The following is a 57,671-nucleotide window of genomic DNA, read 5'->3' as shown; positions in this document are numbered from 1 at the left end:
CTGCGGCCCTGCTTCACCGCGGTGGACGCGAGCTCCGTCCGGCGCGTGACGGCGTCCCCGGCGCGCAGGGGATCGTGGATCCGGAACCGCCCGCCGGCGAACATGCGGCGCCGCTCGGGGATCGGCGGAAGGAACCGGCCCTCGCGAGGATGCCCGTCCGGTCCCAGGTCCCGCTGCGCGGGCCGTTCCAGGAAGTGCAGCCAGTGCCAGAGGGGCGGCAGCTCCTCCCCCGGCGGCGCGACGTCGAGCAGCCCGGCCAGCGCCTCCGACGGCCCTGCGCCGACGACCTCGGTCGTCTCCTCCGGTTCCGGGGCCCACCCCGCGATGTCGATCACGGGCCCATCGTCGCAGGCGCTACGCGAACGCGTTCACCCCGGTCAGCTCCGCCGACAGCTCCCACAGCCGCTCGGCCTGCGCCGGGTCGGTCGCGTAGGAGCGCACCCCGCTGGAGGGCGCGCCGACGCGGCCGCGGCGCGCGGGGTCGCCCTCGGGGGCCCGCTCGGCGACGTCGCAGTCCTCGCAGTACACGCCGCCCATGCCGGCCAGCCGCGGGGACGTGGCCGCCCACACCGCCGTCGCCGCGCCCTGCTCCGGCGTCTTGAACCCCTGGGCGATCTCGTTCCCGTCCTCGTCGACCCAGCCGTTCGCCACCTTCTCCTCCAGGGGGATGTGGCGCTGGAGGGGCGTCAGGATGCTCCCCGGATGGAGCGAGAAGGCCCGTACGGCGTCCTTGGCGAGCGCGTCCAGGTGGACGGCGAACAGCACGTTGGCCGTCTTCGCCTGCCCGTACGCCTCCCATTTGTCGTAGCCGCGCTCGAACTGCACGTCGTCCCACCGGATCGGGGAGAAGTGGTGCCCGCGCGACGAGACCGCGACCACCCGGGCCCCCGGCCCGACGGCCGGCCACAGGCGGTTCACCAGCGCGAAGTGCCCGAGGTGGTTGGTGGCGAACTGCGCCTCCCAGCCGGGCCCGACGCGCGTCTCCGGGCAGGCCATGACCGCCGCGTTGTTGATCAGGATGTCGATGCCGCGGCCGGACGCGAGGAACCGCTCCGCGAACCCGCGCACGCTCTCCAGGTCGGCCAGGTCCAGTTCGTCCACCTCGACGCCGTCGATGCCGCCGACGGCCTCCTTCGCCGCCTCCGGGCGCCGCGCGGGGACCACCACCTGCGCCCCCGCGCCCGCCAGCGCCCGCGTCGTCTCCAGGCCGAGGCCCGAGTACCCGCCGGTGACGACGGCGAGCCTCCCCGTGAGGTCGATGCCCGCGAGGACGTCCCTCGCCGTGCTCTCGAAGCCGAACCCCGATCCGATCGTGTGCTGTGGAGTGGTCATGCCCCGAACGCTACGAGCTGGAGCGCGCTCCAGGTCAATCCGGCGCCGGGACGAGCGGGCAGTGCGTGCCCCGGTAGACCGTCGGGACGCAGCGGTTGCAGTGGACGCACAGGGAGGGCGTGGACGGGTCGGCGGCGATCCGGTTCACGAGGTCGGGTTCGCGGAGGAGGGCGCGGGCCATGGCGACGAACTCGAAGCCCTCCGCCATCGCGGTGTCCATGCTCGCGCGGTCGGTGATGCCGCCGAGCAGGATCAGGGGCAGGTCGAGCTCGGCGCGGAACCTGCGCGCGTGCTCCAGCAGGTAGGCGTCCTGGTAGGGGTAGGAGCGCAGGAACCGATTGCCGAACATCCGCAGGCCGATCCGCATGGGCAGCTTGTAGCTGGCCGCGAACTCGGGGATGGGCATCTCCCCGCGGAACAGGTACATCGGGTTGAGCAGCGAGCTGCCGGCGGTCAGCTCCAGCGCGTCGACGGTGCCCTCCTCCTGGAGCCGGCGGGCGACGTGGAGGCTGTCGTCGATCTCCAGGCCGCCGCGCACGCCGTCGCGCATGTTGAGCTTGGCGGTGATCGCGATGCGGTCGCCGACCTCGTCCCGGACGGCGCGGGCGATGCCGAGCGCGACCTTGGCCCGGTTCTCGATCGGCCCGCCGTAGCCGTCCTTGCGGCGGTTGAGGCGGGGGCTGAGGAACGCGCTGGCCAGGTAGTTGTGCCCGAGGTGGATCTCGACCGCGTCGAAGCCGGACTCGATCGCCAGCCGCGCGGCCTCGGCGTGGGCGCGGGTGATGCGCTCGATGTCCTCCGCCTTGGCGACCTTGGTGAAGGCCATGCCGAGCGGGTTGAAGAACCGCCCGGCCGAGACGGCGGGCCGCCCGTTGGAGCTGGCGTCGGCGACCGGGCCGGCGTGCCCGAGCTGCGCGGACGCGGCGGCGCCCTCCGCGTGGACGGCGTCGGTGAGGCGCCGCAGCCCGGGGACGGCCTCCGGCCGCATCCAGATCTGCCGCCGCTCGGTCCGCCCCTCGGGCGCGACCGCGCAGTAGGCGACGGTGGTCATGCCCACTCCCCCGGCGGCCGGCCGCCGGTGGTACTCGATCAGGTCGTCGGTGACCAGCGCCTCGGGCGTCATCCCCTCGGACGTGGCCGCCTTGATCACACGGTTCCGCAGCGTCAGCGGCCCGAGCCGCGCCGGTTCGAAGACCTCCACGATCCGCCTCCTCGCCCCTGGGCTAGCCGAGCCGCTCGATGATGGTGACGTTGGCCTGGCCGCCGCCTTCGCACATGGTCTGGAGGCCGTAGCGGCCGCCGGTGCGGTCGAGCTCGTGCAGAAGGGTGGTCATCAGGCGGGCGCCGGTGGCGCCGAGGGGGTGGCCGAGGGCGATGGCGCCGCCGTTGGGGTTGGTCGTCGCCGGGTCGGCGCCGGTCTCCTTGAGCCAGGCGAGGACGACGGACGCGAACGCCTCGTTGATCTCGACGGCGTCGATCTCGCCGATCGTCATCCCGGTCTTCTTCAGCGCGTACGCGGTGGCGGGGATGGGCGCCGACAGCATCCGGATGGGGTCCTCTCCGCGCGCGGAGAGGTGGTGGACGCGGGCGCGCGGGGTGAGGCCGTGGTCCTTCACGGCCTGCTCGGAGGCGATGAGCAGCGCGGCCGCGCCGTCGGAGATCTGCGACGAGACGGCCGCGGTGAGGCGGCCGCCCTCCACCAGGGTCTTCAGGCCCGCCATCTTCTCCAGGGTGGTGTCGCGGCGCGGGCCCTCGTCGGTGGTGACGCCCTCCCAGGCGACGGTCTCGCGCTCGAACCGGCCCTCGTCGATGGCGCGGATGGCGCGCTGGTGGGACTCGTAGGCGAACGCCTCCATCTCCTCGCGGGAGATGTCCCAGTCGCGGGCGATCATCTCGGCGCCGTTGAACTGCGACACCTCGGTGTCGCCGTAGCGGCGCGCCCAGCCCGCCGAGCCCGCGAAGGGGCCCTCGGTGAAGCCGAGCGGCGCCGCGGCGGTCATCGCCGAGCCGATCGGGATCTGCGACATGTTCTGCACGCCGCCCGCGACGACCAGGTCCGACGTCCCGGACAGGACGGCCTGCGCCGCGAAGTGCACGGCCTGCTGGGAGGAGCCGCACTGCCGGTCGACCGTGACGCCGGGGACCTCCTCGGGGAGCCCGGCGGCCAGCCAGCAGGTGCGGGCGATGTCGCCGGCCTGCGGGCCGAGGGTGTCGACGCAGCCGAACACGACGTCCTCGACGGCGGCCGGGTCGATCTTCGTCCGGTCCATGAGGGCGGTCAGCACGTGCGCGCCGAGGTCGGCGGGGTGCACTCCGGCGAGCCCGCCGTTGCGGCGCCCGACCGGGGCGCGGACCGCGTCGACGATGTAAGCCTCGGCCATGGGGGGTGTCTCCTTCGTACGGGCCTAGCTCGCCTGGATCCCTTCGAGGAACATGGCGAGGTACTGCTTGGCGATGTCGTCGGCGGACAGCCGCCCGCCGTGCTGGTACCAGTTGGCCGCGACCCAGACGGTGTCGCGGATGAAGCGGTAGATGAGGGTCCGGTCGAGGTCGGCGCGGAACGCGCCCTCCTTGACGCCGCGGTCCAGCAGGGACAGCCACATCTCCTCGAACCGCCGCTGGGAGTCCAGGAGGTAGTGGAACCGCTCGCTGGTCGCGAGGTGCTTGGACTCGTTCTGGTAGAGGACGACCGCGGGACGGTGCCTGTCGATCGAGCGGAACGACTCGACGACGATGGCCTCCAGGGTGTCGCGCGCGCTGAGCCCGGCCTCCAGGACGCGGTCGTAGGCGGCCCACATGTCGTCCAGGAAGGTCGACAGGATCTCGTCGGCCATCGACTCCTTGGAGTCGAAGTGGTAGTAGAGGCTGCCGCCGAGGATCCCTGCGGCGTCGGCCACCTTCCGGACGGTGGTGGCGGAGTAGCCCTGGGAGGCGAACACCTCGGCGGCCGTGGCGAGCAGCTCGGCCCGCCGCCCCGCGCGGGCGGCGGCGGTGCCCTCGGCGTCGCGCCGTCGTGGACTCATGCGCAGTTCCTCATGTACCGGTGTCCTAAGCGTGCTGGGAGGAGACGGAGACGACCTCGCCCGTCATGTACGACGAGTAGTCGCTGGCCAGGAAGACGATAACGTTGGCCACCTCCCACGGCTCGGCGTAGCGGCCGAACGCCTCCCGGCGCGTCAGCTCCTCCAGCAGCTCCTCCGACGTCACCTTGACCAGGTGCGGGTGCATGGCCAGGGACGGGGAGACGGCGTTGACCCGGACGCCGAAGTCGGCCGCCTCCAGCGCGGAGCAGCGGGTGAGCGCCATGACCCCCGCCTTGGCTGCGGCGTAGTGCGCCTGCCCCTTCTGCGCCCGCCAGCCGATCACCGAGGCGTTGTTGACGACGACGCCGGAGCCCTGGTCGCGCATGAGGCGCAGGGCGGCGCGGGTGCAGCGCATCGTGCCGGTGAGGGTGATGTCGAGGACGCGGCCCCACTGCTCGTCGGTCATGTCGACGAGGTCCGCCGTCCCGCCGAGCCCGGCGTTGTTCACCGCGACGTCGATGCGGCCGAACCGCTCCACGGCCCGGCCGTAGAGGGCCTGGACCTGCTCCTCGGAGGTGACGTCGCAGGGCAGCGCGTCGACCCGGTCGGCGCCGAACTCCTTCTCCAGCTCCGCCGCGGTCGCGGCGAGCCGCCGCTCGTGCGCGTCGGAGACCAGGACGCGGGCGCCCTCCTCCAGGCAGCGGCGGGCGGTGGCGCCGCCGATGCCGGCCCCCGCCGCCGCGGTGATCACGACGGCGCGGCCGGCGAGCAGGCCGTGCCCGGGGACGTAGGGGGGCGGGGTCATCCGCGTGCCTTCCTGTCGGCGGCCGGTTCACGGGGCAGGCCGAGCACGCGCTCGGCGATGATGTTGCGCTGGATCTCGTTCGACCCGGCGTAGATCGTGTCGGAGCGGGAGAACAGGAACAGCCGCTGCCAGTCGTTCAGGTCGTAGGGCTGCGCGGTCCCGCCGTCCGGACCGGTGCCCGGCGCCCCGTCAGCGACGAGGCCGGCGGCGCCGAGGACGTCCATGGCCAGCTCGCCGAGCTCGCGGTGCCAGGTGCCCCAGACGAGCTTGGAGATCGACGACTCGGGGCCGGGGGCGCCCGACGCGACGCCCGCCATGGTGCGCACCGCGTTCAGCCGCATGATCTCCAGGCCCATGTAGGACCGGGTCAGCCGGTCGCGCAGCAGGGGGTCGTCGATGGCGCCGGTGCGGCGGGCGAGGTCGGCGACGCCCTCGAACTCGCGCCGGAACCCGACCTGCTGGCCGAGCGTCGCGACGCCGCGCTCGAACCCGAGCGTCGCCATCGCGATCTTCCAGCCCTCGCCGGGCTCCCCGACGATGTTGCCCGCGTCGGTGCGGGCGCCGTCGAAGAACACTTCGTTGAACTCGGAGGTGCCGGTGAGCTGGACGATCGGCCGGATGTCCACGCCGTCCTGGCGCATCGGGACGAGCAGGTACGACAGGCCCCTGTGGCGCGACGACCCCGGCTCGGTGCGGCACACGACGAAGCACCAGTCGGCTTCGAGGGCCAGCGACGTCCACACCTTCTGCCCGTCGACCAGCCAGTGGTCCCCGGCGAGCTCGGCGCGGGTCTGGACGTTGGCGAGGTCGGAGCCCGCGTTCGGCTCGGAGTAACCCTGGCACCACAGCTCCCGCGCCGCCACGATCGGCGGCAGGAAGCGGGCGCGCTGCTCGTCGGTGCCGAAGGCGATGATCGTGGGCCCGAGCAGGTTCTCGCCGATGTGGTTGACCCGGGCCGGCCCGTCGGCGAGCGCGTACTCCTCGTGGAAGATCACCTGCTGCTCGACGGTGGCGCCGCGGCCGCCGTACTCGCGGGGCCAGCCGACGCAGGTCCAGCCTGCGGCGGCCATGTGACGCTCCCAGGCCAGCCGCTCCTCGAAGGCCTCGTGCTCGCGGCCGGGGCCGCCGAGCCCGCGGGCGTGCGCGAACTCGCCCGACAGGTTGCCCTGGAGCCAGTCGCGGACCTCGGCGCGGAAGGCCCGGTCCGCGGGGGACTCGTTCTGCTTCACGCCAGGGACTCTACCAAACAGTTGTTAGAAAGAATCACCCCCCAGGGCGGGTTCCGCCTCCAGAGCGACCACCGGCCGCTCGGCGAGCGGCGCGGCGGAGGCCGCGGCCCGGGGCGGCGCGAGAACCGGCGCGGCGGCCGCGCGCCCGCGGTGGAGCAGGTCGAACAGGCGGTCCCACCGGGCGAGGACGGCGTCCGGCCCGAACCGCGACACCGACACGCGGGCGCGGGCCCCGAGCGCGCGGCGCAGCTCGGGTTCCTCGATGAGCCGCCCGAGCGCGGCGGCGAACGCGGTGACGTCGCCCGGCGGGGCCAGCAGCCCGTCCCGGCCGTCCTCGACCAGCGCCCGGACGCCCGGCGCGCAGTCGAACGCCACCGTGGGCAGCCCGTACGCCATGGCCTCCAGCACCGACATCGGGAAGCCCTCGGCCCGCGAGGGCAGCGCGAACACCGACGCCTCGACGAGCGCCTCCTCGACCTCGCAGACCACGCCCCGGAACTCGACGGAGCCGGACAGCCCGGCGGCGTCCGCCCGCGCCCGCAGGTCCTCCTCGTCCGGACCGCCGCCGTAGACGTGCAGCCGCCAGCCCGGATGCCGTCCGGCGACGCGCTCCCACACCTCCAGCAGCAGGTCCACGCCCTTCTCGTAGGCCAGGCGGCCGACGCAGGCGACGACCGGCAGGTCGAGCGTGGGATGCACGCCGGGCGTGACGTGCAGCGCGTTCGGGATGTGGTCCACGTTGGTCATGCCGTCCCTGGCCCAGGCATCGGCGTCCTCGGCGGTGAGCACCAGCATCCGGTCCGCGCGGGCGTAGAGATCCTTGACCCGCCGGTACCGCGACGACCTCCGGGTCGCCTGGTAGGACTCGTGGCTCATGCCCACGACGCGCAGCCCGGAGGTGTCGGCGAGCCGCACCCACTCCATCGCCCACACCTGCGCCACGATGACGACCGCCCCCGGCCGCGCGGCGGCGAACAGCTCCGACAGGCGCGCCGCGCCGCGCCGCTGGGCGGCCGTCCGCCACAGGTCCCGGGCCCGAGCCGCCGGGTCGAGCCGCTGCAGCGCCTTGCGCGGGCGCCAGGCCATGGCGGGCGGGCCCCACTCCCCGTGCAGCACCTCGACGGCGTAGGAGCCGTCGCGGCCGTGGTGGTACGGCTCCGGCCCCCGCGTGATCCCGACGAGGGTGACGCGGTCGCCGCGCCCGGCCAGCAGCCGCGCCATGTGGTGCGCCCACCGCTGGAGGCCGCCCATCTCGTCGGCGTTGTTGCACACGATGAAGACGTCACGCGGCGCGGTCATGGCGTTTCCCTCCTGCTCGGCGCGGCGGGGAAGTAGCGGTCCACCACCGTCTTCGCGGCGGTGCCGCGTTCGTGCTCGCCGAAGCGCGCGGCGAACGCGCGGCGCCGCCCGGCGTGCTCGGCCCCGGCCGCGTCCAGGCCGGCGAGCGCGGCGACGAGCTCGTCCTCGGTGCGGGTGATCGGCCCAGGAGCGTGCCGCTCCAGGTCGAAGTAGCCGGTGGCGAGGTCCCTGCCCTCCGGGAGGTGCAGCACGATCGGCCGGTCGAGCAGGGCGAAGTCGAACATGATCGAGGAGTGGTCGGTGACGAGGGCGTCCGCCAGCAGCAGGAGCGGCGTCACGTCGGGGACCGCGCCGACGTCCCGCATGACGGCACGGGCGCCCGGCGGGACGTTCGCCCGGCACAGGTAGTGGGGCCGGACGAGCAGGACGCACTCCTCCCCCAGCTCTCGCGCGAAGACCCCCGGATCCACAGGCGGGTCGAGGAGCCGGACGGGACGCCCCTTCGGCCCGGTGACGTACGTGGGCGCGTACAGGACTGCCCGGCGCCCGTCGTCCAGGCCGAGCGACTCGCGCAGGGCCGCGACCTCGGCGGCCAGCTCCGGGTCGCCGTCCACCCCGTTGACCAGGGGGTCGTTGCGGGGATACCCCACCGGGAGCAGCTCGGAGCGCACGCCGAGGCCGCTGCAGAGCGTCTCGGAGTCGTGCCCGGAACGCACCAGGAAGCAGTCGAAGCGCTCCACCATCCGCCGCAGCCGCTCCTGGTCGCCCGCGGGCCCCGACTTCATCCGCGGCTGGTCCAGCCCCATCAGCTTGAACGCCGACCCGTGCCAGGTCTGGATGTAGGTGGTCTCGGGACGCTTGCGCAGCCGGTCCGGGAAGCCCTGGTTGTCGATCCAGAACTGGGCCCGCGCGAGCGCCAGGTAGTACGCCCAGGACCCGCGCTTGACGAGCCGGGCGTCGTCGGGGAACCCCTTGGGGGACGAGGCGTACGACCACACGGCCGTCACCGGGCGGCCGGACCTGCGCAGTTCCCGGTAGATGTACTTGGGGTTGTCGGAGTAGTGGCGGCCGAGCTGGCTCTCGAAGACCGCCAGGCCGGCCCGGACGGGCAGCCGGCTCAGCACCCGGTTGAACACGATGATCTTGGTGTTCCGGCCGGTCAGGGTCCGGCGCACCGCCCGGCCCAGCTCCCGGAACCGGTGCCGGGTCAGCCGTCCCGGGCGGGACAGGGCGGCGCGGCGCGCGGCGGCGCGGGTGAGCCGCGCCCACGGGCTCCCCGCCTCCAGGGCGAACGCCAGGTGCCCGCCCTCGGTGACGTAGGAGCGGAGCCGGTCCCCCGCGAACCGCGTCAGCCGCGGCCGGACGGGCAGCGAGACCCCGCCGAGCGACGGCGACCCGCGCCCCTCGCCGAGCCGGGTGACCACCTCCTCGCCGTCCACCCGGATGCGCAGCCGCACGTCCCAGACGGGGTCGATGAACCCGAGGGGGCGGATCCTGCGGGCGGGGTCGAACTCGGCGCGCCAGGTGAGCCGGTCGCCCTCATGCCGGACGGACGCGCGGACCCGCCCCTTCCGCGAGCGGCCGCGCCGGTCGCGGAACTCCAGCGTCCCGGCCAGCTCGGCATCCCGCGGGATCCGCTCCAGCGGGTTCAGCACGTGGCCGGCCATGAGCACGCGGCCGCCGCGCGTCTCCAGCCGCGTCACGGTGTTCGCCGGGCGCAGCTCCCGGAGGGGACGCACATGGAACCCGAAGGACGTGACGTCCCGGACGCGGCGGCCGAGCGTGCCGCGCGGGCGACCGGCGCCCCAGTAGACCCGCCCGTCCCGCTCCACCAGGCGGGCGCGCAACTCGGGGCGCTTCACGGGGTCGTACTCGGCGGCGGCGAGCGCGCCCGCGTGATCGCCCTCGCGGATCAGGTGCGCGGCGATCGCGGGCAGCGGGTTGGCCTGCTCGAAGACCCGCGGGTCCAGCTCATCCAGGTAGGCGGCGGCCAGGTCGAGGAAGCGCGCCTGGTGGGCCGGGTCGCGGTCGCGCAGGTCGCGCAGGTACAGCACCAGGTCGTGGTTGACGAACTTGACGTCCTTGGCCCGCTGCAGGTCGTAGGCGCCGCGCAGCGCGAAGAGCATGTCGATGCGGCGGTGGATCTCCAGCCGGTCGGTGAAGTTGGCCAGGTCGGCGCGCCGGTTGGAGATCGACGGCGCCCGCGTCCGCTCCTTGACCAGCCAGTTGTAGACGCGGTGCGGGATCAGGGCGGTCCGCCCCGCCTCCAGGTAGGCCTCGGCGGTGAACAGCAGGTCCTCGTAGTGCAGCCGCTCGACGAACCGCAGGCCGTGCTCCTCCAGGAAGCCGCGCCGGTAGGCCTTGTTGGTCGAGAGGGTGTCGTAGAGGAGATCGGGTCTCTCGCTCAGCGACCCGTAGACCGCGCTGTGCCGGTAGAGCCACGGGTACCAGGGGCGGATCCGCCCTTTGGCGCCCTCGGGCAGGTCGAGGAAGATCCGGTCGCAGAGCCCCGAGACCACGTCGGCGCCGGTGTCCTCGGCGGCGGCGAGGAGGTTGAGGCAGGCGTGCCGGTCCAGCAGGTCGTCGCTGTCGAGGAACATCACGTACCGGCCGGTGGACTCCTCGATCCCGGTGTTGCGGGGACGGCCGCAGCCGCCGGAGTTGGCCGGCAGGTGGACGGTCCGGACCCGCCCCGGATGGGCCGCGGCGAGCCGGTCGGCGGCCTCGCCCGTCCCGTCGGTGCTCGCGTCGTCGACGATCACCGTCTCGACGCCGCCCAGCGACTGCGCCAGCGTCGAGGCCACCGCCCGCGGAAGCCTGCGGGCGTCGTTGTAGGCGATCACCACCACGCTGACATCCGGGCGCACCGCCATGGGCATCCCCCTCCGCAGACTCCGGCGTGCTGGATTCCTTTCCAGGAACTCCGCACTGAGGTCCAAGAGGGATCAAAGGCTGTCAACGCTTAGCATTACCCACCGTCACCGGAGGGTTTGGGCACAACACCCGGAACGCCAGAAGGCGCCCGGCCTGGAGGCCGGGCGCCTTCGCGAAGCGCGCACCTTCTCGGGACGCGTCGGATCAGCGGGCGTAGTCGGGGTAGCCGTAGCCGACGACCTGCGACTTCTCGCGGACCTTCTTCTGCACCGCGTTGTCGGTGTTGCCCTCGACGGTGGTGATGCTGCCGTCGCCGTTGTCCTTGACGACGATGCCGACGTGGTCGATGTCACCGATGCCGGCCTTGGAGCCGTCCTGCCAGTCGAAGAACACCACGGCGCCCGGCCTGGCCTTGTGGCCCCAGCGGTCGGTCTGCTTGAACCAGCTGGCGTGCTGGACGGTGTAGGCGTCCCAGCCCATGTTCTTGACGCCGGTCTGGGCGCCGAGCCAGGAGACGAACATGTTGCACCACTGGGCGCCGTTGTACTCCTTGACCGAGAAGCCGCCGTCGCGCTTGGCGGTGGCCTTCGCGTGCGGAGTCGAGATGTACCACTTGTGGTACTTGGTCTGACCGCCCTTGCCCTCGTGGACGCCGACCTGCGACTCCGCGAGCTTGATCACTTCGGCGGGCTTGACCGCGTGCGGGGGGACCTTGAAGCCCTCGCGCCGCGCCTCGGCGACGGCGTTCTCGGCCTTCACCGTCTTGGCCCGGGAGGGCTGGTGAGCGGCGGTCCCCTGCTCGGAGACCACCGCCGCCTGGGCGGAGGTCTCGGCGGCCGCGCGGCCGCCGGCGAGGGGGTTGACCACCGAGAGCCCGACCGCGCCCGCCAGGACCGCGCCCACGGCGACGCCGACGGCCTTGTCCTCGGGGGTGAGGCGGTTGAGCGAAAGTCGATCGAAAAGACCGGACATGCAGGGAATCTCCTTGTCTTCCATGGCGCCTACCGGGTTAGCTGACGGATTCGGGCATGGAAGCAGCCCTACGGCGCGACTCTCGGGCGCGCCGATTCACCCCAGAAACGTGGGTCCCCGGCTCCGCTCCGGTCACCGACCGGACGGACTCGGCCTCGCACCGCGGGAGCGGTGCAGGTATACGGATGTTCTCTCTGGCAGATCTTGATGAGGGGGCGCGCGTCGATTGGCGCGCATCGCGTGCGGATACCGCTCCGCGATCCTCGGCCGCGCATGGTGCGGCCGGTGGCAACGCATGGGACGCGCTGCGTGATTCGGGATCGAAGGTACCAACCTTCTCAAGAAAAGCAAACCAGGCATAAAGTAAAGTCTTGCCTGCTCAAAGCCCTCTCAAGAGACTCCCAACACCGGGGCGGCACCGCCTCTTCCCGATCTTTCTCGAGAGGCGCCCAACCCCTTGCCCGCCGCCCTTACCGAGCCTTCGGGAAAAGGTAAAGAAGATCGAATAGGGGGCGTCGGACGGTCTCCGCCGAGGCGGCCCGCCACCCGGCCGCCCCGCCGGGTGAGGCGCACGTCACACTAGGTGATCTTCGCTGGCCAGGCGTGCCGTCCGTCACCGCGAGGCCCGGACGGTCACTCCACGTAAAGGGCGAACAGCGTGGTGTCGTCCGCCGCCCGGTCGTGCTCCATCCGCGCCAGCACCTCGTCCAGCACCCGGTCGGGACGCGTGGAGGAGTCCCGCAGGATGTGGGTCAGGCGGACGATCCGCTCGTCCAGGTCCGCGTCCCGGCGCTCCACCAGGCCGTCGGTGTAGAGGAAGAGCATGTCGCCCGACGTGAGCCCGGTGGTGATCGTCGTGTACTCCCAGCCGGGCATGGCGCCGAGCATCGGGTCGCGGACCACCTCCAGCGGGGTCGCCCGCCCGTCCCGGACCAGGATCGGCGGCGGATGGCCCGCGCACGTCCACTCCAGGACGTGCCGGGACGGGTCGTAGTGGGCGACGATGGCGGTGCCCGTCGCCGGCGGGTCCATGCCGCCGATCAGCTCGTTCAGCCAGCCGACCAGCCGCCCCGGGCGCTCCCCCGTGCAGGCGAGACCCAGCAGGCCGTTCCGGGTGCGCGCCATCGCCGCCGCCGCCGGCAGCCCGTGCCCGGCAGCGTCCCCGATCGCGAACATCGCCCGCCCGTCCTGGAGGGCCTTGGTCGCGAACCAGTCGCCCCCGATGCGGGCCGTGCTCTCCGCCGCCATGCTGCGGATCGAGGTGCACAGGCCCGGCAGCTGCTCGACCTCGTCCTCGTCCGGCAGGATGGCCCGCCGCAGGGTCACCGCCACGCGCCGCTCCTGGGCCGTCCGCGCCTGCTGGCGCAGCATCTGCCGCCGGGTCTCGGCCAGCGCGCGCTCCACCCCGCGCCGCCGGGTGATGTCCTGCGACACGATGTTGATCGAAACGGGCAGGCCGGACTCGCCCAGCACGGGCTCGGCGAACACCCACAGATGGCGGGGCGTCCCGTCATGGCTGATCACGCGGTGCTCCGCCTCGACCGGTTCACGCCGCGAGAACATGGTCTGGACGGCCTCCTCGACCAGCGGCAGGTCGTCGTCGGCCACGACCTTCGGCAGGTCGTGCGGCATCGGCGGCACCTCGTCGGAAGACAGGCCGTAGTTGGCCAGCATCTGCGGCGTCCAGTCCGCCTCCCCGGTGGCGAGGTCCCACTCCCCGAACCCGATCAGCGCGAGCCGCTCGACCCGCTCCAGCCGCCGCGCGATACGGTCCTCGGCCAGGTGGTACCGCCATGTCACACAGATACCGGTAGGCACCCGCACGCATCGCACACTCATCCGCGACGAGCGGGACAGGCCCCGCTGAGCCGTCGAGTACTGGATCGAGGAACGTTCCAAACGCGTCCCGGACTCCAGCACCCCGACGTAGTCGTCGAACAGGCCGCTGAGCACCGCCCCCGGGTCCGTCCGCAGCAGCCGCAGTCCGGTCAGCTCCTCCCGGCCCCGCCCGAACATGTCCTTGGCGACGCCGTTGAGCTCCGCGAAAAGGAAGTCGACCACGCTGCCGTCCGGCCCCCGCACCGGGACCAGGTGGGCCGCCGAGTCGAGCGCCCCCTCCAGCACCGCCGTCGCCGCCGGGTCGTCGGGCACCCCCGCGAGGATCTCCGCGTCCCCCGCGGTGTCCTCGGCCGTCACCCGGCGCAGGACGTCCTCGGCCTCCGACAGGACCGCCTGGCGCTCCGCGGGCACCTCCTCGGCGCGCGGCGCCCTCCGCCCCGCCACCACGGCCCCCACCGGCCCGCCGCCGCCGTCCTTGACCAGCAGCGACGCCGCCTCGGCCATGTCGATGTCCAGATCGCGCGCGAGCCAGATCAGGTGCTGCAGGGCCTCGCCCGGCGGGACGCCGAGACGCCGGGCCAGCACGACCCGCGCCTCCGCCAGCACGGCCCGGTCGCGCGCCGCGCCCCGGAGGTCCTCCACGTCCGCGCCGGGCACCCCGGGCTGCGTGCCTTCCGCTTCCGCCAACCCCGTCCCCCGTTCGGCGTCACCTGCCCCTGGGAGAAAAAAGCTACATACGTCAGTGAGGGACTATTCGCCCATGTCCCTGCAAAGAGGCTAGATCTTTGCCCGGGTTTTCCGTTCACGCCCGAAGCCGACCACTTCCGGTGACCGTCTCAAAACGGACCCGTTCCCCGCCGTGTGACCCACGTCACACCCGCGTCACCTGCCGCGTCAGCGAGGTGATCCGCGCCGCCGCCGTCCCGAACGGAGTCCCCGCCGGATGCAGCGTCAGCACCACCACGATCTTGTCCCCCACGACCCCCGTCGTGTGCAGCACGGGCCGCCCCAGCCCCAGGTCGGGCCGCCACGCCGCCGGCCGCACATGGCACGGCTCCGACGGCGTCTCCCCGAACCCCGACCACCCCTGCTTGACGGCCCACGGCCGCTTCACCGCCCGCGGGATCCCGAACGTCTGGTCGAACCCGTCCGTCCCGCAGGGCGTCGACGCCCGCAACTGCTGGAGCACGAACTCCCGCTGCCCCTCCGGCGCCCGTTCCAGCAGGTACCGGTACATCCGCACCACGTCCCGCGCACTGAGCGCCGTGTAACCCCAGAACCCGGGCTTCTCCGCGGGCGGCGGCGCGGTGTCCTCCAGCCCCATCTTCCGCACCATGCGCTCGATGATCTGCTTCCGCCCGCCCCGCCGCCAGAACTCCGTGGCGGCCCCGTCGTCACTGGACCGCAGCATCGGCACCAGCAGCCGCCGATCGGCCGCCGACACCTCATGCCGATCCATGTAGTCCACCGCGATGAGGATCTTCACCACCGAGGCCGACCGGAACGTCCGCCGCGTCGCCCGCGCGACCACCACCCGCCCGGCGGCCCGATCGAACACCTCGTACGAGGCCCGCACACCAACCGGCACCCGCACGACCGGCGCCTTGGACGGCGCCTCCGAAACCCGCGGCACGGACCTCTCCGGCTCAGGACTCCCGCTCACCGCCCGAGCCCCTCCACCGTCCCCGCACCCGCACACCAGCCCCAGGCCCAAGACCCCGGCCAGCACCGCCCGCAAACGCACCATCAGGCCTGCCTACCAGAGATCCGCGCCCCCGTATCTCGGTACGCACGACCCCGCAGACTGCGCTACAGTAATCACGCCCGCTCAAACGGGCACCGGGACGTAGCGCAGTTTGGCAGCGCACTTGACTGGGGGTCAAGGGGTCGTGGGTTCAAATCCCGCCGTCCCGACAGGGTTTTCGCAGGTCAGAGGGGCTTCGAGCATCGCACTCGAGGCCCCTTTTCGGTTCCCGAACGACGCTCGGGAGCCACAGGGGGAGCCATCACCCCCCAGCCTCAATGCCAGAAAGGGACTTTCGTCCCGGTGGTTCGACCGCGTTAGCCGGATATGCCGCGCTGAGTGCATGACGCTCGGTCAAACGGTCCGCACCGGTCACGTCCAGTGGAATGGTGAACCAGTTCCCGCGTGATTCAGGGCTGGGCGGACTTGGGGACGCAGCTGAACAGGGGGCGCGGATAGTAGGGGCTGGCACCGCTGCCGGCCCGACCCGGTCAGCGTCGATCCGATCGCCTCGACCAGGGCGGCGTGCGTCGGTACCGGTTGGATGCCGGTCAGGCCGCCGGCGACCAGCCGTGCAGGAACGCCACCCAGCCCGCACCCCACGCCCCGCTCATCGGGTCGGACCAGGGTGCTGGGCGTGGACGACTTCGCCCTGCACTGCGGCCGAATCTACGGAACGATCCCAATTGTCTTCCCACCCAGCAGGCCCGTGGACGTCCTGCCTAGGGCGTGTCCGGCGGATCACGTGTTGCTCCAGAGCAGAGCAGTTACCAGGACGATCGCTGTCCGGTAGGTGCGGGCGAGTTTGTCGAACCGGGTGGCGTGGCCGCGCCATTGTTTGAGACGTCCGATGCAGCGTTCGACTGCGCGGCCCTCCCCTCGCCGGCGTGGCCCTGAGCGGAAGTACCAGCCTCATGGAGGGGATCGGTGCTGCTGAGACCGCGTCAGAGGACGGGGGGAGAGAACTCGATGCTGCGCGTTGGGCGTGGTGTTCGCCCGGCGTCTTCGGATGGGACCTTGGTTGGGGGGGTGGCTCTGGTCCTGGACCACTATCGGCGGTAGGGAAGATTCGCCGTGCGCGGCGCCGCTGCGACGCGCATGCTGGAGGGCGTGACAGGTGCGGAAGCGTTCAACCCCCAGCGCGACCAAGAGCGCAACAGGCTCTATGAGCAGTACGCCCGTGCGTTGTTCGACACCCCGGATTTAGCCAGAGCCGTCGTGCAGCGCGTGGACGCCAACGGCGGAAACCGCCCCAGAATCTCCAGCATTCTCCTCGACAACGCCACGATCGACCACGCCCTGCGCTACTTCGACACCGCGGGCAGGGAACTGTCGGGGAGCCAGCGGCCTGCGCGGCCACGCCTCATGATGCTGGCGGTCGCGGAACTCGTCAACGCCTTCGTGCTCTACGAACGCGTGCTGACGGGGCCAGAGGCGGGCACCAGTTCGTACACGCAAACGGTGGGGCCGGGCGGCGCGTCCAGAGCGGCTCATGCTCAGATACTGGGAGACGCCGCGGGCGTCATCAGGGTCGCTACGGAGAAGATGACCTGGCCCGAGGTACTCGCCGTGCTCGGGCTTGCCAAGGCGACCTGCCTGGCAACCGTCGGTGGCCAGGGCCACACGGGCGCTAACGGACAAAGCCAGGTCGAGGTGGTCAGCGGCCTTCTGGGCCTGCCCCTGGAACCCGACTTGGTTCTCGCCGCCCTTGAGCGGCTGACCCCCCACGTGGCGCACCAATCCCCGCACAAGATGCGCTGGATCGCCCGTGACCGCGATTTCTATCCCCGTAACTTCGCGACCCTGCTCCTCGCGCGGAGCCAGACGGAGGTGACGTCGACCGACGGGACGCCCGAACGGTTCGCCGCGCAGCTGATCTACCGAGCGCAGGTGTACTCGCTGCTGGCCGACATGCTCGGGTGTCCGTACAGCGCGGACGCGCTTCGCGCCGAACTGGTCGAGCCCCGCGGGCCCTCCGGATTCGCCGAACGGGCTGCAGTGCTGATCGGCGACGCCGAGGCCGAAACCGACCACCAGATCAACCAGGTGCTCGGCTACGAGGCGTTCAAGATCCGGATTCCGCTGGTCCTGAGGTACGTGCTCAGCCGCGCCAGCCGACCCGCCGAGGTCCTTGAGATCACTCTGGAGATCAGAGACAGCCGCCAGGCCCGGAGGTTCCGCGAGTACTGCGCACGCGTCGACGCCGCCATCGCCGAGGGCAAGCGGGCCGACGTCGTGCGCGCATGCAAGGAACTGTCTGCCTACGGCGTCCGGTTCGAGAGCGAACTGGCTGGTAGCCGCCCGAACCGGGACCAGATGGTGGGGGCGGCCAAGGACCTGGTCAGTATCGGCTCGCCGGTCATCGGAGCCCTCATCCCCGGTGCGGCCATCGCCGGCAGCCTGGTCGGCGGCTGGGTCAGGCGCCGCCGTTACGCCCTGATCGAGCGGATGATCGGCGCCCCACGCACCCTCAACGCCATCGAGCATGAGTTCGCCCACCTCTGGCCGCACCTGTGACAGATCGCGCCGGGTCCGCCCTGAGCGATAAAACCGTGGTGGGTCACCCGCCCAGGCAGATGCGTTCTGGGCCTTCCTGTCGCTCTGCTCTTCGAAGCGAGGGCAGGGCCGCAGGTCGGGCATTCAGGGGCCTGTTCGCCCCGACGGCGCGTTCGTGCGGGGTCTGTCTCCGCGGCCCGTGCAGCGCCCCGTTTGCGTTCGAGTGCCTGGAGGCCAGGGCGGGTAGCAGTACAAACAGCACTTGCCAGGACCGGCCCGCCAGACCCAGGCCCGGCCTGAGGCACATGCTCAGATGGTCACCGGTATCTCGACCGTGGCGCGCATGGTCGCCGCAGGGGGTCTCGTGAAACTCAGCCCGGATCGACCGGAGGGGGTCGGCGACGGACCGGGCTGCCAGTTTGGCCGCATCACTGATCCCGCCCGGGCAAGCACCAGCGTAGAAGTACCCCTCGAAAGATCTTTCCAAGGCGGGAGCTCTCGGTACTTGTCATCGAGACCACCGGAGCGGGATTGACTGGCGGGCTCAGGCGAGCGTGTGGGTGCGGGGGCTCGCGCCCCGGCCGCCCTGTGCAGCGCCACCAGGTGCGGTAAGAGGCCGGCGACCGGGGGCGAGGAGACGGCGGGACGGGCTGGTCGTGCAGGCACCGCCGTCCGGGCGGGGAACGTGCGGGCGCGGAGCAGGCGGGCGGAGGCCGGCACCTGCGGGAGGCTCAGGACGGCGAGCAGTCCCTCGGCCTCGGGATCCAGCCCCAGCAGCCCTGTCAGCGCGTGATCGTCGAAGCGCAGGTACGTTTGGACGATGGTGCCGTCGCGTTCGGCCACTGCGCGGGCTTGAGCGGCGAGTGCGCCGACTTCCTGACACTGCAGCCGGTAGGAGAAGTCGCCGTACTTGAATCCCGACCGCCAAAAGACAGCCGTCAGCAGCAGGTAGGCCCCCGCGGGGCCGTCCAATGGTTCGGCCAGGGCCGCGTTCACCGCGGCGCGATGGTCGCCTTCGCGCACGGTTTCCAGTACGTGGTGCGCGGGGGCGTAGTGCCCCAGGGGCGCCCGCCCCGGCGACGTAGGCCTCGATCGGGTACAGCGCTCCTCCGGAGGGCACCGAACGGGTCGCCGTGAAAGCAGGACCGACGACTGGGCGCTTTCTCCAGACACAGCCCGTCCTGGACCGTGACCCCATCGAATACAGGTCTGAACCGGGGAGCCGTGACCGCCTAAAGAGCACCGACCTGGCGGCCGCCACCACCCGGCACACCGGCCTGGAGCGAAGCGAGGCCGCCAGAAGCCGAGTTGCAGGAGATCCTCCTCCACTGGGCGGGTGCGAGTACCGCCGTCCGGACGGCCTGGCAGCGTTGAGACATGGAGTCGTAGAGTGTCTATTTGGTAACTCGTTGTTATATTCTTGGGTGGTGGTTCGGTACGAGTTCGGGATCTTGGGCCCTCTCAACGTCACACGCGATGGCGTCAGCGTCACGATCCGCGCCGAGCGGCAACGCTGTCTCCTAGCGGCGCTGCTCATCAACGCCGATCAGACCGTCTCAATGGACGCCCTGGTGAGCAGACTGTGGGGGCAGAACCCGCCGCAAGGGGCGCGTAACGCCCTCCAGAACTACGTCCTGCGGCTCCGCCGGGTTCTGGGACCGAACGTCGTGGTGACCGATCGTCACGGTTACGTGCTGCACGTGACACGGGACGGCTTGGACGCGCGCCGATTCGACTCGCTCGTCCGGAAGGGAGAAACCCTGTCATCTGTGGGAGACCACGAGCAGGCCGCGGCGGTGCTCGGCGAGGCCCTCGGACTGTGGAGAGGCGAAGCCCTGGCGGATTTACCCACAGAGCGGTTTCAAGATGTCGTCGCGGCCCTGCACGAGAAGCGCCTGGCCACGCAGGAGTCGTGGATCGACGCGGTCATCCGGTGCGGGCGTCCCAGCGATGCCCTCCCCGAGCTGCGGCGTCTGACCGAGCGCCATCCGCTGCGCGAGCGCTTCTGGGCGCAGCAGATGCTCGCCTTCTTCCAACGCGGTCGGCAGGCGGAGGCGCTGGAGTGCTACCGCCAGGTCACCCGTCTGCTCGCCGACGAGCTGGGAATCGATCCGGGCGAAGAACTCCAGCGGCTTCATCGGCGGATACTCGCGGCGGACCCGCAGATCGCCGCGGTACACCCGCGCACAGCACGCGATCTGGGGAACCTGCCTTCCGAAACGACGTCCTTCGTCGGCAGGGAGAAAGAACTGGCCGAGACATGGCGCCTCCTGCGCCTGTCCCGTCTGGTCACGCTGACCGGAGTAGGAGGAGTCGGCAAGACCAGGCTCGCCCTGCGCGCTGCTCGGCAGGTGTCGGCCTCCTTCCCCGAAGGGGTGTGGCTGGCGGACCTGGCCGCGCTGACCGACGCGACGCTGGTGGCACGCGCAGTCGCCGAAGCCCTGGAGATACGCGACCAGTCCGTGCGCTCGGCAGTGGACTCCTTGGCCGACCATGTGCGCGATCGGCGGCTGCTGCTCGTCCTGGACAACTGCGAACATCTGGTGGACGCCGTGGCGCCGCTGGTGCAGCACCTGCTGTGCGCGGCTCCAGGCCTCCGGGTTCTCGCCACCAGCCGCGAGCGGCTCGCGGTGCCGGGCGAGCACGTGCTTGTCGTCTCCGGCTTGGGCCTTCACGACGATCTCGCCGAGGGGGCTTGCGAGGCCGTCCGGCTGCTGAGCGACCGTGCGCAGGCCTGCGCAGCCCCAGTGCGCGACAGTGGCTCGGCCACCGAACTCTGCCGCCGGCTGGACGGCATTCCGCTGGCCATCGAGCTTGCGGCCGTCCGCCTGACATCCCTTACCGCCGAGGAGATCCTGGACCGTCTGGACGACCGCTTCCGGCTCCTGGCCGCCCCACGGACACCTGCGGAGAACCGCTATCGGCAGACCCTGCGCGGCGTCATGGACCTGAGCTACGGCCTGTGCACGTCGGCGGAACGCCTGCTGTGGACACGCATGTCAGTCTTCGCCGGGAGTTTCGACCTCAAAGCCGCCGAGGCCGTCTGCGCAGGGGACGGCATCGACGGAGCCGACCTGCTCGACCTGATCACCGGGCTCATCCACAAGTCGGTCCTGGCGGTCGACGGCGAGATCCGGCTGCGTACCGGTGGCGCCGCTCGCTACCGGCTTCTGGAAACAATCCGCCAATACGGGCTGGACCGCCTCCGGGCAGGCGACAACGATGTCCAGTACCGCGGTCGCCACTGCGACCACTACCAAGCCCTGGCCAAATCTGCCGCTGCGGACTGGTGCAGCCCCCGAGAAGTCCGATGGCTGGACCGGCTGCGCACAGAACTCCCCAACCTGCGCGCCGCCCTCGGGTTCTGCCTCACCCGACCCGAGCGGGCTCACAATGGGGCCCAGATCGCCGCGGACCTCACCCGCACCCGCTCCTGGTTCTTCAGCAGCACTCTGGGCGAGGCGCGGCACTGGTTGGAGAGTCTGTCGGCGAATCTCACCCCTGAAATCTGCGAGACGACCATCGTGGCGACGGTCATGAAGGCCTTCATCGCGACCCTCCAGGGAGACCAGGCGGCCTCCCGAACGTTCCTGGACCATTGCCACTCGGCCGATCCGTCGCGCGCGCAATCCCCAGCCGTGGCCTATGTCGAGGGTGTGCACATGTTGCTGGCGCACGGCGACCCCGCCTGCATCGACCAACTGGCGCGGGCGCGGGAGGGCTTCCGCGCCGCCGGCCACACCGGAGACGCTCACATGGCCACGATGTTCTGGGCGATTGCCGCCGCCTTCCTCGGGGACCAGAGCACCGCCGTTTCCGCGTGCGAAGCCTACGTCGCCGACGCCAACGCCTCTGGCGCCGAGTGGGCCTGCACCTGGGCCCAATGGTGCACCGGCCTGACCGAACTCCTGCATGGGGATCCCAGCGGTGCGCTGCTGCCTCTGTGCGACGCCCTGGTGCGGCAACGCCGCATAGACGACCGGTGGGGTCCCGCATGGGCCCTGGAGACACTCGCCTGGGCGGCGAGCGCGCTCGAGCATCATCATCATGCCGCTCAACTGCTGGGAGCCGCGCATCGCCAACGCCAGGTGACCGGTGCCGCGCTCACCGGCCTCATCCCTCTCCATGTCCAGCACACGCGCGCGAAGGATCGGGCCCGCGAACACCTGGAAGCGGAGGCGTATGCCGAAGCCTGGCAAATCGGCGGCGACGCCGAGGACGGCGTCACGCTCGCGCTCGGCATCGCCGACGAGGTCTTCCGCCAGAGGACGCCCACCACGACGCCCCTGCGGGACCGCGGCCCAACCGCGTGACCGGGAGGTGACCGAGGCGATAGAGGGCGGGCGAAGAGTAGGTCGTGTCGGGACCACTTTCCTGCTCAAGGAGCACAGCCATGCCACCTCGGCCGCCGGACTTCGGTCCCCAGATCGATCCGTACGCGAGGTACGAAGGCCAGCAGGATTGCGACCCGGCGGCCAAGCCCGGAGTGGCCGCGTTCCGTGACCTGGTGCTCGCCGCCTATCCCGAGACACACGACCTCGGAATCAGCAGGGAGTGCGGCCGCGGCGGCCCCAGTGAACACAAGGAAGGACGTGCCTGGGACTGGGGCGTGGACGTCCACACCCAGGCCCATATCGCAGCCGATCTCATCGACTGGCTACTGGCCACCGACCGGCACGGCAACCCGCACGCACTTGCCCGCCGCTTCGGGATCATGTACATGATCTGGAACCGGCGCATGTGGGAGGCGTACCGCCCCGACGCCGGCTGGCGACCGTACACCGGAGACAACCCGCACACCAACCACGTGCACTTCAGCTTCAACTGGGCCGGCGCCCGCAAGCAGACCACCTGGTGGACCGCGTCCCGGTGGGTGTCGCGGGTGAGTGTGGGGGTGCCGTCGGTGGTGGACCACGGTTCGGGGATGGTGGTGTTCGGTGTCGATGCTTCCGGTGCGGTGATCCATCGCTGGCAGAACGCCCCGGGTGGTGCATGGTCGGGGTGGACGCCGCTGGGCCGTCCTGCGGCGGCGGCGGTAGGGCGTCCGTGGGCGCTGGTGGGGCGCTACGGCAAGTTGGCGGTGTTCGTCCGCGGTGACGACGGGGCTCTGTGGCACACCTGGCAGTCCGAAGCCGGTGCATGGGCCCCCAACTGGGTGTCCCTGAGCGGCCAGCTCACCAGCGACCCGGCCGTGGTCCTGAGTCCTAACGGCGCTCTGTCGGTGTTCGCTCGTGATCCGGGCGGGCGTGTCACTCACACCTGGCAGCACGGTCCCGAAGACGGTTACGCCTGGCATGAAGGCTGGGTCGACATGGAAGGCGCCACCCAAGGCCGCCCCACCGTCCTCGTCGGCCGCGACGGCGGCATGGTCTTGTTCGCCCGTGGCACCGACAACGGCCTGCACCACCGCTGGCAGACCGGAACCGGCGGACCCTGGTCAGGATGGACGCCTCTGGGCGGCCAACTGGCCAGCGACCCGGCCGTGGTGCTCAGCCCCAACGGCGCTCTTTCAGTGTTCGCCCGCGACCCCAGTAGCCGTGTCACCCACACCTGGCAGCACGGCCCCGAAGACGGTTACGCCTGGCACGAGGGCTGGGTCGACATGGAAGGCGCCACCCAAGGCCGCCCCACCGTCCTCGTCGGCCGTGACGGCGGCATGGTCTTGTTCGCCCGCGGCACCGACAACGGCCTGCACCACCGCTGGCAGACCGGAACCGGCGGACCCTGGTCAGGATGGACGCCTCTGGGCGGCCAGCTCACCAGCGACCCGGCCGTCGTCCTCAATCCCAGCGGCGACCTGTCGGTGTTCGCCCGCGACCCCGGCGGGCGTGTCACCCACACCTGGCAGCAAGGCCCTGAACACGGCCACGCCTGGCACGACACCTGGGTCGACATGGAAGGAAACCTCGCCCCCGACCCTGACAGCAGGTCCTTGCAGGCCACCGCGGCAAGCCCGCCACCACTTCCAGAGAACTGACCGACCGTCGCTCGGCCGGTGACAGGTGAGCGTTGTTCTCAACTGGCAGATCGCAATGACATGGTGATCACCGGAGATATAAGAGAGGCGGGCTCGTCAGGGCCCTGAACCGGGTCCTGGACGGTGCTCCTTTCGGGTTTAGTTCCGACTCGGTGAACCTCACCTGGACGACGACACCGCCACCGCTGCCTATCACCGGACCGGGTTCGCTACCGACATCGCCGTCGGATACCTCGACGATGTGGACGACCACCGAACCGTGACGTTCCGGATCGGCCCCGGCCAAATGCAACGGGCAGCTGGGAGCGAGAGTGGAACGCCCACGGCTGCGCACGGGTGTATGCACAGTTCCGCAATGACCGCGAAGAACACCATTCTGTCCCTGACCACCAGTGCCTATAAAGGAGCCCCATGCCACCCGCCATGCACTCGCCGAGAGCCTGCTGCTTGCACCGCTCGTGACCATAGCGGCGTCCACCGGATTCGCCCTCTACTTGCTTATCTGGAACCGTCTGCGGAATGCGGGCCAAGCCGAGCCCATTCTCCTTCGCGGCGAGACATACGGGCCGACCGAAGGCCATGCGGTCGGGGCATTGCCCGAAGCAGCCCACGTGACCGGACGGACATCGGTAGGCATCGCGGATCGAGCGCTCTCGATGGGGTCACCAAGAAACCGCATTTCGGCGTCGAGAAAGGGTCCCCCATCCGCCGCCACTGCTCAGCCCGACCCGCAGTCCGCACCACTGCACGAGGCCGCCATACCCCGGCTTGACCTGCAGAAACAGCCTCGCCCGTAGTGGCCCCACGCCCCATCGCTCACGGAACGGACCCGTCGATCGCAATGCGGTTGCATTCGAGTTGAGTGAGGGCTGGATCCTCAGGCGAGCCCAGAGGGCGGCGGCTGCGACGGCCTCACCGATCGGTCGCTCGGGCGAGTGAGAGCCGTACGGCGCAGACGTGCCGTCGGTCGCTTCGAGGGGCGGAGACCTGCGGACATCGCAAGTCCTGCGGATACTAGGGTCGCCATGTCACCAGGCCCGAACACACACGCTTCGAGCGCAAACCACGCTACGGACGTCGGGGGGGTCCCCACCGGCCCGGTACTGCCGTCCGGTAGCCGCGGCAGCCTGTCCGGATGGATGGCCTCAGGAGATTCCACCAGGTAGACGGCCCCCCACACCCTCCGTTCCTCGTTCGAGAACCAGCATTTGATACAGACTCCCGGCAACGCCGCGTACTGGGCGGCAGCCGTGCCCGCCACCCAGGCGCGAAGCTCGGCGAAAGTCACGGGGGATTCAGCCAGATCCCAAGCGAGTACCGCGACGAACATAGGGGCTCCTAGAGGCATGGGCGGCCGTGCGTGGGCCCGCGATGACCGGTTGGCCTAGGGGAACGGGTGCGGATGGTCGTTCATCTCGTCATGGCGCAGCGGGCGGGCAGTGTGACCGAGGCGGTGCGGGACGTCACGCAGCCGGGGCAGACCATGTGTCCTGCGGTGCTGGTGTCCGAAGGTCATAGGCAGGGTGCCGGGGATGAGAACCTTGACACAGGCGAGTCGGCCGGCTTGGTGCTCGGGCGTGGTCTGGTCGACGACGATGACGTCCATCCCCCCATCGGTGTAGCGCCGGACCAGCCCCGCCAGATCGTCTCGTAGGTCGTCGTTGTGGAAGCCGCCGGGTCCGCGAAGTTCGCCGTCTCGTCTAGCGGCTAGGTCTCTCATGGCGCATGTCGCCGGTTCCTCGGTGAGGAAGCCCAGGCGGTCGTAGGCCTCCCAGGCCCCGTACAGGAGAGCATGGTCTGCCATCGTCTCCACCAGGTAGGCGTCGTCGACCTGGTCTTTGGCGCGCTGCTGCTCAGCCGGATGCCTGCGGATACGGTCGGCGAGGATGGGACCGAGTTCGCTCAGCGCGTTCAGCACGGCCTTCTCCGGGAGCAGGTGGGAGCCGGCGGCGGAGACTGTCCTGGGAAGGCCTCCGGCGCGGCCGCCGAATGCGTGGTCGCCAGGGTGCACCGCCATGGCCCACACGGTCGGGACACCATGCTCGAGAGTGGTGTCGTGGACCCGCACCCGGTAGCCGGTGCGAGCGGTGATGGCCGCGGCCTGCAGCGGCACGGTTCGATCGGTGCAGGATTCCAAATCGATGAGGGGCGCGGAGATGCGGGCGTACCAGGTCATCAGGAACGCGTCGCGCTCGGCGACTTCCAGGATGCCGTAGATGATGGCCTCCTCCAGGCAACTGCCCAGGGCGCAGCCGTTGGAGGTCTCGTAAGCGAAAGGCCGTTCCTCCGAGGCCCTCCGGTGAGGTCCGCCGTAGTAGGCGAAGGTCTGCGGCACCAGGATCGGTTCCCGCCGGGCGAAGGAGTATCCCCACACCCAATCGCAGACGGCATCCTCGGTGAAGCGCCGGTAACCGAAGCCGGGAAGCCGATAGCTCTGCTCGGAGTGCTCTCCGAGGACACGAGGGTCCAGTGCCCGGCCGGCAAGGTCGGCGTAAGTTCCACGCACCACCGTCCTCTTCCCTCCCGGCTCTACGCCGCCCCAGCGTTCCAGTGCCTCCAGCACCGCCGTCAGTGAGCTCGCCTGGTGGCTGCGGGTACGACCGAACCCATGTTCGGTACGGCCGGGAGCGCGCAGCGGCAGCGGAGCGACGGCCACGACGAGCCCGCCTTGGGTGTCGTGGCCGAGGGCGGGGATCATTCCGGCCTGCGCGTCGACATAGGTATCGAGGACGGCGTCGTATCGGCCGTGGACCAGCCCAATCCGGTGGTGGTCCGGTGCGGGTTTAGGCCGGGCGGAGATTACGAGTTGCGCGTGCTCGGGTCCATCGTCGGGGAGTATCCCGCACTCCGGGCACAGGGGTTCCGGGAGGAACGGATGCCGGGTGACGGCCAGCTGTTCCAGGTCGACATGGAGGACCGCCCGGTGGGTGAGGGGCGCGGCGGAGGGGTCGGGTGGAAGCACGGGGTTGGTGGGGCGGACAAGGCGCGTCATCTCCGCGGCGACCAGTGCGGCCACGGTGTCGCAGCTCAGCGTGGTCAGCCACGACGAGGGCCGCTCGGACAGCGCCGCGGAGTGTGCTTCCCGCACGGCTTCGGTGTCCTCCAGGCCCGGGCGCACACGGCGGGCGCGCATGTGCATGCAGAGCCCGCAACCCGTGGTTCCCGGCAAGTCCAGCGGTCCCATGACGACGGTGCCGAGCCGTGCGCGTACGGGAAGCCGGGGCACCGGAAGGCCCGGGCGCCACCGCCTCAGCTGCGCCGGGTGCTCCGCGCGCCAGATGTCGCTGAGCGACACCACCGCCCGGATGGCGCTGCCGTGTGGGTCACCCATCGGGGCAGGTTCCGGCACAGTCGGGAGCACCGTGCCGTACTCGGCGAGAGTGCCGGCGACTGCGTCGCGAAGCACCCCCTCGCCCAGCACCAGGAATGCGGCCGTCGGAAGGTCAGGGGCTGTCATGAGTCACCACCACATGCACGGTGAACGGCACGAGCGCGTGGACCTGCGGGTCATGATCCAGGGGGACGGCCAGAACACGCAGGCCCGAGCGTGTCAGGGCGGCCACCAGGTCGGACACGGGCGGCGCAGGCCTGGGCCGCACCGGCCGTATGATGCGGTCGCCGAGCCGGCCGGGCGGCATCGCCGGTTCTCCGTGCCACGGATGCCCGGGGGATCTGCCGAGTCCTGGGGGTGTCTGCCAGGACGCCAGCAGCTGCAGCAGTCCCTCACCCAGAGCGCGGGTGTAGGTCGTGCCGCTGCCGTATGCCGTGAGACGGTCGCCGAGGCGGCAGGCGAGAACCGGCACCCCCAGCGGGCCGGTGAGATCGTGAACGGTGAGAGACAGGCCGAGGGCCAGCGCCATGGGCAAGCACCAGCGGACCGTCGCGTCCTGGGGAATGGACTCCGGATCGATCTGCGGCAGGGGTGGTCGGGATGGTGAGCGGGCCCAGGAGACGGTCAATTGCTCGCAATGCTGCAGGAGGCCCATCTGCAGCGCCGCCGTCCAAGTGTGCGCCGCTGCGACTCCGCAGGGGGTTCGGTAGGCGCCGGGGACGCGCCGCAGGGCGGGGAAGGCCACCGCTGCTGGCAGTCGGTGTGGTCGGCCGCTTTTCAGGCAGAGGGTGTGGACGAAGCCGCTGGACGCGTGTGCCGTGGCCGGGAGCACGCCGGCCGGGCCGGGACCTGTCAGGGTGGCGAGCGCGGCGGATGGTGCCGCGTCGGCTTCGAGCAGAGGACGGCCCGATGCCGTCAGCAGGCGACGCGGGTCGAGCATCAGCGAGGTGTAGGCCGCGAGGGCGGCCATTGCGGTGCGGTGCCGAGCGGCGGTGAAGTCCGTGCCCACCGCTGTCACGGGTGCGCGGCCGCCCGGTTCGAGCAGTCCGACGGGGTCGGAGACGAGACTTCGTGCCATGTGCAGGGGAAGTTGTGGGAGGTCACCTTCCGAGACCTCCCCGATGACGCCGAGTCGTGGATCCGAGCAAGCCGCGGCGCGCCGGGAGAAGTCGTCGGCGGCCAGTGCCGGGGTCTGCTGGAGCCGGAGGACGTGGTCGATGAATTCCTCCGTGGACGGGGGTGCGGCCGGTGAGGCGAGGGGGTGCGGCAGGAAGTGGTGGACGCCGCCGTCGAGGCCCTGCCCCGTCACCCGGGTCAGGTGCGGGCGGTCGGAGGACGGCGCTACGTTCGTGGCCCGGCGGAAGAGGTCATGGACCGCTCGGTTGGCTGCGGCGGCCACGCCTGCCCGTTCCGCCGCTCGCTGTCCGCTTGGGGCGTGTTCGTCGCCGGGGCGGGTGAGCCGGTGGAGGGCCGCAGAGGCACCCGGCCGGCCCGGGCCCGGGCAGCCGGCCTGCCCCAGCCACACGTCATCTCCCGCGAGGAGCATCTGCACCACGATCGCGCCGCCGCGCTCGCACAGGCGGTCGATAAGCCTGGCGCGTTCGGGCAGCGGCCGGCCTGCGCAGTGGACGATCAAATCGGGAGAGCCCAGCAGCCGGGCCAGTTCCACCTCAGTTTCCGCGACGCCCTGGTACCAACTGATGCACGCTGGCGGGCCACCGCGGGTCACCGTACCGGTGCGAGCGGCGGTGTACAGCGCTTCCTCGTCGGTAGGGGATTCGGCGGTGACGACAGCGTGCACCTTGCGGAGTCCCGTGCGGTAGGCGGCTCGCAGGGCGGCGGGCAGCAGGGGGCCCGCGCCGAGGACCAGGGCGGTGCTGTCGCGATAGCGCTGGAATGCCTGTGGCCCCGCGTCGCTGAAGTAGCTGAGGAACGTCGTCTCGCCTCGGTGAGCAGCGGCGGCCCCCTGGGGAGAGTCACCTGGATCGAACATTGCCTCCGCTGCCCCCTGCACTGCGTCGGCATCCAGCAACGCGGTCACCAGGCGTTCGACGTACCGCGCACGGTCCGGCGGCAGGTCAGCGGTCAGCTCGGCCAGGGTATGGCGCCCGTCGAGATGGGGCATCAGCCGCTCGATCCACCGGAGCGCTCCCGGTTGGGTAAAGATGGTGGTGCCGCGGTGGGTGAGCACGGCAGTACCGGTGGGCGAGAGCGCCGCATACGCGTCGTCCCGCCAGCGCAGGCGCGAACCGTTCGCCGGATCGTCCGGCCGGGGCTTCACTGCTCCCCCTTCTGATGGGTTGCGGGAGTGCAGGCAAGGGCGAATTCCCCCACGCCGCACTCCTCCAATGCGTCGCGACCGGTCGCATGCGCGAACGCCGGGGCGTCGCCGGCACCCAGGGCGCACGGCGCCAGTCCCATCGCCGTGGCCACGCAGTACATGGTCTGGTAGAGAACACCAACGTGTTTAAGAGTCAGTGCGTATGCCATGGCCTCGTACCTCAGCATCACCCGGCCGGAGCGGGCTGCGATTACCAGCAGCACCTGCAACGGACCGCGGTGGGCGGTGGCGGCGGTGCGCAACAGCCTTAGTACCGCCGGGTGGGTGTGCTCGCGCACCAGACGCAGTTCATGAGCGTGCGAGTCGTAGTGGTACATGCCCGGGTCGAGATCGGCCATCCGGCGCACGACCGGGTACACCTCCAGTTCGTGGACCCCCCCTCCCGATGGGTAGGGGCGCGCTGCGGACTCCACCCCGCCCCCGTAGGAAACGACCTTCTTGGTGCGGGCGCACCGGTAGAGGAACTCCCCGAGCTGCGCGGTGCTCAGGGCCGGGGCGTCCACGTGCACCCGGATGCTGCGGCGGTCTTCCAGCACAGTGGTGAGCGTCGGGTCGGTAGCGCGCAGCGCACCGAGGTCGGGGCGGGGCAGGTCGACGACGCGGCTGGGATACGGCCGGTGGCGCGCGGGGACGGGTGGGAAGCGGTCATGGGCCCAGAGCGTGGCACCGAACCCTTCACCGAGTGCGGCCCTGGATCCCACCCGGCTGCGCTCGTGGAACCACAGCTCGTGCGGACTCCACTGACGGGTGCGCGCTTCGCCGTCCTCCTCACCTGCTGATCGGACGGTCAAACCGGCCCAGCGCAGGTCATACAGGAGCCGGGCCGTGGTGGCCGGGTGCGGCAGATTGCCGGGCGGCTGATGCGTTCCTGTACCGGCCAGGTAGCCGAGTAGCCCCACCGCAGCCGGGTCGTGCAGGCTGACGTCGCACCAGGCCCGGGGGGACTGCAGGACCAGCCCGTCATCGCGTCGCAAGACGGCGGCGAAGCGGGACAGCACCGGCCATCCTTCTTCCGTCTCGGCTGGCGGCTGGGGCGGTGGTGGCGGCGGGACGAGCGGTTCCACCGTGTGGGTGTGTCTCCCCTCAGTGACAGCCGTGATGGTGAGCCACCCTGCCTCCCGCAGGCGATGGATCAGGCGAGGAGTGTCGTTGTCGCTGTCCGGCGCGCGAGCCGCGGCGAGCAGCTCCTTTAAGGTGCGCGGCGGTCCCGCCAGTTCGCGCAGGAGCGCGCGCTGTACCGAGCTTGGTCTGCCGAGGGACTGGGCCTGCCCGGCCGAGAGCAGAAAGAGTTCTCCACTGGGACTAGTCGCGCTGTACACGCCGCGGCGCATCCCGAGCAGTTCTTCGAGGCTTGCGGTGACATCCGGCATGGAGTGCCTTTCGACGAAGGGCTTACGGGTTCTTTCAGGACCGGAGGAGGTCTATGGCCCGCACTCCCACGGCGTCCTCCACCGCGTTGGCCGTGAGGTGGCACAGCATGAAGCGTTCCATGGGGGTGACGCCCAGCCGGGTCAGGTGGAGATAGAGCAGGTTCAGGCTCAGCCGATAGTGCAGGAATTCTGCGGACTCGCGGATTCGCGGCCAACGGGGGCTGTCCTCCAGAGCGCGGTGGAAAGGGCTCCTGGCGAGCAGTTCCCCGTGGGCGGCCGGGACTGGTCCGCCAGGGCGTGGGCGCATGCCGAAGTCGTGGCCGGAATTGATCAGTTCACGTCCGCGGCGTGCCGACCGGCCCAGTACGGTCACCCAGTCCCGTGCCGTATCCGTGCCCGGAGCCGCGGCCGAGATCACCGTGTCCACGCGCCGGGTGAGGGCGTCGGCGTGTCGGGTGTAGTGCTCGTCCCACGCGGAACGCTTGCCGTGGCCTTCCGGCCAGGTTGCCAGGAAGGCCTCGGCGTGTGAGCGGAAGGAGACGAATCCGCTGCCGATTCCCGACGGGGCGAAGGCGTGCGCGGTGGCGATCAACAGGTCGTAGGCCACGCCAAGGCGGGACATCCCTGCTTCCCGTACGCCCGCGAGCGTACGGAAGACCAGGTCGTTCGCTGCGTCGTACAGGTCCGTCAGCAACCGGGTCGCTTCCTCGCTGCCGAGTACGGACAGCCGGGGATCGTACGGTTGCTCACGCACCGAGTTGTCGGGATGCCAGGGCAGGAGGGGGCCCGGTTCCGCCTCAAGCTCGGCCAGCCGCCGGTGACCCGCCAGCGTCCTGGGCGTGGGACCGCCGGTGCGGGAAGGCGCCGTCCGCAGGTACTCCCCCACCATGCCTTCGGCCACGGGCCGTACCACCGCGGTGAAGACCTCTGGCGTGGCGCGGACGTTCAGCCGCACATGCGGGCCCCTCAACCAGTGTCTGACGAAGAACGCGCTTGTCACCCGATCGCGCACCTGTGCCATCACCGGCCGCACCGCGTCCAGCAGGAGGTCGTCCTGACGGCGGGTGTCGTGGTGGTGCACATGGATACTTCGCCATGTTGCGCCGGTTTCGGTTTCGGCCCGGTTGAGGTTGCCGGTCATCACCGGGCTCCGTCGCCGAGGGACTCGGCGGCCGTGCGGGCGGCCAGATAGCGGATGCGCCACTCCTCGTTCGGCATGACGCCCAGGCGGTTGCAGGCCAGATGGGCGCAGAGGTCCAGCACGGCGGGGATGGGGGTGCCGGCGTTGCCAGCGCCGGTGAGCATGCTCCTCAGTTCGTCCAGGGACCTGGCCCAGAAGCCGAGTGCGCCGTTCGCCGGGCCGCGCTCCCCGTTGCCGCGCACCCCGTACGCCCGCACGCCGGCCGCCAGTCGGGTCAGCCTGTCCCGCTGACCGAGATAGCAGGCCTCCAGTTCAGCGGTGTCCGGGAGGTCGTCAGGGGTCGGCCGTCGCCCGGACCATGGGGACCGGGCGACCGACCAGGTGACCAGCAGCAGGCAGAAGGCGAAGGTGTCACGCAGGGCCGGGCGCCGGCAACCGGCGCGGAGCAGCCCGGTGACGAGCCGGCTGGATTCGGCGAAGTGCCTCTCCACGGCCTCGATACTCACGCTGTACCCGTAGCGGCCGTGCTCCCTGCGGTAGGGCAGGGCGACCACGGAGTCGTTGGGGTACATCAGCCGCTCGTATGACGCCATGTGCTCCCTCGCGGCAAGCAGCGGTGCGAGGTGCGCGTACTCCCGTTGCTCAAGCCACCGGGACGAGGGGTGGTCCTGCAGATGCCGTCCCAGTTCTCCGGTGACCCGGGCCAGTACTTGGTCGCGGTGGGCGGGGCTGGTGGGCAGCACGCGCAGCCGCAGATGGGGGCCGCCGTCCCAGTAGCGTAGGAAGAACCAGGCGGTCGCCGTACCTTCGGCCGTGAGGGCGGTCATGAGCGGTTCGACGGCGGTCAGAAGGAGGTCGGTAAGGTCGCCTTGGTGGAAGGCGTGGACACTGACCCACTCGGACTCGTCGCCGGCCCGCGGGATCGACAGCTCATGCATGGCCCGTGCTCCTCCCCGTTGACATCTCCAGCAGTACTTCCGTCACCACGGCTTCCCTGGCGCCGCAGAGTGGTGGTGTGAGCGGGTCGGGCAGGGCCTCGTCGAGCACGACCGTCCTACCCGGTCCTGTCATGCGTTCGAAGAGCGCGAGGAGCCACGGCGAAGCGAAGTCGATGTACATCGGTTTGCGCGACTTGATGTCGTCGACACGGAAAGGCGTGTGCCACGCCCGTACGAAGACCCGGCTGGGGATTCCCTCTCGCCGCAGCCACGCGGCGATTCGCTCCATGAAGACCGCGTCCGACTCGCCGCTCCCGCGGGAGGGGACCAGCGCGCCCGGGACGGTCCACCGGGCACGCTGGAGCACCACGCGGCCGACCTCGACGCGGGGCTCGTGGACGGCGCTTGCTTCCTCGGCCGGCGCGGCGGGCCTGGACGATCCCACGGCTGACAGCGGCGGGGCGACGGAGTGCACGAAATAGCTGGGACTGAAGGCGCGCATCAGAAACCGCGCCGCCCTGGGGAGGGTGAACTCCGCGGTCATGCCCAGGTGGTGGGGGACGATCCGGATTCCTTCCCGCGCCCAGAGCAGCTCGGGCATCTCGGTGGCCGGATCAAGCCTGACGCTGAGCTCTCCCAGGGGGATCCGCTCGGCCGTGGGACGGCTGCTCGTGGTGTACGGGTAGTCGATCTCGTACGGTACGACGGGCAGCCGCACGTTCAGGGTCGAGCCGAACAGGCCGCTGAGTTCCGCGGGGGTCGGAGCGTGTACGCCCCCGCGGAGAATGCCATTGTTCGTGCCCTTGACCGGGAACGCCCGTGGTACGCCGGTCTCCGCGCGCCTCTTCAGATGCAGCAGGCGGCTGAGTCCCCTGCCGTGGCCGCCGTGGACGCTGTTCAACACCAGCCGGCAGGACTCGTGACCGGCGGAGAGAACCTGGACGTACCAGGCGACCGAGGCGGGGGGCACGATCCAGTCGGGCCATCGGGCCACCAGTTCCGCCAGCACCGCCGACTCGGCGCGGGCGATGCCGTCGCGCTCCACCCGGCCGAATAAGGCATCACCGGCCTGTGCACGCAATTGTTCGAGTTCCTGAAGGCGCTTCAGGCGCCACCCGCCCGCGGGCGTGGCTGGGACACCCGGCCAGAGAGGGACGAGCGCCCGGCGGAGATCTGCGTGAAAAACGCTGTCGCCGTCGCCCGCCAGTTCCTCTTGGACGGAGCGGTAGAAGGCGAGGAATCCGATCTCCTCGCCCTCGCTGAAGCGTTCCTGAGCGTGTTGCCCCAACGTGATCCGCAGCGAGAGGTTCGGGTCGAAAACGGTGAGGAAGCACCTCAGCACATCGAGATCGTCAAGGGCTGGGCGCCATCGGGCCATGGACAGCTCGGCGTCCTCACCAAGCAGCAGCGCCGATTCATGCGCGATGGGTGCGGGCGGGACCGCAACGGGGGACCCGGCTGCTGGGTGGCGGGCCGTGGGAGAGGCGGCGCGGTCGTCGTACCCGGCAGCCATGTCGATGTGCCGCGTCAGCGCGTTGACGGCCATCCGCAGCCGGTCGTGGCGTGCGCGGTTCCGGTCCACGTCCGGCACCGGCACATCCAGCCGCAGTTCGGCCCGTACCGCCTCGATCAGCTCGGCCAGTTCGCGGAGGTCACCGGTGTCTTCGCGGGCGCGGGCGCGCACCCACCGGCTCAACTCGCCCAGCACATCGACGGCGTGCTCGTCGATGGGGATATCGGCCTGGAGCAGCCCGGCGGCCAGAAGGAGGCCCACCAGTCGGTCTGCCTCGGCGCAGCCCTCGGCGTCCTTCCCGCCACCGGCGGGGCGGCCCGGTGCCAGTGCCGTGACGAGTTTCTCCCTGGTGAGGGGAGCGCGCACATCGCGCAGCAGTCGCAGGCAGCGGGTGACCGCCGGTGAGCAGCGCAGGGTGATGAGAGGTTCGGACGGTGACGCGGCAAGGAAACTCACGGAATCGCCGACGTACGTCGCACTGGGGTTGATGCGGACCACGGCCGCTCCCACCAGTTCCGGATGGCGGGCCAGGTGGGTGCGGAGCGCGGTAAGAGGCCCGCCATCGAGTTCCAGCATGCCCAGCGGATCGGCCGAGCCGCGCCGGACCGCGACGACCGGCGCACCGGCCGGTGGCGCCTCGGACGGGTCGTCAGAGAGCCACCGTCCGGTGGCGACGTACATGAAGGTGCTGTAGGGACTGGTCTTGGCGGCTGCCCGTGAGAGGTACTTGGCGATCCGGAGCCGCTTGCGCGGACGCGGGGCCCGTCTCGGGTCCTGGATCCAGCTCCCGATGTCGTCGAGCAGTGCCGGGGCCCCCTGGGATAAGGCGCGCCGGAACCCGGCGTCCGCCGCCGCCTCGCGCAGGGCCGTATTGGTGGCCGCGTGCTCCCTCGCGAGAACCGCCGGCAGCCCCTCTCGCGTCCCGTCGCGGTCGGTGCACAGTGCCGTCCAGTCGGCCACCTGACCGGCAAGACCGGCAGGCAGCGCGGAGGCCAACTCGGCGTTCCACGCGCGGGGTCCCGGTAGCCGCCGGGCGTGGAGTGCGCGGCGGAGCCCCACGAGCCCCGGCCGCGCCCTCGAATCCGGCGCCAGGCCACCGATCAGACGGTGGAGCGCTTCCGTCAGTGCCTCCGCCTCGGCGGCTAGCCGGTCCTCCTGGTCGAGGAGGAATTGGACTTGGGCGAAGGATCTCGCGCAGCGGAGGCCTGCGAGAGCGGACGACGGCATCCCGGCCAGTCGGACCAGCGGAACCGGCCCCACCTGCCACTCACCGCACGGCGACTCCCCATGTGCCCCGGCATTCCGCATTGCCCTTTCCCTTCGTGGTCCTCTCCGTGATTCCTCTCCCGGTCAGCCGCGCCTGCCGGCCTCGGGTCCCGCCCTGCCGGTCAGGCGGAGCAGCATGTGCAGGAGCAGAGGCTGCTGCACACGCAGGCGCAAGGGGAGGCACCTGTCTCGAGCATTCCGTGACCAGCGGTCAAGGACTCCACTTCCAACTCCGCTTGGGACACCCCGGCCAGCTCGGCCAGCTCGAAGACGTCCATGGGCAGGCCGTCGAGGTCAGAGGTGATCTTTTCGTCACTCATGCCGTCGTCCTTTCTGTCGTTCTGACGCCGTCGCGCTCCGGCATGCGGCAGTCCGCTGGCCAAGGCGACGCACTAGCGGATCGGATACCTGTTCAGGCTGCCCCAGGCCGCTCTCGCGCCAGTCACTTCCCGGTCACTCCTCGGTCGGGACCGATGAGGGACATGAGGGGGCGACGGGGTCGTGGCGCGTTCGGCTCCGCTGGCAGCACCGGCCCGGTTCAAGCTCGCCGGCCAGCTCACCGCCGTGGGCCGAGAGCACCCCGGCCCACGGCGCTGCCAATGGGCTGGGGCGGGAGGCTGACCCGTGGCGCAGGTACCGATCCGCCACATCGGTGTCTCGCCGAAGTCGGTAGTGGAGATCGGTGTGGACACCTCCGCCGAGCGGGGCCGGTGGCGGCATGCGGTCCGCTCCTACAACGACATCCTCGCGCGGCTGATGTTCGCCCAGTGCGGGGTGGACACCATGTCGAGATCTGCAGGGTTTCGAACCGCCGGGCTCCCCTTGCCCACGGCATCATCACGGTGGACATGACAGTAGGCCCGCCGCATCACAGACTCCATCGACGCGCACTGACAGCCACCCACACACCATCGAAGTTGAAGCTTCGAACTCTGCCCGCCGTAGAACCCTCCTGGGCCGGAAGAACATGGAGAGCCGATCGGGGAGCCACCGTGGTCGGACTCCTCCGGACTCGTCATGACTCCCCCCACGCTTTCGCAGGTGAGGGGCTCCCCGATCGACTTCCATCGACCTTGATCGACTGGTCTGCTGTGCCAGGGGGTCAAGGGGTCGTGCGCCTCTTGATCGTTGGTTAGCCGTTCGTTAGCGAATCGAGCCGTCTCCCCCGGCACCCGGACGGTTCACACAGGACCAGAAGACGCGGGCACCGCCCCGCGCCCTCTCCGCCGTGTCCAACCCAGCCGCGCCGATCGTCAGGCCTTCAGCGCGCCACAGACGCAGCGACACTCAGGCCAGCGACCGCCCAACCGGAGGGCCGGATCCACAAACCCGGCTCCCTCCGGCCCACAGCTCACGCCATCCCGGCGGGCCGGACGGGCATCCCAGAGATGGTCAGCTCCGCACCCTCAGCGTTCGACCGACTTTCTTGCTCCCTCAAGCGAGCTCCCAGGAGCGGCGCGCTCCGGTTAGTCGGAGCTGAGCAGCGCTTGAAGGGCGGCTGTGGGGACGCGATAGCAGATGCCGATGCGGAGGATCTTGCAGGGGAACTGGTCCTGTTTGGCGAGTTGGTTGGCGTAAGAGCGGGAGAGACCGAGGGCTCGGGCGGCGGTGCTGATGTCGACCACGGGAGGAAATTCGGCAAGTTCAGCGTTCGTCAGCGGTCGCATACGACTGCCTCCTGCTTCTGAGGTTTCTCGGTCTTGATGGGTGAGCTGATTCGAGGAATCGCCGGTCGGCGCGAATCTCTTGCGGCGATTGCGCTCTGATGCCTGGAGGATGGCTTCTATGGAACCTGTCGCTGGGTGTCTCGCGTGCGATCTTCTTGTCGGGGTCCGCCCTCTTCCCGGAGGTCGTCTGGCGGAGTCGTCGGGTTGGGTCGTCGAGCACTCGGTGGGCCCGCTCGGCCTGGGGACGCTGGTGGTCAAGCCGGTGCGGCACGTCGTCCATGTCGCCGAGTTGAACGTGGTCGAGAGCGCGGCGTTGGGTCCGTTGCTGCAGCGAGTGGCCGCAGCGGTGACGAAGGTCGTCCAGCCGGAGCAGGTCTACGTATGCCTCTGGTCCCATGCGAATGCTGTGCCGGGCCACCTGCATTTCGTGGTCCAGCCCGCGGTGAAGGCTGACATGGCCCGGTTCGACGCGTTCGGCCCAGCACTGCAGATGGCGATGTTCCATGAAGGGGCCGTACCAGGCGAGACCGAGGTGGAAGCGTTGTGTGAGCAACTCCGAGCGGCCTTGTCCCTCTCGTCCTATGGATCGTGACCTGGACCCGCGGCCCAGTAGCGCGTTCCTGTACCGGCGGTATGCGGGCCCCCAGACATGTCAGGAAGGCGGCTCGGCGGGTGCGGTGGCTTTTCGATGCATATGGGCTGGCAGGCCGTTGTGCATGATCTCGCGGTGACCGGCCCACTGCTGGCTTGGGCATCGCGGCCGCCATAACCCGTGACCGGCGATGGCGCGCATCGCGGGGCCGGGATCCCAAGTGAGGCGCAGCCGCCATCACTGAGGTCAGCAGGACCGCATTGAGTTGGCTTCAGGGCTTGGTGCAGTGAGGACGGTCTTCGTCCAAGACTGACCTGGACGCGGCCATCCGCCGTGATGTGAAGGCAGGCCTGTCGGTCCGCAGAGCGATGCGCAAGCACGGGGTGTCCCACCCGACCGTCCGGAAGGCACTGGAGTCGGCCATGGCCGCAGCCGCGCATGAAGATGGCCCCGCGGGCGTCGCGGCTGGACCACTACAAGCCGCTGATCGATACGGTGCTGCGGGCCGATCTGACCGCGCCGGGGAAGCAGCGCCACACCGTCAAGCGAATTTTCGACCGACTCGTCGGCGAGCATGGCGCGCAGGTGCCCGCACGGGATCGTGCGGTGTTACGTCACCAAGCGCCGACCGCAGTTCCGCGTGGAGGCCGGGTGGGCGCCAGTGAAGGCGTTCATCTTTCAGACGCACCAGCCCGGCGCCCAGGCCGAGGCGTGCTGCTCGCCCTCATGCTCGGCACCGCCTGGCTCCGGCCCCTCGCCCGCTCACCCCTGTGCCCCTCCAGGAAACTGGGTGAAGACCGCGACGTCGCCGCCGAAGCATACGACCATGCGCCCCTGAGGGCTGAGGGCGAGCGCCGTCACCGGGTGCGGGAAGACGAGCTCGTCACCGGCCGGGCGTCCACCGGTGAGGTCCCACACCCGGACGGTACGGTCGTCACCGCCCGAAATCGCGGTCGGCCTGCCGTTGACTATGGCCGCCGCCACCGCGTTGACGATGCCGGTGTGGCCGCTCAGCGGTGGCAGGACGGCATTGCCGTCGTCGACGCCCCACACGCGAACCGCCTTGTCGCGGCCCGCCGTGACCGCCACCTTCCGGCCGTTCAGGAGCAGCGTGGCGACGGCGTTCACGTCGTCGGTGTGGCCCGCGTCCGCCCAGCACACCTGGCGGCCGTTGCGCGCCTGCCACACGTTGGCCTCGGCCGACACCGAGCCGCCCACGGTGACCGCGAGCGGGCGGCCCTGGTCGTCCTCAGCGACGGCGACGGCGCGAACGGGGTCTCCGTGCAGGGTCGTCCTGCGCCGGCCGGCCCGTGCCCCGCTGCCCAGGACGTGGACGGAGACCGCGTTGTCGTAGGTTCCGGTGATGACCAGCTGACGGTCGCGGTCGTGCGCTACCGCGATCGCGAGCACCTCCGCTACATGGTCGGTCGGGTAGCGCAGCAGCTCTTCGCCGGTGGCGAGGTCCCAGGCGCCGAAGTCGTTGTCCGGGCTGATGACGACAGCGGGGCGACCATCGACCTTGGTGACCGCCATGTCGCTGAGATAGCCCACGTCGATCGGGGCGCCGACGCGTTCGCCCTTGTCGAGGTCCCAGGTCCGCACGGTGCCCGAGCGGTAGGCGCCGGTGACCACGACGGGGCGTCCACCCATCTCGGTCAGCCCGACGGCGACCAGGCCGCCGAGGTGGCCCGTGCGTGGACGCGCCGGGATCGGCGGATTCGGGGACAGGTCCCACACGCGCACGGAGCCGGCTCCCCCGGTGACCGCGAGCGGTCGACCGCCGATCTCGGCGACGGCCACAGCCGTCGTGGAGTCGGTGGCCAGGGGGTCGCCGATCGGCTTGCCGGTGGCGAGGTCCCACAGACGCACGGTGCCGCCCAGGACCTCGCCTGTGCCGTCGCCGATGACGGCCACGGCACGCCCGTCCATCCGGGCGACGGCGACGGCCTGGGGGCGGTGGCGCGCGGTCGGCAGGCGGCGGAGTTCGGTGCGCGTGGCCAGGTCCCACACGACGGTGTCATCGTCTCGGGCCACAACGACGGCGACGGGGTGGCCATCGAGCACCGTTGTGGCGATCGCCGACACTTCGCGTGTGCCGGCGTCGAGGGGCGCTCCCAGCGGCTCGCGGTTGGCCAGGTCCCAGATCCGCACGGCGGTGTCCCTGCGGGGGAAGTCTCCGCCTGCGGTAAGGGCGACAGGGCGGCCGTCCAGTTCGGTGACGGCGATGGCGTTGACTGGGGTCGTGTGGCCGGTCATCGGCTCGCCGATCTGGGTGCCGCGGGCGAGGTCCCACATCCGCACCGTCGTGTCGCGTCCGCCGGTGACGGCGATGGCGCGCCCGTCGACCTCGACGACGGCCACCGCCTCCACGGTGCGGGTGTGCCCCTTCATCGGCTCACCGATAAGGGCGCCTCCGGCGAGATCCCACAGCCGCACCGTGTTGTCGGCGGAGGCGCTGACCGCGACGGCCCGCCCGTCCAGCTCGGTGGCCGCCACTGCGGTCACCCGCTCGCCATGGCCGGTCATGGGCTCACCGAGCCGTTCCCCCGTGGCGGGGTCGAGCACCCGCAGTTCGCGATCGCTGGCGGACACCACAATGGGATCGCCGTGGAGGGAACCGGCTGCCAGCGCGTGAGTCTCGCCGGGGATCGACATGAGCGCGCGCTCGCTGAGGTCGGAGCCTGTGGCCCAATCCAGGCGCCAGGCCGGGCGGTCCTCTCGCGCTTCCGGTCGCGGCCGGGCCGAGCCCCGCAGGGAGACGTCCCACAGCAGCATGGTGTCGTCGCGGCTCGCGGTGACGGCGACGGGGCGCCCGTCAAGGTTCGTGACGGCAACGCAGGTCACTGCGTCGGTGTGGTCGGTGAGGGCGTCCCCAAGCTGGACGCCCTCGGCGAGGTCCCACAGCCGCACGGTGCGGTCGTAACCGGCACTGACGGCGACCGGTCGCCCGTCGGCCTCTGTGATGGCGATGTCGGCGGGGCGCAGTTGATGGCCGTGCAGGGGCGCGCCGATGGGAATGCGGTCGGCGAGGTCCCAGATGAGCAGCCCCTGGTCGGGCCCGCCGCCGGTAACCGCCACCGCGCGGCCATTCAGGACGGTCGTCGCCACGGCACTGCCGTAGCAGTCGAGAGACTCGCCGATCTGCGTGCCGCGGGCGAGGTCCCACAGCCGCACCGTGCGATCGATGCTGGAGGTGACCAGCACCGTGCGTCCGTCGACCTCGGCCAGGTCCGCACCTTCGATCAGCCCGGTGTGGCCGTCGAGCGGCTCGCCAATGCGCGTTCCCCGGGCGAGGTCCCACACCTGCACGGCGTCGGGCGCGTAGGCGCAACTCACCGCTACGGGGCACCCGTCGAGCCGCGTGATGACGATCGCGTGGGCGCAGTCGTGCGCGGGCATCGCGGTGCCGATCTCGGCACCGGTGGCCAGGTCGAATCTGCGGATGCCGCCCCGCAGCTCGCCGGTGACGACGACGGGACGACCGTCCAGCACCGTGGTGGCGAGGGCGGTGGGGTTGGCGCCCATGGGTTCGCTCGATTCGGTGCCGGTGGCGAGGTCCCACACGCGCACGTTCTCGTTGATGTAGCTGCCGGTGACGACGACGGGCCGGCCGTCGAGGACCGCGGTCGCCATCGCGGACACGCGGTCGGTGCGGCCGGAGAACCGCCGGATCAGGCGGTCGTTAGGCGGCATCCCGGTGTTCCAGTCGACGGTTGCGCCTTCGTGCCCGGAGGCTACCGGCACTGCGGCCAGGTCACGCGCGAGGTCGTCGGAGCCCCAGCGCGCAGCGTCGAGCGAGAGCGCCTGGGCGCGCCGCGCGGGGTCGACCCGGCGGTGGCGTTGCAGGGAAGTGCGGTAAACCGCCGCAGCCAAGCGGGCGGGGCCGCTGCGTGCATGGGAGAGGAGCGAGAGGATCTCATCAGGGTCGTCGTGCACCAGCCGGGCGGGGTCGGTGAGGATGCGATCGGCCGGGTGTTCGGCATCCGAGAAGATCATCCGGGGATGCTAGCGGAGGGTGCCGACGAGGGCCGCGAGCTTGGCCGAGCCTCGTTCCACCAGTGTCAGACCCCCGGAGGCCAGGGCCGCTCTCCATGTTCTTGGTGGGACGTGTCCGGGCCGCCGGGACCAACCCAGAAGAGGCCGCCCAGCCAAGGGTTACCAACGTTGCGGGCTGACCGCGACCGGTCGCGGCGGCGCGACCCGTGCCGCGGCCTGTCGACTGGGCGGTGCCCGGCCACGATGCCGACAGGTCGCAGGTCGGGGCTTGAGCAGCAACCGGCTGGCCAACGGCGATACACCGTCACCAGATCTCATCGGCATCTCTGCCCTGGTTCACTGGCGCCCGTCGCCCAAACCAGCGAACAAGCGTTGCTGCTTTTCGCGGCCACAATCAAGCCCGCATTGAGCGGTGATTCCTCAGGAGCCAGAAGCCGCGTGTTGAGATGCCCGCAGGCCTTCGTGCGAAGCGGACCGGTGCCTCAGGAGTCGGGTACTGCAGCCGGAAGGTCGTATCGCCGGAGCGCGCCGAACCAGCCGCAGCCGATGATGACGCCGATCAGCAGGCCGGCGCCCAGGAAGGCCGGGCGTGGGTCGTGGCCGGACGCTTTGGTCACCGCGCCGGCTACGGCGGCACCGACAGGGGTCGCCGCGACGAACAACGCTCGTGCTGCTGTCGTGACCCGCCCGAGAAGCTCGCGGGGAATCCAGCGCTGCCGGGTGCTGCGGTTGATCACGCTGGCGATCGACACCGCCCACATCTGCACGGCGTTGGCGGCCAGCAGGGGCGCCCACCCGGTGCTGGCTCCCATGACCAGCAGGGAGCCGGCCGCCAGCAGGATGCCCAGGCTGATCGAGGGCATCGCCCCCAGCCGCGCCGCGATGAACGGAGCGGTGACCGCCCCGGCGATCCCGCCGGCCCCACCCGCCGTGATCACGGCGGCGACCAGCGGCGTCGCAAGGCCCAACTGCACGCGGGCGAAGTAGACGATCAGGGTGTCCACCGCCAGGCAGAGGTTGACCAGGGTCTGAACGATGGTGAGGGCCAGCAGCGGGCGAAAGCCGACGATGAACCGCAGGCCCTCCCAAAGATCCTCCCCGAGCCTGCGGAGTATCAGGCGAACCGATCTTGGTGTCACCCGGGTTCGGCCGGACCTGCCGGGCGCCGGACGACCGGCCGACCGTGCCTTCCAGGCGTTATCGCCCCGCGCCCGCCCCGCCCTCACATCGATCAGCAGCGGCACCAGGGTGGCCAGCGACACCGCGAAGGTCGCCGCGTTGATCAGTAACGCGGTTTCGACACCGATCCAGGTGGCGAGCAGAGCGACGATGGCCGGGCCCACCATCTGCGATGTCCGGTCGGCGCTCTCCAACGTCGAGTTGGCCCTCAGCAACCCCTCGGCCGGGAACAGGTCCTTCACGGCGACGGTCAACGCGGCGTCGAAGAACACCGTGGCGGCCCCGCCCACGAACGCCAGGGCCAGCACGGCCCCCAGCGGGGCAGCCCCCAGCCACACCAACGCGGGAAGGATCACGAAGACCCCGGCGCGGAGCACATCCATGGCGACCAGCAACGCCCACGGATTCAGCCGGTCCACGATCGGCCCCGCGGGGAGTCCGACCAGCAGATAGCCGATCCCGCGCGGCGCGGCCGCCAGACCCGCCGCCAACGGGTCACGGGTCAACTGCAGGACCAGCAGCGGCACAGCGAGCACCGCGCAGCCGTCACCGAGCAGAGACATCGACTGCCCGCCCAGGAACAACCGACGAGCCCGCGATGAGGCTTCCGTCATGTCCTCCAGCCAGTCAGTGTTCAAGCCGTATCGAGCCGAGCGCTGAGTATCTGACCCGATGTGGCTGGCGCCTCGGCGGTGCCGTCTTTCACGTTCGCCAGAGACGGTAATCAGCACCAGCGCGCCGGAGAAGTCACCTGATGATGAAGAGGAGGCGTGCTCGGTCGACGGCAAGCGATTGTTAAAACCGCCCGTCTGACGGTCCACCGGCCAAAGCTATCGAGCGATCTCCTGCAACGCCCGCTCACCGAGCTTGTCGTAGACGTCCTGAGCGATATGAACCTGTTCCACTCCCATATGCCCCACCTCGTCATGCTGGTGGGGAGTGCTGGCGCGGACGCCTACCGGCGGTTGGTACAAGGCTGAGTACCTTCCGGCAGATCGCCGCCTACGTGCATGCGATCTGGGGAGGCACTCTGTCGAGGAATGCTCCTTGAGGGTCCTATATGTGGCTGGTTGTATCTGGCTGCGCCGGTGGGGTGTGAGCTGGTTCCAGACCTGGTTCCAGCGTTCACCCGGTGGGTTCGATACGCAGGACGGCGGCGGTGTCGAGGATCTCGGCGACTTCCAGGCTCATGGCGTTGTTGATGGTCGCGGTGGTTCCCTTCTCGCAGCTCAGCCGGACGTCGCCGCCCTGCGACGAAACGCCGCCGCCACCGGAACAGCCCGAAATGCTGTAGCCGGACCCCGTCAGCGGCGCGACCATCTCGACCGCGCGGCCGGTGATCGCCGTCACCTCGATCGGCCCGAGGCCGTACTTTCCCGGCACTGTCACAACGTCGCCCACGGCGACCTTGATCTCGCACGTCCCATCAGCGCACGGCCCGGTCGGCGTGGGATCGGGTGCCGGTGACCCGGAACCGGATCTGGCGGGCTGGCCCTTGGCGGGAGACCCGTTCGGGGAAGCAGAGGAACAGGACGAGAGAGCGGCGAACACGACAGCGACACCAACGGCGACGACGGCGGCCGATGACCTTCTTCGCATCATGGTCATTATGGAACCGCAGCGGTGCCGTGGGCGGTCGGCGAACGACGCACATCCTCGTCATCGGCACCCCGGTTCCGCAGGTTCCTCAACCCGCGGAAACGCGTGCGCCGGCACCGCGCCCAGGACCATCAGCGGATGGCGCACCTGGGGCGGGCCCAAGGCTCTCCCATTCCCCGTCCCGCTGGGGAGCGCCCGCCCGGCCCTGAGGTGAGGTCAGAACTTCTCAGCCCCGAGACCGTGCGAAGCTCGAACACGAAGGCGGCCCTGGACCGCAGCGAACACCATCAAGTGTCAGAGACCGGGGTCCACTCGCCCCCCGCGCCGGCGGCAGCGCTCGACGGGGCAGCAGGCTCTGCCGCCGCGTTCGCGGCGAGGAGGTCGAGGCGTCGCTGCCGGACGGTTCAGCCGATCCTGTTGCCCGAGCCGCCGTGAGACCAGGTCTCTGTTGACCCGGGGAGGGTGGCGCGCGGGGACTCAGGGCCGCAACACCCCAGGGCGCAGGGCAGAGATGCGGCGGCTGTGACCGGCTCATAGGCTGCGGCCATGACCGAGATCACGAACCCGACGCCCCGCGAGGCCTTGGATTTGCTGCTGGCCGGCAACCGGCGTTTCGTCGCGGGTACCGTCGAGCACCCAAACCAGGACGCCGCCCGCCGCAGCCAGGTCGCCCCGGCCCAGCAGCCCTTCGCGGTGCTGTTCGGGTGTTCCGATTCCCGGTTGGCGGCCGAGATCATCTTCGACCGGGGTCTTGGCGACCTGTTCGTGGTGCGTACCGCTGGCCAGGTGATGGGGCCGGAGGTACTGGGCAGCATCGAGTACGGTGTGGAAGTTCTGGGCTGCCCGCTGGTGGTGGTGCTGGGTCACGACTCGTGCGGCGCGGTCGGCGCGGCGTGCGCCGCGCTGGAGCACGGCATGCCACCGGCCGGGTACGTCCGGGATGTTGTCGAGCGGGTGACGCCCAGCGTGCTGGCCGCCCGCGCTGCCGGACGAGCCGAGCCGGAACAGATCCTGGCCGAGCACGTACGGCACACCGTCGACCTGCTGCTGGACCGCTCCCGGGCACTCGCCGACAAGGTCACCGCCGGGCAGGCCGCAGTGGTGGGCCTTCGCTACCGCCTGGCCGACGGCAACGCCGAGATCGTCGTAGCCCGCGGCCTGGACACTGCGATCTCCGCCGTGCCCTGACCGAGTCCCGACCACCGGGGCCCGGCCACCCGCGGTCCCGACCACCAGGGGCGCGGCGCCGGTTCCCGCATCTTGGGATCACGCGACGGCGGCGGGCCTGTGCTATGTGTTCGCGCGGCCGGTCGACTCTGGGGACTGGACGAGGATCCGGGCCTGCCGGAACTCCTCGGCCGCGCCCTGCGGCTTGCGTACCGCGTCGGCCAGCTGGCAGCGGACCGCCAACGCCCGCATATGCGCCGCCTCCGATTGCAAGGTGGCCAGATCGCCGAGCTGGCGCGTGGCATCCTGACCGACCGCCTCACACCACCCGGTGACCTGCGCCACCCGCCACTTTCTTACCCGGCGCTGTCCTCAGCCCGCTTTGCCCGGCTGCGGCAGGGGCGAGGTGTTCGGCCTGGCAACCAGCGCACCGCCCGGCCCAGCCGTAACCGGCGTGGGAGGCCAAGCTTGTCGGCCCTGCCGCAGGCGGTCAGGGCGTGAAGTCGGCGGAGCGCCACGGCATCTCCTGGAGCAGCCAGGTGTTGCCGTCGGGGTCCGCGAACGGCACGAACAGCATGGCGCCCTCGTGCTCGTCGACCTCACCCACGTCGACTCCCTTCGCGGCGAGTTCGGCGCGGGCGGCGCGCGCGTCGGCGACCACCAGATGCAGGCTGCGCAATGAGCCCGGCGTCATCTCCGCGATGCCCGGGAGTCCGGTGCTCAACAAGATCGAGCATGCCGACCCCGGTGGGGTCAGCTGCACGATCCGCGTTCCCGCCACGGGTTCGACGTCCACGTCGACCGCGAACCCGAGCCTGTCGGTGTAGAAGGCCTTGGCGCGGTCCACGTCGGCGACCGGCACCGGTACAAGTTCGAACTTCATCTGCGTCATCACGCACACTCCAGGTAGGAAACAGATCAGGTGGCGGAACGCCGGTAGATCAGGTGTGTCACCCCGGCGCCGACGATCACCTCGGGGTCGCCGAAGTCGACCGGCGCCGCCCCGACGCCGTCCAGCATGCGTACACCGCCGCCGAGCACGACCGGCACCAGGTCCAGCCGCAACTCGTTCAGCAGCCCCAGGTCCAGGGCCTGGCCGACCACGCTCCCCGGGCCGACGCCGACATCGCGCGCGCCGGCGGCCGCGACCGCCTGCCGGATCGCCGACTCGACGCCGTCGGTGACGAAGGTGAACGGGGTGACGGTATTCACCCAGCCCTCCGGTGGCCGGTGGGTCACCACGAACACGGGCACGTCCCCGATCGGATGCGACCCGCCCCATCCACCGGTCAGATCGAACTGGCCCCGGCCGACCACCAAGGCCCCGGTGCGCGCCATCGTGTCGCGCAGATAGCCCGCTGACCCGGCCGAGGTGCGGTACGTGAGCCGGTCGGGTTGCGCCGACGGCGTCGCCACCTCCCCAGCGGTGCACCACGCGAACAGGCGGTCGAATCCCGAACCGCCCGGCCCCGCGATGAACCCGTCCAGAGACACCGATGCCTGCGCAACAACCTTGCCCATTTCGACTCCGCCTCGTCGATCATGCCGTTCTTCCAGGAGAGACCACGGGCGGGCGGAGAACTCATCGTCGCGGCCAACCGTGATTCGTCAGGGGTTCAAGGTCGACCGCTCCCTCCGGAGATCTACAGCGCGGACTGGAGCAGGTGCAGGCTGAGCATGGAGACTTCCTGGTGGTCCTTGTCGCTGCGCGGGATGGTGCCGGCGCTGACGGAGAACAGGTCGTTTTGGCAGAGTTCCAGTTCTCCACGACCTGCAGTCCCTCGTGGATCTCCCGGCGCAGCTCCGGGGAGGCGACGTACTCGGCGACGAACACCCTCCTGACCGCCTTGCCGAGTTCCTCGATGGCCTTGTAGGTGGGGTCCTGGGACCCTGGGTGAAGCGGCGCAGCACCTACTCGGCCTCGGCCGTGCCCAGCCGCAGCGCGGTGGCGTACTTGACCATCTGGTCGTACTGCTAAGGGCTGTCCCGTAACTGTTGGTCGTCACCGGGTGGCGGCGTGCAGGTCCCGGATGTACCGGTCGAACCTTGTGCCGTCGCTGCTGTGTGTCGGCTTGCCGGGGGTGAACCCTGCCCGCTGCGCGACTGCGGCAGATGCGGGATTCCGCGGCTCCACTTGGATTACCGCCTCCGCAGCGCCCTCACTCGCCGCGTACTGGGAGGCCAACAGGACCGCGCGGGTAGCCAGGCCACGCCCCCGCCAGGACGGATAGAGGCCGTAGGCGACATTCACCTGGCCGGGCGCCAGACCCTCTCCTGCGAATCGCAAGTCAATCGTGCCCACGAGCACCTCGTCGGGACCCGTCCGGATGCCGAACGCGCGGAGTGGTCCGGCGGTGTCCCACTGCTCCCGGCAGTGCCGGAAGTACGCCTCGATGCCCTGTCGCGTGCCTGGGCCGCCGTTGAGCCAGCGAACGAGCAGCTCGTCCTCCCCTGCGAGGTGCGCCTCCGCATCGTCCAGGCGCAGGGGGGACAGAGTGATGATCCCGTCGGACAGCTTCACTTCATGCATCCGGTGATTCTTGACGCCAGAGCCGTACCGCACCATCAATTTCTGTTCGGCATCACGCGGACCGTGTGGCTGGTGATCACGGCGTCGGAGCCGTCCTGGACAGTCCCGTTCACCGGGCTGAGCCCGCGGCAGTTCGGCGAACTGGTGACGGTTCTGCGGCACGAGGGTGCGGACGCGCCGTCCGCAAGGGCCGGCCGTGGAGCCTTCCGCTGGAGGACCGGGCACGCTGGTCGCGGCGTACTGGCGCACTAATGGTCGTCATCGACGCCGAAACCCGCCCGGTCGTCGTGGTCGGCCGGCCGCCCGCCGGGAACCGCAACGACTGCAAGGCGTGGGAGAAGTCCGGAGCCAAGTCTGCCATCGGCAAAAGCCTCAGCCGATGTCAGATGCGCCGTCGCCGCCGGGAAGGCCGCACCCTGTGCGTGGCGTCCCACGAGTGGAGCGTCGTAGCGATAAGGAACGTTCTATTGCTAGGAAGCAGTAACGGAGACTGGTGCGGTGTCTGAGGTTTCGCTGCCGGGCGGGGCCGTGAGTGGGAGCGTTCGTGCGGGTGACACGGTGCGCCGACGGCCTCCTGCTCGTCAGGGCTTACTCGTCGTTGGGCGGCCGGTGGTCGGGGTCGCGCCGGTCGTGGCGGGTGACCTTGTCGAGGACGTCGCGTGGCTCCCAGGTCGTTCCCTCGGGCAGTGCCCAGCCCCGCCGGTAGGCGATCACCCGCAGGGCGGTGCCGGTCACGACCCCCGCGACCGTTCCGGCGACGGGGGCGCCGAGCCCGGAGCAGGCAACCTGGATCCCGGCGACCACGAGCGCGACAGAGGCGTAGAGGGCATTGCCGCCGAACACCGCCGGGACGCGCTGGAGAAGCAGGTCCCGGACAGCGCCGCCACCGACCGCCGTGATGGTCCCCAGCAGGAGCGCGGGGAGCCAGCCGAGCCCGACGTCCAGGGTCTTCTGCGCCCCCGTGATGGCCCACACGCTGAGCGCGATGGCGTCCAGCAGGTAGAACACCCGGTTCCAGTCCTGCTCAGTGAACTGGAGCAGGAAGGCCAGCATTCCGCCGACGAGCGCGGTGGGAATGTAGAAGGCGTTGGTGAGGGCGTCCGGCGGCCCGTGCTGCAGGAGCGTGTCGCGGATCAGACCACCGCCCAGCCCGGACACCAGCCCGATCGAGAGGTACCCGAAGAGGTCCAGGTCGCGCTTGCGCGCCACCGCTCCCCCGAGCAGCCCGTTGATGAACACCCCGGTCAGGTCGAGCACCGTCATGATCGTCTCGATCCCCACACGGTGATCTTAAGGATCACCGGCCGGAGCCAGGGGCGGGCGACCGGCGGCCTTGTCGAACGTTTGCGGCTGTTTGGCGCGCTTAGGCCCCTATAACGATAAGCATGCAGAGCGTCACCTTTTCGGGTGAGAGGAAGGGCGATGGTCACTGCAACCGGGGGTGCCGGGCGGGTGCTGTCCGGGCTGGACGACATCAGGCCTGATCTGGAGTCTCTCTACCGGGATCTCCATGCCCACCCCGAACTCGGGCATCAGGAGACGCGGACGTCCGCCCTGGTAGCCGAACGCCTGAACTCCTGGGGATACCAGGTGCACGATCGGATTGGCGGCACCGGCGTGGTCGGCGTGCTGGACAACGGGGAGGGCCGGCATGTGCTCTTCCGCGCCGACATGGACGCCCTTCCGATCAAGGAGGAGACGGGCCTGCCGTACGCCAGCACGGTCACCGACGGGGACGGGCGGCCTGTCATGCACGCCTGCGGGCACGACACCCATGTGGCCGCCCTGCTCGGCGCGGCACAATTGATGGCCAAGGCCAAGGACGCCTGGAAAGGCACCTACACCGTGCTGTTCCAGCCCGCCGAGGAGCCCGGTGACGGCGCCGACACCATGGTCGAGGACGGGCTCACCGACCAGGTCCCCCGGCCCGACGTGTGCCTGGCCCAGCATGTGCTGCCATATCCGGCGGGGCAGGTACTCACCCGGTCAGGGTCGGCATTGTCAGCGGCGGACAACTACCGAATCACCGTCCACGGCCGGTCCGCTCATGGTTCGGCCCCGAACATGGGCATCGACCCGGTGGTGATGGCCTCGATGCTCGTCGTCCGGCTGCAGACGGTCGTCTCCCGCGAACTGGGCCCGCTGATCCCGGCGGTGCTCACCGTGGGCAGCATCCACGCCGGCTCCAACCCCAACAACATCCCCGACTCGGCCGAGATTCAGCTGAACGTCCGCACCTACGACGAAGGTACGCGCGACCAGATCAGGGACGCCATCGAACGGATCGCCACCGCCGAGTGCTCGGCGTCCGGCGCGCCCAAGCCCCCCGACATCGAGCACTTCGGCAGCTTCCCGCCCACCGTCAATGACTCCGGCACCACCCGCAAGGTCGCCGCCGCGTTCGACGACTTCTTCGGCGACCGGGCCCGGCCGCTCCCTCTGCAAACGGCCAGCGAGGATTTCAGTCAGATCCCCAAGGCGTTCGGAGTCCCGTTCACTTTCTGGGGGTTCGGTGGCGTGGATCCCGACCGGTACGCCTCGGCCGCCAGGAGGGGAACTGTGGCCACCGACATCCCGGCCAACCACAGCGCCGCGTTCGCCCCCGTCATCCAGCCCACGCTGGACACCGCTGTCCAAGCAGCCGTGGTCGCTCCCCTCGCCTATCTCGGCGCCGCGCGGTAGACCGGAAGGAGACGCAGATGAGAGCAGTGGTGTTCCAAGGCGACCGGGAGGTCGAGGTCAAGCAGGTACCTGACGCCCGGATCGAGGAGCCGACGGACGTGCTCGTGCGCATCACCTCCAGCGCGATCTGCGGCACCGACCTGCACATGTACGACGGCCGGACCGGCGCCGACCCGGGCATGGTTCTGGGGCACGAGGCGCTCGGCACGGTCGCGGAGACCGGGCCAGGGGTCCAGACGATCAACGCCGGGGACCGGGTCGTCCTGCCGACACATCTGTTCTGCGGCCTGTGCGCCAACTGCGCACGCGGCCTGTCGGCAGCCTGCCTGCGCGTACGCCCCGGAGGCTTCGGCGCGGCCTACGGGTACGCCGGAATGGGCCACTACACCGGCGCCCAAGCCGACCAGCTGCGCGTCCCGTACGCCGACGCCAACTGCGTGCCACTGCCCGGCGAGCCCGGCGACGAACGCGAGGACGACTTCGTCACCCTGGCCGATGCGTTCGTGACCGGCTGGCACGCCACCGAACTCGCCCAGGTCCGCCCCGGACGCACGGTGGCGGTGTTCGGCGCCGGCACCATCGGCCTGCTGGCCGCCTACAGCGCGCGGCTGCGCGGCGCCGCCGAGGTCTTCGTGGTGGATCGGATACCCGAGCGGCTGGACAAGGCGGTCGAAGCGGGCGCCATACCGGTGAACACCGCCGACGGCGACCCCGTCGAGCAGATCCGCGACCACCGGCGCAGCACCGGGCTGCCGCGCGGCGAGGAACCGCTGGACGGCGTCGACTGCGGCATCGACGCGGTGGGGTTCCAGGCCCGCGACCGAGCAGACTTCTCCAAGGAGAAGCCGACCCAGGTCCTCGCCGATCTGGCCCGCCTGATCAACCAGACCGGCCATCTGGGCATCATCGGCCTCTATGCCGGCAAGGACCTGCACCCCGCCCCGGAAGGCAGCGCCGACGGTGCACTGCGCCTGCCCTGGGGAACTCTGTGGGGCAAAGGAGTGACGATAGGGACCGGCCGCACGCACGACCGCCGCTACACCGTACCGCTACGCGACCTGGTCACCTCCGGGATCGCCCGCCCCGGGTTCGTCGTCACCCACCACGTGGACCTGGAGCAGGCCCCGGCCCTGTACGCGGCCTTCGATCGCCGCGAGGACGGTGTCATCAAAGCCGTCCTCCACCCGTAGCAGCCGCCGACCTTGGCTGACCATGAAAGGTGGCCGGCCAGGACCTTGGCAGTTGGCGTGCTGCCTCCAGAACTCCATCGATACGCACGGACGAACACCCGCGTTCCATCCGGGACGAAGAGGCCTCGGACCGTCATCTTGCTCATAGTAGAAGCCTCTTAGGCGGGGTTTGGGGAGCCAACCAGGGAGCCCTCGTGGTCTGCCCCATAGCATTTAGGCGGAAAGGCAGTAACCACCCTACCATTATTGGGGACTACCGTGATCCGCGTCAGATCGCCACCACCATTAGCAAGGCCCGCCCCCCGGGCCGACAACGCGACCGGCATCCCATACATAAACGTATCCAGGTCTAGGCAGTCCGGTTCTCGGGTCGGCGGCGTCCGGAGCGAGGTGCCCCGATAAATCGTTTCCATTATGTCTTTTTTCAATGCTTCTAGGCCAATAAAGATGCCAGCATCGTCGGCGACAAGGACCCCGGGCCAGTTTCGGTCCAGAATGAGGATCGCCAGCGACCTAGAAAGGGTGGGGTTCGCTGGCGCCTTGGAGGTCGGTGCGGGTGGACGCTATCCGGGCTGGGTATAGCGCCGGGTGGTGTCCAGGCGGGTGTGGCCGAGTAGTTCGGCGACGCTGACGATGTCTGCTCCGGCGTGCAGCAGGTTGGTGGCAAAGGTGTGCCGCAGGACGTGTGCTGAGACGGTCGGATTGCCGTCCTGGTCGGTCAGGCCGGCGTCAAGGGCGATCTCGTCGAGGATCTGATCGACGGCCCGCGCCGACAGGCGCCCGCCCCGGCGGTTGAGCAGCAGGGCGGGGGTGTCGGCGCCGGGCCAGGCGGCTCGTTCGCTCTTCCAGGATGCGACGGTGTCGCATGTTGTGGCGTCGGTTAGCGGGACCTCGCGGGAGATCTCATTCTCGGCGGAACGGACACCGACCCTGGCCTGGCGTGCCGACAGTGGCACGTCGCCGGTGTCCAGGGCGACCAGCTCGGAGACGCGCAGTCCGCAGTAGAGCAGCAGCCGTCCGATCACCCGATCGCGGGCCAGAGCGCGGCGCTGGACCGCGCCCAGGTACCGCTGCTGTTGGGGGGTGGTCAGAGCGCGGGGGGCTCGGCGAGGAGTGCGGGTGCGGCTCACGCCGGCCTTGCCCAGTCCGAGGTGTTCGTAGAAGCGGTCCAGCGCGGTGAGGTGGGCGTTGACGGTGTTGTCTGAGCGGCCTAGGACGGTTTTGAGGTAGGTCTTGTAGTCGCGAGCGCTGAGGTCGCGCACCTGCGGGTCGGTCAGGGGGTCACCGTCGGCAAGGTTCGCAGCGTCCTGTAGCCAGGCCAGGAACACCCGGACGCGGGAGTCGTAGGCACGGCGGGTGGCAGCGTCCAGCGCCGTGTCGGCCAGGGCGGCGGCGTAGTCGGTGTGGACGCCGAGGTAGGCGTCGGGTACCTGCTGACGGCGACCTGCCACCACTTCCCCCTCGAGCTCAGGAACTCCCGTCGGACTTCACTTCTGATATTAGCCAATATCAGAAGTCGCTGATAGAGTGAGCATATCCGGAAACGACGACATCTCCGCCCCTGGGGTTGACCCGTCGCGCGACCCCAACTCCGCCAGAAAAGATGTGCTCCATTGTCAGGATCCTGCCCGTGACCCAGATCGCCCCGGCGAGGACCCCAGCGACACGCCCCGACCCACAATGCGTGGACCGGTCGCCCATCGCACATCCGCGGCGGTGCCGCCGTCCCGTCCCTGCGGCCGGCCCGAGCCGGGCCGCTACCTGAACGCCGGACTCGCGCCCCTCGGCGTCAGGACCCGTGCTGTGACAGCGGACTTGTGACCAGCAGGTCCGACGACTCCGCCGACGGCCCCCAACCGATGGTGCACGCTGGTCGATGGCACCTGCCCGGCACGCGCTGGGCGGCTGCCCGGACCCGTCGAGTGATCCGCACCGCGCTCAGGCAGTGGGATCTGGGCGCCGCCGCCGACAGCCTGGCCTGGCAGGCGGCGTCCTCGATCCGGAAACTGGCCGCCCGCCCGGTCGACTGCGTAGCCGGCCAGATCGAACTGTGTCTCGGACTACGCCCAACCGACCGCCTGCTCCTGATCCAGATACAACGCGGACCCGAGCGGCCTGAAGCCGATGACGGCACCCTCGCCGAAGAAGATTGCCGCCACATCATCGCCATCGTCTACGGGCACCGCCGCGCTCACAACGGCCCTGGCATCTGGTACACCCGCACCTTCGTCTGGCGCCGGCCGGACAGCCCCGCCATCGACCACTGACCTGCCCCGCCCCTCAGCTCCACGATTCGCCCCCGATCCCTCACTGAAAGGAACCACCCCCATGGACACCGACCCCACCAAGAACACGCCGAGCACAGCCGCAACCAGCCCCAACGCCCCCATCCCCGCAGACACGGACAGCGACACCGCGGTCCCCACCGACCGGCCGGACGCTAAGCCCGCCGCCGACCGCGCATGGCAACCGGCCCAGGCACTCCGTGGCCGGATCGGCAAACTGGCCGAAGCCGTCGGCCCCTCTCGCCTACCCGGCCTTTCCGCCGACCAGAGCCCGACTCCGCTCAAGATCCGCCGCGGAGCGGCGGCGATGTTCGTCGCAGCAGCCGCCGCAGCGGTGGGGGTATGGCTGTGGCGCCGGCATACCGCCGACCGCCGACGAACGTGCCGCCATCGGGCCGCTCACCGGGTCCGCCAGACCGCTGCCCGCGGACGCGCCCGACTCCCGATCTGACCCGGACAGGTCCGGGCTGTCTCAGACGTCCGACCACCTCGCCAGAACCCGTCATCACCGTGCGGGAGCCGCCGCCACCTCGGTGGAATGCGGGAATTCGCTGGGGGTCTGTGGCTGTGGTGTAGTGTGGGCAGCAATGGTTGTAGTCGAGTTTTGCGAACGTGGAAACGCCCGCATAGTTCCGACAGCGGGCGTTTCGTCATTTTGGGTCACTCCAGACGGGCGTACGGCCAGCAGCCCGGATCAACGCGACCGCGTCGATCCGCACCCGTCCGAAGGAGACATCCCATGACTCAGGGAACCGTGAAGTGGTTCAACCCCGACAAGGGCTTCGGGTTCATCGCCCCCGATGACGGCAGCGCCGACATCTTCGTTCACCAGTCGGTGATCGAAAGCGACGGCTTCCGGACCCTCGAAGAGGACCAGAAGGTGGAGTTCACCTCCATCCGCGGCCCCAAGGGCATGCAGGCCGACCTGGTCCGCGCGCTCTAACAACGCGCACGGAGAACGATCGAGCCGAGGGGCAGGTCCGCTTTTGCGGACCTGCCCCTCGGCTCGATCCGGTGAAGTGCGCTAAATCGGCCTGATCGCCCGGGAACGGTTGCCAGCGCATTTCTTTCTTCGCCTTTTTGATGGTGAGGATTTGACGCCGACGAATTCTAAGGCGATCCCTGGCCCACCCGCAGGTGCTGAACCCATGTCACTGGGGCGACCTGGGCACGTGAGTAGGCCGGCTCGTTGATCGTGGTCGTGCAGGCGTGACAGGCGCTTCGCCGTCCGCCGGATCCGCCCATGAAGGTCGTTGCGCGAACCTGATCTGTGGTGATCGGGTTTGGAGAGTGACAGGGAAACGTCCCCGGGTCCGCCGTTTCCGCCGGGGTCAGCGTGAGGGCGGCCTGTCCAGGGGGTGCCCAGTGGCGTAGGCTCGGTGGCACCGAGGGCATTTCGTGCGCGGGCCACCATGCCGGCGCCGTCTTCGGCGATCACGATCCGGTCTTCGACGGACCGAGAACGGGGCCTCGAAATGGCCCGCACAGTGTTCGACTCGCACAGGTTCCCAGACGGCGGCCCTGACCGGCGATGTGCTGCGGTGAGATCCTCGCCTCCCGTGACGTCTACGCCCGCCCCCGTGCCGCACGATCCGGTGTCACTCGTCGCCCACCTCCCGGGCCCGGCAGGGCGTTCCGTGATCGGAGATCACCAATGAGCACCCTGAGCGCCGCGTCCGCTGCCGGTGGCCCGGCCGCGACGGCCGTCGAGAGGCGAGTACCCGCCCGCCGGCGCCCCGGCCACACCATCGTCGCGCTGCACGGCCACCTGAACTCCTCCGCGGCGCCGGCGCTGCGCGAGCACCTGATGGGATTGCTGCGTCCCAGCGGTCGGCTGCTGATACTCGACCTGGGCGAGGTGTCGTCCTGTGACGAGGCCGGGCTCGCCGTCCTGGTCGGCATCCAGCACCGCGCCGCAGGACTCGGGATCACCGTCCGCCTCGGCGCCGCGAACCGGCAACTCACCGAACTCCTCCACCTCACGGGCCTGGACCGCGTACTCGTGGTCCAGGCGACCCCGGCGGTCCAGGCCGCGGCATGACCGCCGGGACTCTGGACGCCACGGGCATGGCGGCCAGAGCGCACCGTGTCCGGCCAGGCCGGTTGTACCGGACAGCGCGGGACGTTCACTGATCGAGCGGAACCGTGATCTCTCGCCGAGCGCTCTCCCCCACCGGCGGCCAGCCGAGAGGTCCATCGAACTCCGAGGCGAGCCGATGACGATGAAAGACGAATACCTCTCGCTGATGAAGGGCCTCGCCGCAGGCATGGCCATCGCGCTGGCCGCCGTCTGCACGGTCATCGCCGTCGTCTCTCTGATCGTCTCCTGAACCGGCCGAGCGGAGGCGACCGCGCGGTGCACCGGTACCGGGGACGCCTCCGGGGAGCAGGCCGCCGGCAGATCGGCCCATGCACCTGCGGGACCGAGGTGTTCCGGTGGCCACGAGGGGCAGGGATCCTGATGTCCGACCAGGAGGAGCAGATGAGCGGGCAGCCGCACGACCGGGGCGGGGCGGACCCCGCCCGCCTGGTCGAGGCGATGAACTCGGCGATCGTGGCCGTCAGCGCGTCCGGCAGGATCACGGCTTGGAATCCCTGGGCCCGGCATCTGCTGGGGCACTCCTCCGAAGAGGCGCTGGGAAGGCCGGTGGAGCGGTTCCTGCACCGCGCCTCCGAGGGCGATCTCCCTCTGCGGCTGGACTGCCGCATTCTCCGGACGCTGCGGACCGGTGTCCCCGACCACGCCGACGGCGACTCCTTCACCCACCGCGACGGGCATTCGGTGACGCTCTCCTGGTCATCCGCGCCGGTCTACGCCGACGAGCCGGGCGCGGAGGAAGGCCGTGCCGGGACGGTGACCGGAGCGGTCATCGTGCTGCAGGACGCGGCCGAGCGGCTCCGGATCGAGCGGGAACAGCACGACCGGATGGTGCAGGGTCGGCGGGCCAACTCCCGGTTGGCTCTGGTCGCCGAGATCACCACGGTGCTGTCGTCCACCCTGGACGAGAACGAGGTGCTGCATCGGCTGGTCCGGATCGCGGTGCCCGCGCTCGGCGACTGGGCGGAGGTCGACCTTCTCGTCCCCGACGGACGCGTCGAGCGGATGGCCGCGACCCACCGTGAGATCTCCCCCGCCGACATCGCTCGCCTGGAGGGGCCGCTGCCGCCACTCCCCCGGTCCCCGCGCGGTCCCCTCGCGCGAGTGCTGCACGGCGCCCCGACCATGGTCATCAGTGGCGACGATGCCCGGCCGTACTCCGACGAGCCGCTCACCGCCGCGCAGCACGAGCTCTT

At 70.4% G+C, this 57,671-nt stretch carries 42 protein-coding genes, 1 tRNA gene, 2 pseudogenes and 1 riboswitch (1 of these 46 running past the window's edge); of the genes and pseudogenes, 14 read left to right on the top strand and 31 right to left on the bottom strand.

Annotation, left to right across the window (positions count from 1 at the left end; all coding sequences use genetic code 11):
• From ABWI04_RS16045 to ABWI04_RS15990, 12 genes are all read right to left on the bottom strand, one after another.
• On the bottom strand, positions 1-335 hold the beginning of the coding sequence (locus tag ABWI04_RS16045; protein WP_353832904.1) for an HTD2 family dehydratase. Its footprint begins 472 nt before the window's first position; the window shows 335 of its 807 coding nt (coding positions 1-335); the start codon lies at positions 333-335; its stop codon lies off the left edge, out of view.
• A gap of 19 nt (positions 336-354) precedes the next feature.
• The gene (locus ABWI04_RS16040) at positions 355-1,332 is read right to left on the bottom strand and encodes an SDR family NAD(P)-dependent oxidoreductase (RefSeq protein WP_345172484.1); all 978 of its coding nucleotides are present in this window, start codon (positions 1,330-1,332) and stop codon (positions 355-357) included.
• 34 nt (positions 1,333-1,366) lie between these two features.
• Entirely contained in the window at positions 1,367-2,533 is a 1,167-nt protein-coding gene (locus ABWI04_RS16035) for an NADH:flavin oxidoreductase (RefSeq protein WP_345172482.1), read from the bottom strand.
• Between the two features lie 22 nt (positions 2,534-2,555).
• Positions 2,556-3,713 (bottom strand): acetyl-CoA C-acetyltransferase, encoded by a 1,158-nt coding sequence (locus ABWI04_RS16030; RefSeq protein WP_345172480.1) that lies wholly within the window; start codon positions 3,711-3,713, stop codon positions 2,556-2,558.
• A gap of 24 nt (positions 3,714-3,737) precedes the next feature.
• A complete protein-coding gene (locus tag ABWI04_RS16025; RefSeq protein WP_345172478.1) occupies positions 3,738-4,355 on the bottom strand; it encodes a TetR-type transcription factor C-terminal domain-containing protein in 618 nt (205 codons plus the stop codon).
• 25 nt (positions 4,356-4,380) lie between these two features.
• Positions 4,381-5,160, bottom strand: a complete 780-nt coding sequence (locus ABWI04_RS16020) for an SDR family oxidoreductase (RefSeq protein WP_353832903.1) — start codon at positions 5,158-5,160, stop codon at positions 4,381-4,383.
• Positions 5,157-6,389 (bottom strand): acyl-CoA dehydrogenase family protein, encoded by a 1,233-nt coding sequence (locus tag ABWI04_RS16015; protein ID WP_345172474.1) that lies wholly within the window; start codon positions 6,387-6,389, stop codon positions 5,157-5,159. The genes ABWI04_RS16020 and ABWI04_RS16015 overlap by 4 nt, the downstream gene beginning before the upstream one ends.
• 24 nt (positions 6,390-6,413) lie before the next feature.
• Complete coding sequence (locus tag ABWI04_RS16010) at positions 6,414-7,688, bottom strand: glycosyltransferase (protein ID WP_353832902.1); 1,275 nt, start codon at positions 7,686-7,688, stop codon at positions 6,414-6,416.
• Entirely contained in the window at positions 7,685-10,561 is a 2,877-nt protein-coding gene (locus ABWI04_RS16005) for a bifunctional glycosyltransferase/CDP-glycerol:glycerophosphate glycerophosphotransferase (protein ID WP_353832901.1), read from the bottom strand. The genes ABWI04_RS16010 and ABWI04_RS16005 overlap by 4 nt, the downstream gene beginning before the upstream one ends.
• Positions 10,562-10,766: 205 nt before the next feature.
• Positions 10,767-11,534, bottom strand: coding sequence for a CHAP domain-containing protein (locus ABWI04_RS16000; protein ID WP_353832900.1), 768 nt, complete (start codon positions 11,532-11,534; stop codon positions 10,767-10,769).
• 12 nt (positions 11,535-11,546) lie between these two features.
• Positions 11,547-11,699, bottom strand: a riboswitch (cyclic di-AMP (ydaO/yuaA leader).
• A gap of 468 nt (positions 11,700-12,167) precedes the next feature.
• A complete protein-coding gene (locus ABWI04_RS15995; protein WP_353832899.1) occupies positions 12,168-14,060 on the bottom strand; it encodes a PP2C family protein-serine/threonine phosphatase in 1,893 nt (630 codons plus the stop codon).
• 184 nt (positions 14,061-14,244) lie between these two features.
• The gene (locus ABWI04_RS15990) at positions 14,245-15,006 is read right to left on the bottom strand and encodes a hypothetical protein (protein WP_353832898.1); all 762 of its coding nucleotides are present in this window, start codon (positions 15,004-15,006) and stop codon (positions 14,245-14,247) included.
• Between the two features lie 207 nt (positions 15,007-15,213).
• Between ABWI04_RS15990 and ABWI04_RS15985 the strand changes: the two genes are divergently transcribed.
• A tRNA-Pro gene (locus ABWI04_RS15985) sits at positions 15,214-15,287 on the top strand.
• A gap of 904 nt (positions 15,288-16,191) precedes the next feature.
• Positions 16,192-17,634 carry a hypothetical protein gene (locus ABWI04_RS15980; RefSeq protein ID WP_353832897.1) on the top strand — a complete coding sequence of 481 codons (1,443 nt, stop codon included), beginning with the start codon at positions 16,192-16,194 and terminating at the stop codon, positions 17,632-17,634.
• A gap of 288 nt (positions 17,635-17,922) precedes the next feature.
• On the opposite strand, the gene ABWI04_RS15975 is transcribed toward ABWI04_RS15980, so the two are convergent.
• Positions 17,923-18,636 carry a nitroreductase family protein gene (locus tag ABWI04_RS15975; RefSeq protein WP_353832896.1) on the bottom strand — a complete coding sequence of 238 codons (714 nt, stop codon included), beginning with the start codon at positions 18,634-18,636 and terminating at the stop codon, positions 17,923-17,925.
• A gap of 404 nt (positions 18,637-19,040) precedes the next feature.
• Between ABWI04_RS15975 and ABWI04_RS15970 the strand changes: the two genes are divergently transcribed.
• Both ABWI04_RS15970 and ABWI04_RS15965 read left to right on the top strand, forming a co-directional pair.
• A complete protein-coding gene (locus tag ABWI04_RS15970; RefSeq protein ID WP_353832895.1) occupies positions 19,041-21,926 on the top strand; it encodes an AfsR/SARP family transcriptional regulator in 2,886 nt (961 codons plus the stop codon).
• An 80-nt stretch (positions 21,927-22,006) separates the two neighbouring features.
• Positions 22,007-23,590, top strand: a complete 1,584-nt coding sequence (locus tag ABWI04_RS15965; RefSeq protein ID WP_353832894.1) for a PLL family lectin — start codon at positions 22,007-22,009, stop codon at positions 23,588-23,590.
• Between the two features lie 1,384 nt (positions 23,591-24,974).
• Here the strand turns inward: ABWI04_RS15965 and ABWI04_RS15960 are convergent.
• The 8 genes and pseudogenes from ABWI04_RS15960 to ABWI04_RS15925 all read right to left on the bottom strand — a co-directional run bounded on the left by ABWI04_RS15960 (position 24,975) and on the right by ABWI04_RS15925 (position 37,157).
• A complete protein-coding gene (locus ABWI04_RS15960; RefSeq protein WP_353832893.1) occupies positions 24,975-27,047 on the bottom strand; it encodes a TOMM precursor leader peptide-binding protein in 2,073 nt (690 codons plus the stop codon).
• Positions 27,034-29,202, bottom strand: a complete 2,169-nt coding sequence (locus tag ABWI04_RS15955) for a hypothetical protein (protein ID WP_353832892.1) — start codon at positions 29,200-29,202, stop codon at positions 27,034-27,036. The genes ABWI04_RS15960 and ABWI04_RS15955 overlap by 14 nt, the downstream gene beginning before the upstream one ends.
• Positions 29,199-30,632: a SagB family peptide dehydrogenase gene (locus ABWI04_RS15950; protein WP_353832891.1), complete on the bottom strand. Its 1,434-nt coding sequence runs from the start codon at positions 30,630-30,632 to the stop codon at positions 29,199-29,201. The genes ABWI04_RS15955 and ABWI04_RS15950 overlap by 4 nt, the downstream gene beginning before the upstream one ends.
• A gap of 34 nt (positions 30,633-30,666) precedes the next feature.
• Positions 30,667-31,773, bottom strand: a complete 1,107-nt coding sequence (locus ABWI04_RS15945) for a thiopeptide maturation pyridine synthase (protein ID WP_353832890.1) — start codon at positions 31,771-31,773, stop codon at positions 30,667-30,669.
• A complete protein-coding gene (locus tag ABWI04_RS15940; protein ID WP_353832889.1) occupies positions 31,773-32,711 on the bottom strand; it encodes a thiopeptide-type bacteriocin biosynthesis protein in 939 nt (312 codons plus the stop codon). The genes ABWI04_RS15945 and ABWI04_RS15940 overlap by 1 nt, the downstream gene beginning before the upstream one ends.
• Entirely contained in the window at positions 32,704-35,220 is a 2,517-nt protein-coding gene (locus tag ABWI04_RS15935; RefSeq protein WP_353832888.1) for a lantibiotic dehydratase, read from the bottom strand. Before ABWI04_RS15935 ends, ABWI04_RS15940 begins: the two co-directional genes overlap by 8 nt.
• A 467-nt stretch (positions 35,221-35,687) precedes the next feature.
• Positions 35,688-35,768: pseudogene (locus ABWI04_RS15930) on the bottom strand (hypothetical protein); the annotation flags it as partial.
• A gap of 1,188 nt (positions 35,769-36,956) precedes the next feature.
• Complete coding sequence (locus tag ABWI04_RS15925; RefSeq protein WP_353832887.1) at positions 36,957-37,157, bottom strand: DNA-binding protein; 201 nt, start codon at positions 37,155-37,157, stop codon at positions 36,957-36,959.
• 118 nt (positions 37,158-37,275) lie between these two features.
• Between ABWI04_RS15925 and ABWI04_RS15920 the strand changes: the two genes are divergently transcribed.
• Positions 37,276-37,749: an HIT family protein gene (locus ABWI04_RS15920; RefSeq protein WP_353832886.1), complete on the top strand. Its 474-nt coding sequence runs from the start codon at positions 37,276-37,278 to the stop codon at positions 37,747-37,749.
• Between the two features lie 762 nt (positions 37,750-38,511).
• Here the strand turns inward: ABWI04_RS15920 and ABWI04_RS15915 are convergent.
• The 3 genes from ABWI04_RS15915 to ABWI04_RS15905 form a co-directional block, all read right to left on the bottom strand.
• On the bottom strand, positions 38,512-41,745 hold the full coding sequence (locus ABWI04_RS15915) for a WD40 repeat domain-containing protein (RefSeq protein ID WP_353832885.1): 3,234 nt from the start codon (positions 41,743-41,745) through the stop codon (positions 38,512-38,514).
• A gap of 482 nt (positions 41,746-42,227) precedes the next feature.
• Positions 42,228-43,745: an MFS transporter gene (locus tag ABWI04_RS15910; RefSeq protein WP_353832884.1), complete on the bottom strand. Its 1,518-nt coding sequence runs from the start codon at positions 43,743-43,745 to the stop codon at positions 42,228-42,230.
• A 304-nt stretch (positions 43,746-44,049) separates the two neighbouring features.
• Positions 44,050-44,325, bottom strand: a complete 276-nt coding sequence (locus ABWI04_RS15905) for a hypothetical protein (RefSeq protein WP_345172405.1) — start codon at positions 44,323-44,325, stop codon at positions 44,050-44,052.
• A 744-nt stretch (positions 44,326-45,069) separates the two neighbouring features.
• Here ABWI04_RS15905 and ABWI04_RS15900 point away from each other — a divergent pair.
• Positions 45,070-45,711, top strand: a complete 642-nt coding sequence (locus tag ABWI04_RS15900; protein WP_345172403.1) for a carbonic anhydrase — start codon at positions 45,070-45,072, stop codon at positions 45,709-45,711.
• Positions 45,712-45,813: 102 nt separating this feature from the next.
• Here ABWI04_RS15900 and ABWI04_RS15895 read toward each other — a convergent pair whose 3' ends face one another.
• The 5 genes from ABWI04_RS15895 to ABWI04_RS15875 all read right to left on the bottom strand — a co-directional run bounded on the left by ABWI04_RS15895 (position 45,814) and on the right by ABWI04_RS15875 (position 48,220).
• Positions 45,814-46,035 carry a hypothetical protein gene (locus ABWI04_RS15895; RefSeq protein WP_353832883.1) on the bottom strand — a complete coding sequence of 74 codons (222 nt, stop codon included), beginning with the start codon at positions 46,033-46,035 and terminating at the stop codon, positions 45,814-45,816.
• A gap of 145 nt (positions 46,036-46,180) precedes the next feature.
• Positions 46,181-46,582, bottom strand: coding sequence for a VOC family protein (locus tag ABWI04_RS15890; protein WP_353832882.1), 402 nt, complete (start codon positions 46,580-46,582; stop codon positions 46,181-46,183).
• 26 nt (positions 46,583-46,608) lie between these two features.
• Positions 46,609-47,211, bottom strand: coding sequence for a dihydrofolate reductase family protein (locus ABWI04_RS15885; RefSeq protein ID WP_353832881.1), 603 nt, complete (start codon positions 47,209-47,211; stop codon positions 46,609-46,611).
• A gap of 61 nt (positions 47,212-47,272) precedes the next feature.
• Positions 47,273-47,524, bottom strand: coding sequence for a Tn3 family transposase (locus ABWI04_RS15880; RefSeq protein ID WP_353832880.1), 252 nt, complete (start codon positions 47,522-47,524; stop codon positions 47,273-47,275).
• A 168-nt stretch (positions 47,525-47,692) separates the two neighbouring features.
• Entirely contained in the window at positions 47,693-48,220 is a 528-nt protein-coding gene (locus tag ABWI04_RS15875) for a GNAT family N-acetyltransferase (protein WP_353832879.1), read from the bottom strand.
• A gap of 63 nt (positions 48,221-48,283) precedes the next feature.
• On the opposite strand from ABWI04_RS15875, the pseudogene ABWI04_RS15870 reads away from it, so the two are divergent.
• Positions 48,284-48,597 (top strand): annotated as a pseudogene (locus ABWI04_RS15870) (IS5/IS1182 family transposase); the annotation flags it as partial.
• 211 nt (positions 48,598-48,808) lie between these two features.
• On the opposite strand, the gene ABWI04_RS15865 reads toward ABWI04_RS15870, so the two are convergent.
• On the bottom strand, positions 48,809-49,501 hold the full coding sequence (locus tag ABWI04_RS15865; protein ID WP_353832878.1) for a trimeric intracellular cation channel family protein: 693 nt from the start codon (positions 49,499-49,501) through the stop codon (positions 48,809-48,811).
• Between the two features lie 141 nt (positions 49,502-49,642).
• On the opposite strand from ABWI04_RS15865, the gene ABWI04_RS15860 reads away from it, so the two are divergent.
• Both ABWI04_RS15860 and ABWI04_RS15855 read left to right on the top strand, forming a co-directional pair.
• Complete coding sequence (locus tag ABWI04_RS15860; protein ID WP_353832877.1) at positions 49,643-50,902, top strand: amidohydrolase; 1,260 nt, start codon at positions 49,643-49,645, stop codon at positions 50,900-50,902.
• Positions 50,903-50,919: 17 nt separating this feature from the next.
• Positions 50,920-52,092, top strand: coding sequence for a glutathione-independent formaldehyde dehydrogenase (locus ABWI04_RS15855; RefSeq protein WP_353832876.1), 1,173 nt, complete (start codon positions 50,920-50,922; stop codon positions 52,090-52,092).
• A gap of 563 nt (positions 52,093-52,655) precedes the next feature.
• On the opposite strand, the gene ABWI04_RS15850 is transcribed toward ABWI04_RS15855, so the two are convergent.
• Positions 52,656-53,543 carry a tyrosine-type recombinase/integrase gene (locus ABWI04_RS15850; protein ID WP_353832875.1) on the bottom strand — a complete coding sequence of 296 codons (888 nt, stop codon included), beginning with the start codon at positions 53,541-53,543 and terminating at the stop codon, positions 52,656-52,658.
• Between the two features lie 471 nt (positions 53,544-54,014).
• Between ABWI04_RS15850 and ABWI04_RS15845 the strand changes: the two genes are divergently transcribed.
• The 5 genes from ABWI04_RS15845 to ABWI04_RS15825 form a co-directional block, all read left to right on the top strand.
• Positions 54,015-54,359, top strand: coding sequence for a hypothetical protein (locus ABWI04_RS15845; RefSeq protein ID WP_353832874.1), 345 nt, complete (start codon positions 54,015-54,017; stop codon positions 54,357-54,359).
• 61 nt (positions 54,360-54,420) lie between these two features.
• A complete protein-coding gene (locus ABWI04_RS15840) occupies positions 54,421-54,828 on the top strand; it encodes a hypothetical protein (RefSeq protein ID WP_353832873.1) in 408 nt (135 codons plus the stop codon).
• A 288-nt stretch (positions 54,829-55,116) separates the two neighbouring features.
• Entirely contained in the window at positions 55,117-55,320 is a 204-nt protein-coding gene (locus tag ABWI04_RS15835; protein ID WP_345172382.1) for a cold-shock protein, read from the top strand.
• Between the two features lie 711 nt (positions 55,321-56,031).
• Positions 56,032-56,418: an STAS domain-containing protein gene (locus ABWI04_RS15830; protein WP_345172380.1), complete on the top strand. Its 387-nt coding sequence runs from the start codon at positions 56,032-56,034 to the stop codon at positions 56,416-56,418.
• Positions 56,419-56,838: 420 nt separating this feature from the next.
• On the top strand, positions 56,839-57,671 hold an 833-nt coding region (locus ABWI04_RS15825), incomplete at its 3' end, for a PAS domain S-box protein (RefSeq protein WP_353832872.1).

Source organism: Actinomadura sp. NPDC000929, from assembly GCF_040492065.1.
In the GTDB taxonomy this organism is placed as follows: domain Bacteria; phylum Actinomycetota; class Actinomycetes; order Streptosporangiales; family Streptosporangiaceae; genus Spirillospora; species Spirillospora verrucosospora.
The sequence above is the reverse complement of the archived record's forward strand: the minus strand, read 5'-3'. Positions and strand labels throughout refer to the sequence as shown.

What these genes read in the sequence shown, in the direction of transcription:
- ABWI04_RS16000 (WP_353832900.1), bottom strand. Translation starts at nt 11,534, where the DNA reads ATGTCCGGTCTTTTCGATCGACTTTCGCTCAACCGCCTCACCCCCGAG.
- ABWI04_RS15875 (WP_353832879.1), bottom strand. Translation starts at nt 48,220, where the DNA reads ATGCATGAAGTGAAGCTGTCCGACGGGATCATCACTCTGTCCCCCCTG.
- ABWI04_RS16040 (WP_345172484.1), bottom strand. Translation starts at nt 1,332, where the DNA reads ATGACCACTCCACAGCACACGATCGGATCGGGGTTCGGCTTCGAGAGC.
- ABWI04_RS15840 (WP_353832873.1), top strand. Translation starts at nt 54,421, where the DNA reads ATGGACACCGACCCCACCAAGAACACGCCGAGCACAGCCGCAACCAGC.
- ABWI04_RS15860 (WP_353832877.1), top strand. Translation starts at nt 49,643, where the DNA reads ATGGTCACTGCAACCGGGGGTGCCGGGCGGGTGCTGTCCGGGCTGGAC.
- ABWI04_RS15890 (WP_353832882.1), bottom strand. Translation starts at nt 46,582, where the DNA reads ATGACGCAGATGAAGTTCGAACTTGTACCGGTGCCGGTCGCCGACGTG.
- ABWI04_RS15835 (WP_345172382.1), top strand. Translation starts at nt 55,117, where the DNA reads ATGACTCAGGGAACCGTGAAGTGGTTCAACCCCGACAAGGGCTTCGGG.
- ABWI04_RS15940 (WP_353832889.1), bottom strand. Translation starts at nt 32,711, where the DNA reads ATGCATGAGCTGTCGATCCCGCGGGCCGGCGACGAGTCCGAGTGGGTC.
- ABWI04_RS15950 (WP_353832891.1), bottom strand. Translation starts at nt 30,632, where the DNA reads ATGCCGGATGTCACCGCAAGCCTCGAAGAACTGCTCGGGATGCGCCGC.
- ABWI04_RS16025 (WP_345172478.1), bottom strand. Translation starts at nt 4,355, where the DNA reads ATGAGTCCACGACGGCGCGACGCCGAGGGCACCGCCGCCGCCCGCGCG.
- ABWI04_RS16030 (WP_345172480.1), bottom strand. Translation starts at nt 3,713, where the DNA reads ATGGCCGAGGCTTACATCGTCGACGCGGTCCGCGCCCCGGTCGGGCGC.
- ABWI04_RS15925 (WP_353832887.1), bottom strand. Translation starts at nt 37,157, where the DNA reads ATGCGACCGCTGACGAACGCTGAACTTGCCGAATTTCCTCCCGTGGTC.
- ABWI04_RS15965 (WP_353832894.1), top strand. Translation starts at nt 22,007, where the DNA reads ATGCCACCTCGGCCGCCGGACTTCGGTCCCCAGATCGATCCGTACGCG.
- ABWI04_RS16020 (WP_353832903.1), bottom strand. Translation starts at nt 5,160, where the DNA reads ATGACCCCGCCCCCCTACGTCCCCGGGCACGGCCTGCTCGCCGGCCGC.
- ABWI04_RS15960 (WP_353832893.1), bottom strand. Translation starts at nt 27,047, where the DNA reads ATGACAGCCCCTGACCTTCCGACGGCCGCATTCCTGGTGCTGGGCGAG.
- ABWI04_RS15945 (WP_353832890.1), bottom strand. Translation starts at nt 31,773, where the DNA reads ATGACCGGCAACCTCAACCGGGCCGAAACCGAAACCGGCGCAACATGG.
- ABWI04_RS16005 (WP_353832901.1), bottom strand. Translation starts at nt 10,561, where the DNA reads ATGGCGGTGCGCCCGGATGTCAGCGTGGTGGTGATCGCCTACAACGAC.
- ABWI04_RS15855 (WP_353832876.1), top strand. Translation starts at nt 50,920, where the DNA reads ATGAGAGCAGTGGTGTTCCAAGGCGACCGGGAGGTCGAGGTCAAGCAG.
- ABWI04_RS15920 (WP_353832886.1), top strand. Translation starts at nt 37,276, where the DNA reads ATGGAACCTGTCGCTGGGTGTCTCGCGTGCGATCTTCTTGTCGGGGTC.
- ABWI04_RS15900 (WP_345172403.1), top strand. Translation starts at nt 45,070, where the DNA reads ATGACCGAGATCACGAACCCGACGCCCCGCGAGGCCTTGGATTTGCTG.
- ABWI04_RS15915 (WP_353832885.1), bottom strand. Translation starts at nt 41,745, where the DNA reads ATGATCTTCTCGGATGCCGAACACCCGGCCGATCGCATCCTCACCGAC.
- ABWI04_RS15830 (WP_345172380.1), top strand. Translation starts at nt 56,032, where the DNA reads ATGAGCACCCTGAGCGCCGCGTCCGCTGCCGGTGGCCCGGCCGCGACG.
- ABWI04_RS16010 (WP_353832902.1), bottom strand. Translation starts at nt 7,688, where the DNA reads ATGACCGCGCCGCGTGACGTCTTCATCGTGTGCAACAACGCCGACGAG.
- ABWI04_RS15885 (WP_353832881.1), bottom strand. Translation starts at nt 47,211, where the DNA reads ATGGGCAAGGTTGTTGCGCAGGCATCGGTGTCTCTGGACGGGTTCATC.